The organism is Aminivibrio pyruvatiphilus (genome assembly GCF_004366815.1).
GTDB classification, from domain to species: Bacteria; Synergistota; Synergistia; order Synergistales; family Aminobacteriaceae; genus Aminivibrio; species Aminivibrio pyruvatiphilus.
Genome location: NZ_SORI01000010.1, coordinates 1 through 56,895 on the forward strand (window position 1 = coordinate 1; position 56,895 = coordinate 56,895).

Annotated in this window: 53 protein-coding genes and 2 tRNA genes (1 of these 55 only partly in view); 12 read left to right on the forward strand and 43 right to left on the reverse strand. The window is 57.1% G+C overall.

Annotated features, from left to right (window positions below; translation table 11 throughout):
* Positions 1–178: 178 nt before the first annotated feature.
* The 23 genes from C8D99_RS08530 to C8D99_RS08640 form a co-directional block, all read right to left on the reverse strand.
* A complete protein-coding gene (locus tag C8D99_RS08530) occupies positions 179–1,468 on the reverse strand; it encodes an amidohydrolase (protein WP_133957721.1) in 1,290 nt (429 codons plus the stop codon).
* A gap of 18 nt (positions 1,469–1,486) precedes the next feature.
* Positions 1,487–2,683: a M20 metallopeptidase family protein gene (locus C8D99_RS08535; protein ID WP_243833875.1), complete on the reverse strand. Its 1,197-nt coding sequence runs from the start codon at positions 2,681–2,683 to the stop codon at positions 1,487–1,489.
* 360 nt (positions 2,684–3,043) lie between these two features.
* Entirely contained in the window at positions 3,044–3,454 is a 411-nt protein-coding gene (gene speD / locus C8D99_RS08540; protein ID WP_133957722.1) for an adenosylmethionine decarboxylase, read from the reverse strand.
* 395 nt (positions 3,455–3,849) lie between these two features.
* Positions 3,850–3,925, reverse strand: a tRNA-Ala gene (locus C8D99_RS08545).
* A gap of 75 nt (positions 3,926–4,000) precedes the next feature.
* Positions 4,001–5,104 (reverse strand): transaldolase, encoded by a 1,104-nt coding sequence (gene tal, locus C8D99_RS08550; protein ID WP_133957723.1) that lies wholly within the window; start codon positions 5,102–5,104, stop codon positions 4,001–4,003.
* Positions 5,105–5,179: 75 nt separating this feature from the next.
* Entirely contained in the window at positions 5,180–5,629 is a 450-nt protein-coding gene (locus C8D99_RS08555; RefSeq protein WP_133957724.1) for a hypothetical protein, read from the reverse strand.
* A complete protein-coding gene (gene nhaC, locus C8D99_RS08560) occupies positions 5,626–7,182 on the reverse strand; it encodes a Na+/H+ antiporter NhaC (protein ID WP_133957725.1) in 1,557 nt (518 codons plus the stop codon). Before nhaC ends, C8D99_RS08555 begins: the two co-directional genes overlap by 4 nt.
* Before the next feature lie 159 nt (positions 7,183–7,341).
* Positions 7,342–8,196: a peptidylprolyl isomerase gene (locus tag C8D99_RS08565; RefSeq protein ID WP_133957726.1), complete on the reverse strand. Its 855-nt coding sequence runs from the start codon at positions 8,194–8,196 to the stop codon at positions 7,342–7,344.
* A 15-nt stretch (positions 8,197–8,211) separates the two neighbouring features.
* Positions 8,212–9,057, reverse strand: a complete 846-nt coding sequence (locus tag C8D99_RS08570) for an SDH family Clp fold serine proteinase (RefSeq protein WP_133957727.1) — start codon at positions 9,055–9,057, stop codon at positions 8,212–8,214.
* 39 nt (positions 9,058–9,096) lie between these two features.
* On the reverse strand, positions 9,097–11,589 hold the full coding sequence (locus C8D99_RS08575; RefSeq protein ID WP_133957728.1) for an ATP-dependent Clp protease ATP-binding subunit: 2,493 nt from the start codon (positions 11,587–11,589) through the stop codon (positions 9,097–9,099).
* 47 nt (positions 11,590–11,636) lie between these two features.
* The gene (locus C8D99_RS08580) at positions 11,637–12,116 is read right to left on the reverse strand and encodes a CtsR family transcriptional regulator (protein WP_133957729.1); all 480 of its coding nucleotides are present in this window, start codon (positions 12,114–12,116) and stop codon (positions 11,637–11,639) included.
* 105 nt (positions 12,117–12,221) lie between these two features.
* Positions 12,222–12,821 carry a glycerol-3-phosphate 1-O-acyltransferase PlsY gene (gene plsY / locus C8D99_RS08585; RefSeq protein WP_133957730.1) on the reverse strand — a complete coding sequence of 200 codons (600 nt, stop codon included), beginning with the start codon at positions 12,819–12,821 and terminating at the stop codon, positions 12,222–12,224.
* Complete coding sequence (locus C8D99_RS08590; RefSeq protein WP_133957731.1) at positions 12,818–14,563, reverse strand: acetate--CoA ligase family protein; 1,746 nt, start codon at positions 14,561–14,563, stop codon at positions 12,818–12,820. The genes plsY and C8D99_RS08590 overlap by 4 nt, the downstream gene beginning before the upstream one ends.
* 121 nt (positions 14,564–14,684) lie before the next feature.
* Entirely contained in the window at positions 14,685–15,764 is a 1,080-nt protein-coding gene (locus C8D99_RS08595; protein WP_166670091.1) for a RelA/SpoT domain-containing protein, read from the reverse strand.
* 189 nt (positions 15,765–15,953) lie between these two features.
* Positions 15,954–18,158: a tetratricopeptide repeat protein gene (locus C8D99_RS08600; RefSeq protein WP_208321136.1), complete on the reverse strand. Its 2,205-nt coding sequence runs from the start codon at positions 18,156–18,158 to the stop codon at positions 15,954–15,956.
* Positions 18,159–18,374: 216 nt separating this feature from the next.
* Positions 18,375–18,461 (reverse strand) — tRNA-Leu (locus C8D99_RS08605).
* 60 nt (positions 18,462–18,521) lie between these two features.
* Entirely contained in the window at positions 18,522–18,869 is a 348-nt protein-coding gene (gene rplS / locus C8D99_RS08610) for a 50S ribosomal protein L19 (RefSeq protein ID WP_133957734.1), read from the reverse strand.
* 50 nt (positions 18,870–18,919) lie between these two features.
* A complete protein-coding gene (trmD, locus tag C8D99_RS08615; RefSeq protein WP_133957735.1) occupies positions 18,920–20,179 on the reverse strand; it encodes a tRNA (guanosine(37)-N1)-methyltransferase TrmD in 1,260 nt (419 codons plus the stop codon).
* Entirely contained in the window at positions 20,176–20,718 is a 543-nt protein-coding gene (gene rimM, locus C8D99_RS08620) for a ribosome maturation factor RimM (protein ID WP_133957736.1), read from the reverse strand. The genes trmD and rimM overlap by 4 nt, the downstream gene beginning before the upstream one ends.
* Positions 20,693–20,941 carry a KH domain-containing protein gene (locus C8D99_RS08625; RefSeq protein WP_133957737.1) on the reverse strand — a complete coding sequence of 83 codons (249 nt, stop codon included), beginning with the start codon at positions 20,939–20,941 and terminating at the stop codon, positions 20,693–20,695. The genes rimM and C8D99_RS08625 overlap by 26 nt, the downstream gene beginning before the upstream one ends.
* A gap of 2 nt (positions 20,942–20,943) precedes the next feature.
* Positions 20,944–21,219, reverse strand: coding sequence for a 30S ribosomal protein S16 (gene rpsP, locus C8D99_RS08630; RefSeq protein WP_133957738.1), 276 nt, complete (start codon positions 21,217–21,219; stop codon positions 20,944–20,946).
* Positions 21,220–21,300: 81 nt separating this feature from the next.
* The gene (gene ffh / locus C8D99_RS08635; RefSeq protein WP_133957739.1) at positions 21,301–22,656 is read right to left on the reverse strand and encodes a signal recognition particle protein; all 1,356 of its coding nucleotides are present in this window, start codon (positions 22,654–22,656) and stop codon (positions 21,301–21,303) included.
* A complete protein-coding gene (locus tag C8D99_RS08640) occupies positions 22,637–22,993 on the reverse strand; it encodes a sigma factor-like helix-turn-helix DNA-binding protein (protein WP_133957740.1) in 357 nt (118 codons plus the stop codon). Before C8D99_RS08640 ends, ffh begins: the two co-directional genes overlap by 20 nt.
* A 161-nt stretch (positions 22,994–23,154) precedes the next feature.
* Between C8D99_RS08640 and C8D99_RS08645 the strand changes: the two genes are divergently transcribed.
* The 3 genes from C8D99_RS08645 (at position 23,155) to C8D99_RS08655 (ending at position 25,535) form a co-directional block, all read left to right on the forward strand.
* The gene (locus C8D99_RS08645) at positions 23,155–23,811 is read left to right on the forward strand and encodes a lactate utilization protein (RefSeq protein ID WP_133957741.1); all 657 of its coding nucleotides are present in this window, start codon (positions 23,155–23,157) and stop codon (positions 23,809–23,811) included.
* Positions 23,812–23,904: 93 nt separating this feature from the next.
* Positions 23,905–24,900 (forward strand): asparaginase, encoded by a 996-nt coding sequence (locus C8D99_RS08650; RefSeq protein WP_133957742.1) that lies wholly within the window; start codon positions 23,905–23,907, stop codon positions 24,898–24,900.
* Positions 24,901–25,133: 233 nt separating this feature from the next.
* Entirely contained in the window at positions 25,134–25,535 is a 402-nt protein-coding gene (locus tag C8D99_RS08655) for a PPC domain-containing DNA-binding protein (protein WP_243833876.1), read from the forward strand.
* A gap of 31 nt (positions 25,536–25,566) precedes the next feature.
* Here the strand turns inward: C8D99_RS08655 and C8D99_RS08660 are convergent, their stop codons facing one another.
* Both C8D99_RS08660 and C8D99_RS08665 read right to left on the reverse strand, forming a co-directional pair.
* Positions 25,567–26,079, reverse strand: a complete 513-nt coding sequence (locus C8D99_RS08660; protein WP_133957744.1) for a YbaK/EbsC family protein — start codon at positions 26,077–26,079, stop codon at positions 25,567–25,569.
* Positions 26,069–26,956 (reverse strand): LysR family transcriptional regulator, encoded by an 888-nt coding sequence (locus C8D99_RS08665; protein ID WP_133957745.1) that lies wholly within the window; start codon positions 26,954–26,956, stop codon positions 26,069–26,071. Before C8D99_RS08665 ends, C8D99_RS08660 begins: the two co-directional genes overlap by 11 nt.
* A gap of 188 nt (positions 26,957–27,144) precedes the next feature.
* Between C8D99_RS08665 and C8D99_RS08670 the strand changes: the two genes are divergently transcribed.
* From C8D99_RS08670 to C8D99_RS08685, 4 genes are read left to right on the forward strand one after another with little or no spacing between them, the layout of a single operon-like run.
* Positions 27,145–27,516 (forward strand): helix-turn-helix domain-containing protein, encoded by a 372-nt coding sequence (locus C8D99_RS08670; protein ID WP_133957746.1) that lies wholly within the window; start codon positions 27,145–27,147, stop codon positions 27,514–27,516.
* A gap of 7 nt (positions 27,517–27,523) precedes the next feature.
* Positions 27,524–27,940, forward strand: coding sequence for an ImmA/IrrE family metallo-endopeptidase (locus C8D99_RS08675; protein ID WP_133957747.1), 417 nt, complete (start codon positions 27,524–27,526; stop codon positions 27,938–27,940).
* A gap of 4 nt (positions 27,941–27,944) precedes the next feature.
* Entirely contained in the window at positions 27,945–28,952 is a 1,008-nt protein-coding gene (locus C8D99_RS08680) for a radical SAM protein (RefSeq protein WP_208321137.1), read from the forward strand.
* A gap of 54 nt (positions 28,953–29,006) precedes the next feature.
* Positions 29,007–29,873 carry a MurR/RpiR family transcriptional regulator gene (locus tag C8D99_RS08685; protein WP_133957749.1) on the forward strand — a complete coding sequence of 289 codons (867 nt, stop codon included), beginning with the start codon at positions 29,007–29,009 and terminating at the stop codon, positions 29,871–29,873.
* Positions 29,874–29,927: 54 nt separating this feature from the next.
* Here C8D99_RS08685 and C8D99_RS08690 read toward each other — a convergent pair whose 3' ends face one another.
* The 6 genes from C8D99_RS08690 to C8D99_RS08715 form a co-directional block, all read right to left on the reverse strand.
* A complete protein-coding gene (locus C8D99_RS08690) occupies positions 29,928–30,614 on the reverse strand; it encodes a metal-dependent hydrolase (protein WP_133957750.1) in 687 nt (228 codons plus the stop codon).
* A gap of 64 nt (positions 30,615–30,678) precedes the next feature.
* Entirely contained in the window at positions 30,679–32,490 is a 1,812-nt protein-coding gene (gene aspS, locus C8D99_RS08695; protein WP_133957751.1) for an aspartate--tRNA ligase, read from the reverse strand.
* Between the two features lie 32 nt (positions 32,491–32,522).
* Entirely contained in the window at positions 32,523–33,800 is a 1,278-nt protein-coding gene (hisS, locus tag C8D99_RS08700) for a histidine--tRNA ligase (protein ID WP_133957752.1), read from the reverse strand.
* 194 nt (positions 33,801–33,994) lie between these two features.
* Entirely contained in the window at positions 33,995–34,255 is a 261-nt protein-coding gene (locus tag C8D99_RS08705) for a stage V sporulation protein S (protein WP_133957753.1), read from the reverse strand.
* Positions 34,256–34,404: 149 nt separating this feature from the next.
* Positions 34,405–35,433: a hypothetical protein gene (locus C8D99_RS08710; RefSeq protein WP_133957754.1), complete on the reverse strand. Its 1,029-nt coding sequence runs from the start codon at positions 35,431–35,433 to the stop codon at positions 34,405–34,407.
* A gap of 19 nt (positions 35,434–35,452) precedes the next feature.
* The gene (locus C8D99_RS08715) at positions 35,453–36,073 is read right to left on the reverse strand and encodes a metallophosphoesterase family protein (protein WP_133957755.1); all 621 of its coding nucleotides are present in this window, start codon (positions 36,071–36,073) and stop codon (positions 35,453–35,455) included.
* A gap of 93 nt (positions 36,074–36,166) precedes the next feature.
* Between C8D99_RS08715 and C8D99_RS08720 the strand changes: the two genes are divergently transcribed.
* The 3 genes from C8D99_RS08720 to C8D99_RS08730 are packed head-to-tail and all read left to right on the forward strand — an operon-like array spanning position 36,167 to position 42,195.
* Positions 36,167–38,305 (forward strand): Tex family protein, encoded by a 2,139-nt coding sequence (locus C8D99_RS08720; protein WP_133957756.1) that lies wholly within the window; start codon positions 36,167–36,169, stop codon positions 38,303–38,305.
* A complete protein-coding gene (locus tag C8D99_RS08725; RefSeq protein ID WP_133957757.1) occupies positions 38,302–39,558 on the forward strand; it encodes a BaiN/RdsA family NAD(P)/FAD-dependent oxidoreductase in 1,257 nt (418 codons plus the stop codon). The genes C8D99_RS08720 and C8D99_RS08725 overlap by 4 nt, the downstream gene beginning before the upstream one ends.
* Before the next feature lie 12 nt (positions 39,559–39,570).
* On the forward strand, positions 39,571–42,195 hold the full coding sequence (locus C8D99_RS08730; protein WP_133957758.1) for an ABC transporter substrate binding protein: 2,625 nt from the start codon (positions 39,571–39,573) through the stop codon (positions 42,193–42,195).
* Positions 42,196–42,229: 34 nt separating this feature from the next.
* On the opposite strand, the gene gap (C8D99_RS08735) is transcribed toward C8D99_RS08730, so the two are convergent.
* The 7 genes from gap (C8D99_RS08735) to C8D99_RS08765 all read right to left on the reverse strand — a co-directional run bounded on the left by gap (C8D99_RS08735) (position 42,230) and on the right by C8D99_RS08765 (position 49,622).
* The gene (gene gap / locus C8D99_RS08735; RefSeq protein ID WP_133957759.1) at positions 42,230–43,264 is read right to left on the reverse strand and encodes a type I glyceraldehyde-3-phosphate dehydrogenase; all 1,035 of its coding nucleotides are present in this window, start codon (positions 43,262–43,264) and stop codon (positions 42,230–42,232) included.
* A 292-nt stretch (positions 43,265–43,556) separates the two neighbouring features.
* Complete coding sequence (gene gap, locus C8D99_RS08740) at positions 43,557–44,564, reverse strand: type I glyceraldehyde-3-phosphate dehydrogenase (RefSeq protein ID WP_133957760.1); 1,008 nt, start codon at positions 44,562–44,564, stop codon at positions 43,557–43,559.
* A 217-nt stretch (positions 44,565–44,781) separates the two neighbouring features.
* On the reverse strand, positions 44,782–45,939 hold the full coding sequence (locus tag C8D99_RS08745; protein ID WP_166670093.1) for a YibE/F family protein: 1,158 nt from the start codon (positions 45,937–45,939) through the stop codon (positions 44,782–44,784).
* Positions 45,940–46,129: 190 nt separating this feature from the next.
* Entirely contained in the window at positions 46,130–47,956 is a 1,827-nt protein-coding gene (locus tag C8D99_RS08750; protein WP_133957762.1) for an aldehyde ferredoxin oxidoreductase family protein, read from the reverse strand.
* Positions 47,957–47,993: 37 nt separating this feature from the next.
* Entirely contained in the window at positions 47,994–48,527 is a 534-nt protein-coding gene (locus C8D99_RS08755; protein WP_166670094.1) for a chromate transporter, read from the reverse strand.
* On the reverse strand, positions 48,524–49,057 hold the full coding sequence (locus tag C8D99_RS08760) for a chromate transporter (RefSeq protein WP_133957764.1): 534 nt from the start codon (positions 49,055–49,057) through the stop codon (positions 48,524–48,526). Before C8D99_RS08760 ends, C8D99_RS08755 begins: the two co-directional genes overlap by 4 nt.
* 64 nt (positions 49,058–49,121) lie before the next feature.
* Positions 49,122–49,622, reverse strand: a complete 501-nt coding sequence (locus tag C8D99_RS08765) for a thioredoxin family protein (protein WP_166670095.1) — start codon at positions 49,620–49,622, stop codon at positions 49,122–49,124.
* 110 nt (positions 49,623–49,732) lie between these two features.
* On the opposite strand from C8D99_RS08765, the gene C8D99_RS08770 reads away from it, so the two are divergent.
* Positions 49,733–50,257, forward strand: coding sequence for a hypothetical protein (locus C8D99_RS08770; protein ID WP_133957766.1), 525 nt, complete (start codon positions 49,733–49,735; stop codon positions 50,255–50,257).
* A 22-nt stretch (positions 50,258–50,279) separates the two neighbouring features.
* Here C8D99_RS08770 and C8D99_RS08775 read toward each other — a convergent pair whose 3' ends face one another.
* The 5 genes from C8D99_RS08775 to C8D99_RS08795 all read right to left on the reverse strand — a co-directional run bounded on the left by C8D99_RS08775 (position 50,280) and on the right by C8D99_RS08795 (position 56,455).
* On the reverse strand, positions 50,280–51,707 hold the full coding sequence (locus C8D99_RS08775) for an MFS transporter (RefSeq protein ID WP_133957767.1): 1,428 nt from the start codon (positions 51,705–51,707) through the stop codon (positions 50,280–50,282).
* A gap of 190 nt (positions 51,708–51,897) precedes the next feature.
* Positions 51,898–52,485 (reverse strand): indolepyruvate oxidoreductase subunit beta, encoded by a 588-nt coding sequence (locus tag C8D99_RS08780; RefSeq protein ID WP_133957768.1) that lies wholly within the window; start codon positions 52,483–52,485, stop codon positions 51,898–51,900.
* Positions 52,482–54,251, reverse strand: a complete 1,770-nt coding sequence (gene iorA / locus C8D99_RS08785; protein WP_133957769.1) for an indolepyruvate ferredoxin oxidoreductase subunit alpha — start codon at positions 54,249–54,251, stop codon at positions 52,482–52,484. Before iorA ends, C8D99_RS08780 begins: the two co-directional genes overlap by 4 nt.
* Before the next feature lie 147 nt (positions 54,252–54,398).
* Entirely contained in the window at positions 54,399–55,106 is a 708-nt protein-coding gene (locus C8D99_RS08790) for a helix-turn-helix transcriptional regulator (protein WP_133957770.1), read from the reverse strand.
* A 206-nt stretch (positions 55,107–55,312) separates the two neighbouring features.
* Positions 55,313–56,455: a coiled-coil domain-containing protein gene (locus C8D99_RS08795; RefSeq protein WP_133957771.1), complete on the reverse strand. Its 1,143-nt coding sequence runs from the start codon at positions 56,453–56,455 to the stop codon at positions 55,313–55,315.
* A gap of 187 nt (positions 56,456–56,642) precedes the next feature.
* Between C8D99_RS08795 and C8D99_RS08800 the strand changes: the two genes are divergently transcribed.
* Positions 56,643–56,895: the 5' portion of an L-serine ammonia-lyase, iron-sulfur-dependent, subunit alpha gene (locus C8D99_RS08800; protein WP_243833877.1), read on the forward strand. It continues 1,253 nt past the right edge of the window; 253 of the gene's 1,506 nt are visible here — the first part of the coding sequence; the start codon lies at positions 56,643–56,645; the stop codon falls past the right edge of the window.

The following is a 56,895-nucleotide window of genomic DNA, read 5'->3' on the forward strand; positions in this document are numbered from 1 at the left end:
GGGGACCTGTTTTCAAATCTGTCTAAAACAGCTCCGCAAAACCCTGGAAATTCAGGGTGCTATTTCAGATTTCAATTTATTTTGGACAGCAGTGACCTCCTTTGAAAAATTATGGAGCAGTCAGTTTTCCCCAGGATCCGTTGGTTTCTGTACTTCTCTCCCCACCTCCTTCCGGCTCTCATTTTCGGGCCGCCAGTGAAAAGGCCAGTTCCGCGAAAAGGGCGGGACCGTAGTCCAGCACTTTTTCATCGATGTCAAAATACTCGTTGTGGTGCCCGGCAGCTATGTCGGTGCCGAGGACGAAATACACCGCCTTTCCGCCCCGTTTCTGGACGGCCCTCATCATCCAGGATACATCCTCGCTGCCGCCGAGGCTGACGGAAGGAGCAATCCTGTCAATGCCTCCGATGGTCAGGGCCTTTTCCCCGACCATCCCCGCAAGCTCTTGGTCGCTCAGGGCATCCACAGCCTCTCCCATCTTGGCCATGGACATCTCCACACCATACATGGAGGCGGCTCCGGAAACGATCTCCATCGCCCTGTCGTACACATAGGAGTTCAGATCCATAGTCAGGCCGCGGGTTTCAACTTTCATAACAGCCCTGGAAGGAACGACGTTGCGGCCGCTCCCGGCCTGGAGAACTCCCACATTGATCCTGGTCGCTCCGTCCTTGTGGGGAGGAATCCCCGCCAGGGCAAGGGTTGCGGATGCTGCCGCAAGCAGGGCGTTCCGGCCTTCATTCGGAGCCCCTCCGGCATGGGCGGCCTTGCCCTTGTACGTCAGGTCGAACTTTGTGGTACAGAGAAAATCGCCGCACGCGGGAGAGACGCTCCCCGTGGGAACCCCCATCCCTACGTGGGCGCCGAGGAAAAAGTCCACATCATCAAGGAAGCCCTTCGCCGCGACGGCCTTTCCTCCCCGGACTCCCTCCTCCGCAGGCTGGAAGATGAGCTTGATCATTCCTGCGAGGGAATCTTTTTTATCCATGAGCAGTTCCGCAAGAGCAAGACCGATGACGGCATGGGCGTCATGGCCGCAGGAATGCATGGCATTATCGTTCATGGAGGCAAAACCTTCCCGGAAGGGACGGTGCTTTTCGTCCTGGGCCTCGGCCACATCCACGGCATCGATATCAAAACGGAACGCGAGAACCGGTCCCGGTTTTCCGGTGCGGAGCAAGGCCACCGCTCCAGTATAGCCGTCCATTTTTTTTATCCACCCGGGGTCAGCGCCCTGGGCAAGGGCCCGCTCAATGAAACCCGAGATCTCCCGGTCAGATGGGCGGCCCATGACGGAGTCCAGGTCCAGCACATTCCTGCCCACGAGAACCTCGTACCCGAGAGAGTCCAGTATGCCCGCTATTCGTGCCGTGGTCCAGAATTCCGTCCAGCCTGTTTCGGCGTGGGCATGGAATTCTCTTCTGAGATCAGTGTACTTCTGCAGTTTCTCTTCACCGAGTGCCGTCATGGAGATCACCTTTCCTTCTCAGTTCGCTGCCAGATAATCAAGGGCGCAGGCAACCAGAATTTCCACGCCGAGGGGAATGGCTTTCTCGTCGGGAAGGAACCTGTTGTTGTGCAGGGGAGCCATGTCCTCCTTCGCAACTTCCACGGGCCTGCATCCAAGCCACATGAACTGAGCCGGGATTTTTCGGCTGAAAAAGGAGAAATCCTCTCCGCCGAGAGCGGGCTTCTCAACCCGCACAATCTTCTCCTCACCGATTATTCCCGAGAGAGTGGACAGGGCTAGCCTCGTCAGGTCCGGATCGTTCATGAGAGGGGGGTATCCCTTCACATACTCCATTTCACAGTCTCCTCCCATTCCCCGGGCTACTCCGGCCGCGATGGACTCTATACGGGAGGGCATCTTTTCCTGGGTTTCGGGGCTGACCGTCCTGACCGTTCCCTCGAGGATGACTTCATCGGCGATGACGTTGTACCTGTTGCCTCCTCTGATGGTCCCGATGGACACCACGGCAGCATCAAGGGGGCTGACGTTTCTCGAAACAACAGTCTGGAGGGCAGTGATCACATGGGCGGCGATGGCGATGGCGTCCACGCCGTTTTCCGGCTCGGATCCGTGGGAGCCTTTTCCTCTCACGGTGAGAAAAAGCCGGTCGGAAGCCCCCATAAGGGGTCCTTCTTTCGTCCCCACCGTACCAGTTTCGAGGGAGGGCCATACATGCATGCCGAAGATCGCATCCACAGCCGGGTTTTCCAGAACTCCTCCGGAAATCATGCCGGGAGCGCCTCCCGTGGGGTTTGCTTCCTCCGCCGGCTGGAAGATGAACTTGACGGTCCCGCGGATACGGTCTTTCAGGTCGGAGAGGACAAGGGCGGCCCCGAGGAGCGCTGCTGTGTGGACATCATGGCCGCAGGCGTGCATTACGCCTTTTATGGTGGAGGCACAGGGATGACCGGTTTTTTCTTCCATGGGAAGGGCATCCATATCAGCCCTGAGCGCCACGCAGGGGCCATCCTCCGCCCCTCTGAGAATGCCTGCCACCCCGTTTCCGCCGATACCCTCGATGACTTCCATGCCGGTTTCCCGAAGAACCCCGGCCACGAGAGCGGCTGTTCCGCTTTCCTGGTTGCTGAGCTCAGGCTCCCGGTGTATCCGGCAGCGAAGATCCGTAATTTTATCCAAATAGCGGGCGATTACAGGTTTCAGTTCCTGATGCATGATGATTCCTCCGGAAAAATGATTTTCTGCTGCAGTCTCCCCCATCAAAAAAGGGAGAAAGAAAAGGGGTGCGGATCAAAGAGAATTGAAAGGCCCGCTCCAGGTACGCCGGGCTGCGATGGCTGCAGTTTAGGGCGTCGTGTGCTGCCGGTCAGTCGGAATAATACCTGATAAAGTAGCATAAGCACGGAGTATTTTCAACACTGGCACTTTCCCGCCACTGTCCAACGGGGAAAAAAGACATGTTGCCCTCATTCCGTTGTGCCGGGCAGGGCTCCTGTTTCGGAATGATCCGTTTTCTGTACCCTCTGAAAAAAGAAAAAACCCGGTAGAGAACATTTTCTCATCCGGGTTTTGCTCTCAGTTTCCGTTGCGCCTGAGCACTTCCTGCCACGTGACAAAGGAATGGTAATATTCCATATCCCCGTCGTCAAGGCCTCTCGTAATTTCGGTTATGTGGGTCTGCTTTGCGCCAATCTGTTCCAGAACGTAGTCCACTGCCACCTGGGGTTTGCTTTCTTCGCCGCACGTGTAAATATCCAGGGCCATATACCCCACTTCGGGCCAGGTATGGATGGAGAGATGGGATTCGCTGATAACCACGACGCCGCTCACGCCATCGGGAGGGAAACGGTGAAAGGATACCGACCAGACCTGGGTATTTGCCCTTCTCGCCGCTTCCACCAGAATCTCCTGCAGCCTGTCAACCTGCGAAATAACAGGTCCGCATCCTGAAGCCTCCACTATGAAATGAAACCCCTTCGGTGACATCTTTTTCCTCCTCTTCCAGGCAGAAATTGTTCTCAAGGGAAGAAAAAAGGCCGGCCGATAATCTCACCGGCCGGCCTGATCATCAAAATAATGGCGGCGGCCATGCCACCATTCTGCAGCTTTCCCGTTTCCGCCTGTTTTTCAAAATTCCGCAGAGGAGTTAACCTCCGCACTGCCACAATGAACAACCGTAGTCAAATTCCTGAGGAATTATATCATAAATGTACCGGGTTGGATGGTTCTGCTATGAACCCTCTTTCCGGTTCCACCCTGGGAAGCGCTGCCCTTCCTTCAGTCGGGGGAGTCCTCTTCTTCCGGTTTTGCATTGAAAAAGCCCGGCAATATGCCGGGCTTTTTCAATGCAAAACTTTATGGTTTACCTGTTTCTTTGTTCTTGGTGGAGCTAAGGGGATTCGAACCCCTGACCTCTTGAATGCCATTCAAGCGCTCTCCCAGCTGAGCTATAGCCCCTTACGCACAACGGGAGTATTATAAGGAGCCCCGCCGATTCTGTCAACCCGAGCAGATAAAAAAAGGAGAAAGAAATCAGCCTGACAGTGACTGTCCTTTTTTCTCGATCCCTTCCAGCAGAAGAATATAGGCTTTTTCAAAGGCATCCAGCCCCTCTTTGAGAAGCCTGCCGGTCACTTCATCGAGGGATATGCCGAGGGCTTTTAGCTCTCCGAGCCTGTGTTTCAGACCTTCCCTGTCCGACGAGACGGTCATCCCGACTGTGCCCGTGGCAAGAAAGGCCTCAAGAGTGGCGGGAGGGATTGTGTTGACCGTATGGGGGCCTATGAGGGAATCCACGTACAGGGTCGGCGAATATCCAGGATTCTTTGTGCCCGTGCTTGCCCAGAGAGGTCGCTGAACCTGGGCTCCCTTTTCTTCAAGAGAGCGCCACCGGAGGCCGGAAAAGAGGGTCTCGAAATCCATGTAGACTGCCCGTGCATTATCCACGGCAATTTTGCCGGCGAGGGACCCTCCGCAGTTTCCGGAAGCGAGGAGTTTGTCCACTGCCGTATCGACCCTGCTGACGAAAAGAGAGGCCACCGAGGCAATTCCTGAAACCGGTTTTCCCTCCGCTGACCGGTCTTCAAGGCCTGCTATGAACGCCTCCGCCACTTCCCCGTACTGTTCTCTCGAAAAAATGAGCGTTGCGTTCACGTTGATGCCCAGAGCGATGCAGCGGCGAATCGCCTTCATGCCCTCCGGAGTTGCCGGAATCTTGATCATGACGTTTTTCTTTTCCGTTAGCCGGGCGAGGGTCTGTGCTTCCGATACTGTCCCTTCCGCGTCGTGGGCTAGAAGAGGGCTGACTTCAAGGCTCACGAAACCATCCCTGCCGGCGCTTTCGTTGTAGACCGGGAGGAATCGGTCTGCCGCTTCCCGGACATCAGCCACGGTAAGGGAGGTATAGATTTCCTCCCTGTTCTTTCCCTGCCGGACCAGGGAAAGAATATCCCCGTCGTAATCGGAGGTCTTCCCGATGGCATTTTCAAATATGGAGGGATTGGTAGTCACTCCCCGAACACCGGCTTCGATCATTTCGTCCAGCTTTCCCGAACGAAGAAGCTCCCTGCTGAGGAAGTCGCACCAAATGCTCTGCCCGAGGGCAAGCGCCCCGAAAATCGAATTTTCCCTTGTCATGTTGAAAAAATCCTCTCCTCTTCAGAATTGAGGCTGAACCATCCCTAGGATGGTACCATCTTGCGAATTTGAGATTCAACGGTGCCCGGCACCCGTAGAAACTGGAAGATCCGGCCTGTATTCCTCAGCCGCCGCACGGAGATCAGCTTCGGTGGCATCCGGGAAGAAGGCCCTCCATCCCCTGTCCTTCATGGGGAACAGGACCCCGGTGCCTTTCGCTGCCGGCATGAGGATCATTTCTTCCATTTCGTTCCAGGGAAGAATGTCCGTTCTCCCTCTCCCCCAGAAAAGGGTCTGCCGGACAAATCCCCTGTCCGAAAGGGTGATTTTCTTGTCATATCCCGCCACGTAAACACAGGCGGACCCTACCAGAAGATAAGGCAAAAAGGCCGACAGGCCGCCGCCCCCTGAAAGGAAGCGGCGAAGCCCGTCGGACAGAAGAAAGAAACCGGTCAGCAGTCCTGCCCCTCTCATCCAGCGGGGAAAAGGAAGGCCGCTGCCCGAAAAGATCTTCGGATTGCTCACTCGGCGGCTGCCTCGCCGGAACCTTCCTTGTCAACCCAGGGTACTCCGATGCCAAGCCTGGTCATGAGCAGCGCCACGAGGGGGTTGAGATAGTTGAGGAAGGCATAGGGAAGATAGGAAAGGGTCGGCACGCCGAGAACGCCGCTGTTGTATGCTCCGCAGGTATTCCAGGGAACGAGGACCGAGGTGAGGGTTCCTGAATCCTCGAGGGTCCGGGAAAGAAGTTTCGGGTCCAGGCCTTTGCCGTCCTTTCGAAACTCTTCAAACGCAGGGCGGAACATTCTTCCCGGCATGACCAGGGCAAGGTACTGGTCTCCGAGGAACATGTTGGTGAACACGCAGGAGGAAATAACCGCCCCCACGAGACCGAAGACGGACTTCACCCTTTCCATGAGCCGCTCAAGGAGCACTTCGAGGAAGCCGCAGGTTTCCATGATACCTCCCAGCACAAGGGCTACCAGGATGAGGGCCACCGTCTCGAGCATGCCCGTCAGGCCGCCCCGGGCGAGAAGATCGTTCAGCATGGAGGCTACTTCTTTTACGGTTTCGAAGCTTTCCGGCTGGAAAACGACTGCCCCCTTGAGCAGTTCATTCACGGCGCCTATGTCGGCGGATTCAGCCACCTGACCGATAAGGCCCGGAGTATATCCGGAGTGGAGGGCCCCAAGCACATCGCCCAGGCCTACTCCCTGGAAGAGAGACATGCCTGCGGCGAGCAGCATTCCCGCAGTAATGCCCGGCAGGGCGGGAACTTTCAGCGCCGCCAGAACAAGGACCAGGAGGGGCGGAAGGAACCCGATCTTTGATATGGCGAATTCGGAGGACATCATCTGCTGGATGACGGATATCCTCGAGCTGTCGAGCTCAGCTCCGGAATAGCTTCCTCCCATATAGGCGGCTATTCCGGCCACGATAAGGAGAGTGGGCCCTGTGGTCCAGAGCATGGCCCGGATGTGGCTGAAAAGATCGCTTCCGGCCACAGCGGGGGCAAGGTTCGTCGTGTCGGACAGGGGAGACATCTTGTCGCCGAAATAAGCCCCGGAGATGACGAATCCAGCCGTAACCGGAGCAGGTACGCCAAGGCCGGCGCCTATCCCCATGAGGGCGATACCAACGGTGCCGCTGGTGCTCCAGGAGCTGCCCGTGGAGAGAGACACAATAGAGCAGATGAGAAGGGACGCAAGGAGGAAATACTGGGGAGACAGGAGGTTCAGTCCATAATAGATGAGGGTGGGAACGACTCCGCTCTGGATCCAGGCTCCGATGAGTCCACCGATGGTCATGAGGATCAGGACGGCCTGGAGGGCGACGGTGATGCCGTTGATCATGCCTTCCTCCACGTCCCGCCATTTCCTGCCGATGAAGAACACGCCCACAAGGGCGGTGAATACCGCGGCAATGAAAAGGGGCACATGGGCCGAGAGAGCCAGTCCGAAGGTGGCGCCTGACTCAAAATGGATGTCCAGGACTCCGTAGCTGATGATAAGGGCATCGATTACGAGAACAAAGAGGGCTTCGCCGAAGCGGGGTTTTCTTCCCCTTTCAATCTCCATACATATCCATCCTTTCCATATCCCTGAAATTTCGCCTCTATTCAGCCGGGCGTTTTTTCATTATAGAGAGAGATATTTCATCTGTCCATTAATTACATTGCCCGGGGGGAAAGAAAAAAGGGTGCAGCAGAAGCTGCACCCCCTGATAGAGCCCGAAAATTAACGTACCGGAAAACGGCCCAGGATATCCGGGCTTGAGACGACGGGAAACCGTTTGCCGAGAGAAGAGGCTTCTCCCGCGAGAACGGCCTTCTCAAGATCGGCGGTGATAAGCTTTTTCGCTTCACTGAAGGAAAGTGACCTGCCCTCCTGCCTTTCCAGAACTTCGAAAATGAAGAATCCGGCTCCTGCTTCCACGGGCCCGACGACAGTATTGAGCGGAGAGGAGAAAACGAGTCTGTCAAGGCTTTCCGCCAGGGTTCCCTCTTCTGCCCACCCGGCTTCACCTCCCGACACGGATGAGTCGGGATCCTCGCTGAAACGGCCTGCGACGGAAAAGAAATCCTCCCCGGAGAGAAGGGCAAGAAGGGCCGACCTGCCTTTTTCTCCGGACGTTATGAAAATATGCCTGATTCTGGCGCTGCTTTTACGGACATATTTTTCCCTGTTCTTTTCAAAATAGGCTTTCAGTTCTTTTTCCCCGAAGGCAAGGCGGGGCGCGAGAGAGGCGATATAGGCATTTGCCAGCAGGTTGATTTGATTCCACCGTATCTGGGCGGCAATTTTGGGGTCAAGATGGAGTCCCTTGAGAACAGCTCCCCTTGAAAAGAGAAGGGCCATGGATACCCTGCCGAGAAAACCGGCCCGCTCCTCTTTCGTCATTTCTTTAGCCGCCAGGGCGGCGAGGGCGTCGCTTCCTCCCAGTTCGAGGCCGAGAAGGTAGAGAATTTCATCGGTAGATACCTTTTCATCTCCGACCATGAGGGCGGTCTCTGCTGCCACGGTTGATGGAACTGCTGCCAGCAGAAGGAAAACGAGAATGGTACAGAATGCTTTCCGGATCTGCCGTTTCATTTTCGAACCTCCATGTCAGAATGCGTCCTTCCGGGAATGGGCGGAGGGACGGCCCGGATAGGGCACGGGTATGTACTGAACTGAAGGCCGTGCGGAAGCGGACTGGGGATAAAGGCTCATAAGGTTGCAGAAGGAGTCGTGATCGTTGGGAACCACCGGCAGTCCGAGAGTGGCCGCTTCGTCCACCGTGATCGGATAATCGTGGGTCCACCGCCCCTCGGTAAGAGTGGTTGCCAGTTCCATCCCCCTCTCCTCTCCAAGTCGGTCGGAAATAAGTTCATACACGAGATCCCGCGTCTGCCGGAGAGCTTTCCTGCTCACGTCGGCAAGGATGAGGGTTTCGTCGTCCACGTCGTTCACGGCCTTGATTTCCACTGCCTTCAGGATGGAGGCCGCGGGAAACTTGCCGATCTGGGGATCAACGGGGCCAAGGACTGCGTGCCTGTCCATGAGGATCTCGTCTGCCGCGAGGGCGATGAGGGTTCCTCCGGACATGGCATAATGCGGGACGACCACCGTCACTTTCGCCGGATGGCGCTTCAGTGCTCTTGCGATCTGTTCAGCGGCCAGGAGGAGTCCCCCGGGAGTATGAATGATGATGTCAATGGGCGTATCGTCGGACGTGAGCCGTATTGCCCTCAGTATTTCCTCCGAGTCTTCGATGTTGATGAAGTTCCTGGAAAACATGCCCCAGAAGCCCATGGTCTCCTGGCGGTGGATCAGGGTAATGATCCTTGTTCCCCGCCTTTTTTCACAGTTCCGGATCGCCGTCACCCTGCGCCACTGGACCAGCTGCTGCTTCAGCTGGGGAAAGACGATGAAAATGAGAAGAAAGTACAGCCAAAGAGATGATCCGTCCATTGGGAGCCTCCTTCCGCCCGAAGGGGAAAAGTTGAGATTCTACTTTGATACCGTTTCTGCAAGATCTGGCTTTCTTCCCGCGATGGAGCGGAAATTCACTTCCCCTTCGTCGAGAAATGCCTCGATGCTCTCTCCCTGGGTGCTTCCCTTTCCGAGCAGGAAGTCGGCCAGCCTGTCCTCAATGAGGGACTGAATGGTCCTCCGGAGAGGACGGGCCCCGTATTTCGGCTGGTATCCCCTGTCCAGGAGAAAGGACATGACTTCATCGCCAACGGACAGGACTATGCCCCTGGAGGAAAGCCTGGAGACCACTTCATCCACCATGATGGCCACTATGGACATCATGCTCTCCCTGTTCAGGGGGCGGAAGACGATCATTTCATCGAGTCGGTTGAGAAACTCCGGTCTGAAGATCCTGTTGACCTCGTCCATGATCGCCGCCTTGAGCTTGCTCCAGTCGAAGGGGTCCTTCTCGTCCCCCCCGGAAAAGCCGAGGGTGGACCCCCTGGCCGCCTCCCTCGCCCCCACGTTGCTGGTCATGAGAATCACCGTGTTCCGAAAATCGACCGTTCTGCCCTGACCGTCGGTCAGCCGTCCGTCTTCGAGAATCTGGAGCAGGATGTTGAAAATATCGGGATGGGCCTTTTCGATCTCGTCGAAGAGCACCACGGAGTAGGGTCTCCTGCGGACCGCTTCGGTGAGCTTGCCCCCCTCTTCGTAACCTACGTACCCGGGAGGGGCGCCGATAAGCTTGGACACTTCATGTTTTTCCATGAATTCACTCATGTCAAGACGGATCATGGTATCTTCAGCGCCGAAAAGAAACTCGGCAAGGCGCCTGGCGAGTTCCGTTTTTCCCACTCCGGTAGGGCCCAGCAGAAGGAAGCTGCCGATGGGCCTCCTGGGATCCTTCAGACCGCTCCTGGCGCGACGGATGGCCCTGGAGACGGAAACCACCGCTTCACTCTGGCCGATGAGCCGTTTTTCAATCTCCTCTTCCATGCGGAGAAGCCGTTCCGATTCCTCTCCGGTGAGCTGGAACACGGGAATCCCGGTCCACTCGGCCACCACGTCGGCGATGTCCTCGCCCGTTACCACAGGCTGGTAGGAGTTTCTGCGCGAGCGCCACTTCCTTCGTTCTTCCTCGAGATCCTCCGAAAGCTTCCGCTCATCGTCCCGAAGACGGGCAGCTTTTTCAAACTCCTGGGAATCCACTGCGGCTTCCTTTTCCCTCCTGATTTCCTCCAGCTTCTTCTCCATCTCCTTCAGGGAGTCAGGGGTCTCCATGGCGTTAATCCTCGCCCTGGCAGCCGCCTCGTCAATGAGGTCGATCCCCTTGTCCGGGAGATGGCGGTCAGTGATATAACGGGCTGAAAGCCGTGCCGCGGCCTCAAGGGCATCATCCTGGATCTTCGCCCTGTGGTGGGATTCGTACCGGTCGCGAAGTCCTTCCAGGATAAGAATTGAGTCGTCCACGCTCGGTTCATGGACATGAACCGGCTGAAACCGCCTCTCCAGGGCGGCGTCCTTTTCTATGTGTTTTCTGTATTCGTCCAGGGTGGTGGCACCGATGACCTGGAACTCCCCCCTGGAAAGACTGGGTTTGAGGATGTTTGCGGCATCCACGGCACCTTCCGCCCCGCCCGCGCCGACGATGGTGTGGATTTCATCTATGAAGAGAATGACATCCCTGGCGTCGGAAAGCTCCTTCACCAGTTTTCTCATTCGCTCCTCAAATTCCCCGCGGTATTTGGTTCCTGCGACGAGGTTTCCCATGTTGAGCTGCATGACCTTTTTGTCCCTGAGAATTTCCGGAATGTCCCCGTCGGCAATTTTCTGGGCAAGGCCTTCCACTATGGCCGTCTTGCCGACGCCCGGGTCTCCGATGAGAACGGGGTTGTTTTTCGTCCTCCTCGAGAGGATCTGGATTATTCTCCTGATCTCCTTGGTTCTCCCGATAACGGGATCGAGCTCGCCGTTCCTGCTTTTCTCGCTCAGGTCGAGGGCAAGCTGGTCGAGAGTGGGCGTCTTGGTCCGGCCCTTTTTCCGGCCCGTCTCGGCCGGCGGCTCCGCTCCCCGGTCTCCGTCACTGTCCGCTCCCCCGAGGAACCGCTGAACTTCCCTGACCAGCTGGGCGTGATCAACACCGATGGACTGGAGCATCTGCGCGGCCATTCCCTCGCCTTCGGCGAGGATACCAAGAAGAATGTGCTCCGTTCCGACATAATTGACGCCCATGTTCCGCGCTTCCCGTATAGAAAGGTCCAGCACCCTCTTTGCTCTCGGGCTGAGGGGCAGATCCACCGGCTTGAGGATGGGATGGGATTTGCCGACCGACTCCTCTATCCGGCGTTTCATCTCGTGAAGGTTGATCCCGAGAGATTCCAGGGCCTGCACAGCCACCCCTTCCCCTTCAGCAAGGATGCCGAGAAGGATATGCTCCGTGCCGATAACGTCATGCCCGAGGCGAAGAGCCTCCCTGTGGGCGAGCTGGACTACCTTCTTGCCTCTCTCAGTAAAAAACTGCCACATGATTCATCATCCTTTTTCTCTCCCGGTCAGGGAGTCTCTCCTTCGGCTCATGCCAGAGCCAGGCTCCGGAGCATTCTCTTCAGAAGCTCCGCCTGTATGGCGTTCCGTTTGTAGGGGGACACGTCGAATTCCGTGCTGCCGAGCTCGTCAGCGTGACGGAGGGCCACCTCGATCAGGATACGCTCCCGGGAATCGATCATTCCCCGCTCCTGGAGCGACGTGAGAAGCCGTTTCGCTTCCTGGTCGGTAATGGCATCCCCGACGATTTCTTCGATGTGGTTGATTTTTTCCTCCGGGATATCATAGCAGAGGCGGAAGATGCGAATGTAGCCGTGGCCCCCTCTCTGACTTTCCACGATATATCCCCGCTCAGGGGTGAAGCGGCTTCTGAGGACGTAATTGATCTGGCTGGGCACGCATCCGAAAATTTCCGCCAGCTCTTTTCTCCGGAGCGACACGGCCTGTTCGTCCATTTCGGCAAAAAGGTTGTTGATATAATTTTCGATGACTCTCGTCAGACTCGCCATGGCACTTCCCTCCAGACGTATTATTTCCCGATGATTATTCTACGCCATTGGTCAGCATTAGTCAACTTAATGGACTTCTGCCATGGCCTGCCCGAAACGGCACTCTTATTTTTTGAAGCTGCTTTCCTTTCCTTCAAAAAGACGGAGGATGTTCTCCCGGTGCCTGACGGTGGAAAGGACCGCCAGGGACGTGAGCAGAAGGAGGAAGGGCAGAGGGAACGAAAGAAGGGCTGCGATGACGGGAAGGCACCAGAGAGAAATGAGGGACGCAAGAGAAACATATCCCTTCAGTTTCAGCAGGGCGAACCAGATGATTCCTCCTGCAGGGGCCAGGAAAAAGGAGATGGGCGGATGGAGAAAAAACACGACGCCGTAGGTGGAAGCGACGCCCTTCCCGCCCCGGAAACCGAGCCACAGGGGGAAATTGTGACCGCAGACTCCTGAGAACCCGGTGAAGGCTATGGTCCAGGAATCATCCACGCCGGCGGCGCGGGCACACAGAATACCGACGGAGGCCTTGATCATATCTGCAAGGGTCACCGCCACCGCCCATTTTTTCCCCATGAGTCGTCCCACGTTGGTGGCACCCACGTTTCCTGAGCCGAAAGTCCGTATGTCCACTCCCTTGACCGCCCGGGCCGCAAGATAGCCGGTGGGGAAGGAGCCAGCGAGATACCCGAATATTATCCAGAACAGGGAGTTCATCTTTTCCTTCCTTTCTTTTCTATGAAGGCATCCACCACGAGGACGCCCTTTCTGTTGACAAACAGAGGGTTGACGTCGAGTCTCGCCACTTCCCTCTCGCAGAACGCCAGTCTCGAAAAGGCGGAGAGAGCCGAGGCAAAGGCTTCGATATCGAGACGTTCCCTTCTCCATCCTTCGAGCAGCAGGGGGTAGCCCCTTGATTCTCGGATCATTTTCAGGGCCTCTTCCCCGTCGAAAGGAGCCACCCGGATAACACCGTCAGGAAGAATTTCTGTATATACGCCGCTGATTCCCGTTTCCACCACGGGGCCGAAACGGGGATCCCGCCTGAATTCCATCCTCCATTCGGTTCCTCCCCTGATCATTTCCTGGACCAGCACTCCCCGGATTCTCGCCCGGGGATCGGCAACCCTCGCTTTTTCGAGGGTTCTGCCATAGGCGTTCCTCAGCTCTTCCCGGTCCTGCAGATTGAGGGCAACAACCCGCGCCTCAGTCTTATGAAGAATATTCGGCGACATGACCTTGAGGGCCACGGGGTAGCCGATTGCCTCGGCCGCTTCCGCGGCTTCCCTGAAGGAACGGCAGAGCCGCTCCCGGGCCACGGGTATTCCGAAGGCGCCAAGAAGGACTTTCGCATCATATTCCGTGGGACGGGGATGAATGGGGCATCTGGGCGGAGCCGACTTCTCCGCCTGGACGGGAAGTCGTGCTCCTCCGGCTGAGAAAGTACAGGCCAGAGCATCCAGGCATCTCCCTATACCCGGAATAAACGGGATTCCAGCTTTTGCCGCACCGCTCAGGAACTCTGCGCCTGGAAAGGAGAGAGCGGACGTCAGGAGGCAGGGGCGGCTGCCTTCCTGTACTGCTTCCCCAAAAGCCCGGATCGGGGGGAAAAGTTCGCCGTTCCTGACCACTTTCAGCACGGGAGCGGCACCGTCGTCCTCGTTGAAAAGCGGTATATTCCTCCTGGCGGCTTCATTTCGGACAAGCCGTGCCGTTTCTCCCTGGCCTGCTTCGAGAAAAATTCCCCGGTAAACATCATCACCTGCCGTCATGAAGGCGGCTGCTCCGTCCGCGATCCGGGAGGGTTCGTGAAGGGAAACAACGCCGAACTGGCGGAGTGCGGCTTTTTCCACCCGGTCCTCACCAGGTACGGGGTCAACTTCAAGCAGTCCCACGCATTTTCCCTGCCTGGCGGCGCCGGCGGCAAACTCGAGAAGTTCCCGGCCCCTGCGGAGCCTTTCAAGGATAAAGGCGAAAAAAAGGACCTTCGGATCGAGATCAAGAATGGCCCAGGCAGCATCCACGGGAGAGAGATCGCTCCTCTCCCCGAAGGAGAAGGCGTAGCGAAGGGGAATCGATCTCCCGTCCGATTCACGCACCGTTCTCTGGAAAAGATCCCTTCCCTCGGCGAGGAGAGCGGCCTTACCCCTGTCGTTTCCAGAAAGAAAAGGAGTGATCAGCCCTCCGCTCCCGGGGCCGATGATCTTTGAACCGGCCTTTTTTGCGAGATTCCGCATGGAAGCGGGAACATCCCTGGCCCATCCCCTCCCCAGCACAATAAAGGGTATTTTTCCCGCAATGCATTCCCCGAGGATTTCCCTGCCCCGGGGTCCGTCTTTTTCCCCGATAAGCACTGTCTGGGGAGAATCTTCGTTGTTCATGGAGGGAACCGGTTCGACACCGGGAAGAGCCAAAGAAAAGATCTCCCTGCCCTCCCCGGCCAGGAACGTCCTTCCCATTCCGGGCAGCCTGCCATTTCTCCGCAACCTCCACTCCCCCTTTTTCTCCGCAGGATATCAAAAAAGGGGAGAGCATGTTCGGCCCTCCCCCGGGAACGCAGACGCCGCTGATCGAGGAAAATCAGGATACTCCCTTGATCCTGTCGGAACCCTTCTTTATATTCAGCTCCACAAGGTCCTTCTGCTGCAGAATTTCCCATTTCAGGTTCAGAACGAGAAGGAAAAGAGCGGAATACCCGTCCACTTTCCAGGCGGACGCCTCTTTTTCAAAGGCCTTGAAAATAGTGGAAATCTGTTCTTCCCCACGGCCCTCCTCTTCCAGGGACCGGAGGAATTCGTCAAGGTCTTCCATGCTGTCCATTTCTGCAGCTCTCAGAATGTCCCAGAGGTAGGAAAGACTTGTCTCCAGGTACTCCTGGGAAGGAACAAAGGGTGGGAAGCCGGTTTCCACCGCCGCATCGGACCATCTTCGCAGCACATCGCCCCGTTCATCGAAGTACTGCTTCAGGGCAGCCCTGTCGAAAACCTTCCGCCGGAAGGGAGCCGGCTCGGGGGAAGACGGAACAGTAACAGGCATGGCCGATTCTCTGGCCGCTTCCAGGAGAGAGAGGAACCCTTCATCGGCTTCTTCGAGCAGAGCGCTGAGCCGAAGCAGTTTCCTCTGCATCTTTTTCTTCGTGGCCATATCGGTGGGCAGAGATACTTTCGGGGCATTCGCAGCCCAGGCTTCCTGGAGGACGGTGCGTATTTCGAGGGTGAACGGCAGATCCCTGTATTTCGCCCATTCTCTCAAAGCTGCCCGCTCCCTGTTCAGGGAGAGGACATAAGAGACGGCGGGATAGCCGTATCGTTCAGGTGAATCCAGGGTCGCAAGAGGAATCGAACGGGACATGTCCGCCAGGAATTCTTTCTGGACAATATCCTCCACTTTCGCCACATCATCGGGAAAACTGACGAGAATTTTCACCGTGCACAAGTCGGCGATGCCGGCCAGAACCGACTGCTCGCCCGTCGGGGGCGTCCCGGCGGTCCTGAGAAACTCCTCTGGGGTCTTCGCCCTTCCGAAGACGCTGTACACTTCGATGTTCTCTCCCTCGACGAGGTTCTGCAGAAGGTTGCTGATCCTCCCCGCGAACTCTTCATAGAGAGAGTACTTTTCCATGTACTTCCTTCCCCATTCGTCAGTTCTCGATCCGTTCATCGCTTCATCACCGCCCATAATTATAAAGTGCTGCGAGCCCACAAAAAAACCGGGGGTCAGCCGGTAAAAGCCCCAAGAAAGAACGAAAGGCTACCTGTGGGCCATTTCCCTGAATACATAATCCATCGGCAAGTATATAGTAAGACAACTCCATTGAAAAGCCCTCTTGGGAAATGGAGCCTCTCAATGTCAGGTTCCCTTCTTTTCTTTTCCGAGGAAAAAACGTTCCAGCAAAAGTACGTGGGAAAGGAGCTCCCCCCTCGCCCGCCTCTTCGCGGCACTCAGAAAAAGGGCCGCATTCGCTCTCTCCCCATTGCGGAGCCAGGCATGGGCGAGAAGAGAAAAGTAAACGGCCTGCTCTTGTTCGTCCCGGTCCCCGAAAACAACCGTCCGCCCTTCCTCGTTTCTTCCGAGGATGTAGCTCATGGCAAGGTTCATGTAGACGGCACCCTCGTTCGGGTTGAGGGCTACGGCCTCTATGAGGGGAGCCTTGGCTGCAGCCCACCCGGGCACTGTTTCTCTCCCGCCGGGAAGAGGGACGGAGAGGGGGATATGCCCCTCCAGGGGGCCCTCTTTTACCGGTGTAATGTCCCTCCAGCGGCGTTCACTGAACGGCACGCCGCCGAAAACCCGGTTACTCTCCGCGGAAGCTCCGGAAACCGGCGAGGGCGGAAGGAGCATTCTCTTCCAGAAAAAGGAGAAAGCGGTTGAATAATTGCCCCGCCCGAGCTGTTCAATTCCCTTCCCCGAAAGAGCTTCGGGGGATTCTTCAGCTGAGGGACCCACCACCCCCGCCGCCCTGCGTCCCTTCTCCCTGCCGGGAGAAGCTTTATCCGCCCTGGGGGGCTTTGCGGGAGACGATGTCACGGAAGGCTCTCCGTACGCGGAAAGGGAACCCTGTACCGCCGGCCTGGTCTGACCTGCCTGGGGCTGTCCCTTCTGTCGGGGGCGCACTGCTGGAGCAGGCTTTTTTTTCGGAGTCGGGGACGAGGGAGGAGTCTTGAGTGTTTTCATCCCGTCCTTTGGTGTATTTTTTTCCTCCTTCGGTGCTTTCTTCTCGTCAGGGACCTTTTTTTCTGCGGTGGGTGGCACAGGGGCATTGTTTCCGGTTTCCGGAACCCTTTCTTTTTCCTTCCCTTCAGTCGGCTTCGCTTCGGGTGAAAGGGCGGAAAGAGCCTTTTCAGCTTCCGCCAGTGCTGACGCGGCCAGAGAGGAACCGGGATGAAACTCCAGAACCGCCCTGTAAAAACCCGCGGCTCCTTCCATGTCGCCGGAGGCTTTCTTCACATCACCTAGTCCCATCAGGGCATCATGGTCGTCGGGCATCAGGTCAAGGGCCTGAAGAAACCTGTTCCAGCTCTCCTCGAGATCACCGAGACCAAGGGCGGCCCGTCCGAGAAGGACTTTTTCCTTGGAGAGGATATCCCTTTCCAGTCTTTCTGTTTCTTCGTTCTGAGCTGAAAGCTCTTTCTCCGCCCGTTCAAGATCGGTACGGTATTCTTCTGAAGAGGGCTGCAGGTCCAAAGCCTTTTTGAAGGCGGAAACGGCCTGGACAAAATCGGACTTCGCCTCGTAGGCCCTGCCCATGCCCGCAAACACAGCGGCATCGGAAGGGTCGAAGTTCACGCTTTCCTGGAAGGAACGGATGGCATTGTCATAGGAGGACATGGAGAAAAACAAAAAACCGAGTTTTGCATGCACCCGGGGGTCTCCCGGCGCGACCTGAAGACATCGGTAGTAGGCATCGACCGCCTCTCCCTTCCGTTCAAGCCGTTCGAGAGCTTCCGCTATGCCGAGGAGCGCGTCGAACTCCAGGGGGTTCTTTTCCGCCGCCCGGTTGTAGTAAACGAGAGCCTGGGCGTAGTCTCCGCCCCTGGAATGTTCCCGGCCTTTCAGGACCAGTTCCCCGGTACTCTCCCTGCCGAAAAGGAAATAGGCTCCCACCGCCACTGCCGCAGCAGCCATACCGGCGGCGGCCATTCTTTTTCCCCTGCCCGTTTTTCCCGAAGACTCCCTTTCAACGGGTGAAACAAGGGGGGCAGGATACTCATCCTGCTCGGACAGCAGCAAATCTTCTTCCCCGGGAAGCACAGATTCATCCTGCAGGAACTGCAGATCATCCCCGGAGTTCTGCCGTATATCCTGACGGCTTTCTTCGTAAGGTGCTTCGGTCCTTTCGGCTTCATCCGGCCCGGAGGAATAAATCCGATTTTCTCTTTCTCCTTCACCGGAAGGAAGAATTTCATCCCCTTCCGGTGAAGGAGCCGGCGGCTCTGTTTCGGAATACGGCCTTTCGGCCGCTGGCTCTTCAGCGGAAGAACCGTCCTTTACCGAGCGTCCGCCCCTGTATACGGCAACGGGAAGCCCCAGAAGGGCCGCCACGTCGTCCTGCATTTTCTGTGAAGATTCTTTTCCAGCTTCTTCCGGCTGAATAGGTTTCTCCCTCAGCCAGTTTTCCAGGTTCCTGTCCATTGCCCCACCCCTTGGTGAACCGGAATCCTTTCAAGTGTACTAAAAAAACGATTTCCGGGCCAGTCCCGAAAAAACGGCATTGAAATGAAGGGCACAAAAAAAGCCTTTCTCTTTCGGAGAAAGGCTTCTTTTCTGCAATGGTGCGGAGGGGGAGACTCGAACTCCCACAGCCCTGCGGCCACAAGGTCCTTAGCCTTGCGCGTCTACCTGTTCCGCCACCCCCGCGCAACGACGGATATTATAATCGCCCTTTTCAAGAGAGTCAAGAGACCGGGGAGAAGAAAACTAAAATTCTCTTCTCTCCTTGATCCTGGCGGATTTCCCGCTCCTCTTCCTGAGATAGTAAAGTTTTGCCCTGCGGACTTTGCCCAGCCTCTTCACTTCAATCTGGCTGATAGAGGGGCAATGCAGGGGGAAAACCCTCTCCACGCCCACGCCGCTGGACACTTTTCTCACGGTGAAGGTCTCGCTGAGCCCCCCGTGCTTCCTGGCGATGACAACGCCTTCGAACACCTGGATACGTTCCCTCGTACCTTCCTTAACCTTCACGTGCACCCGAACGGTGTCTCCCGAGCGGAAATCGGGGACGTCGCTCTTCAGATACTTCTTTTCCACAAGACTGATTACGTCCATTGTATATGCCCTCCTTGCGTCCATTTCTCTCTTCATTTTTTCAACATTTTTCAACGCCATCCGAAAAAACGGTCCAGCACTACGCCCACGGCTGTCCTGACCGAAAGATGGTTGTAATCGCCGAATCCTCCCGAAAGAGGCTGCAGCACTATGTGGCACCGGCCGAGCACCTCTTCGTGGAGTCCCGACCCTGTTCCGAAGACAAAAAGCACCGGCTTTTTCTCCCGAAGAATTCTTCTTTTGGCTTCGAGCCAGTGAAAACCGCCTTCCCTCCGGCGGGCGGTGGTCCCAATGATCAGGGGAGGTTCTTTTTCCCTCCTGGTCACCCATTCCGTCGCCCTGTCGAGAGAAGGGAAAATCTTGATTGTGCCGAAGGCCTCTTTTCTGTCGGGATTGACATCTCCTCCGGTACCGCCGGTCCAGTGGGCAGCCATGGTCTTGACAAGATCCCTCTGGCTTGCCAGCGGTGTTGTCACAAGAAACCTGTCAAGGCCGTAGGTCCTGCATGAACGGCCAATGTCTGAAAGATCCAGTCCCGTGACCGCCGCCGTCGTTTTTTCGCCTTTTCTGTCAAGTACCGGCGAATGCACCAGGGCGGCGTAAACACCTTTCGGCAGATACTGCCGGATATTGGCCTTACTGATCAGTTCAGGCCTCCTGGCAAGGGTTCTGGCGGCCGCTTCGCTCCTGCGCCAGTTCTCAATCTCCGCGGCATGTCCCGAGAGAAGCACATCCGGAGCAGGCACCCCATCCCATTCGGAAGGGCGGGTGTAGTGGGGATGATCGAGCATCCCCCGGAAAAAGGAGTCCTCCACCACCGCCGACTCTTTCCCGATAACCCCGGGAACAAGCCTGGCCATGGCATCGATGACGGCCATGGCGGGAATTTCACCGCCGGTGAGGACAAAGTCCCCCATGGAAATTTCCCGGTCCACCCGTTTTTCGATAAAACGTTCATCGAGCCCCTCGTAATGACCGCAGATGATCACCACGTGATCTCTTGCGGCGAGAGTCTCGACGATTTCCTGTGACAGGAGGTCTCCCTGGGGAGACGGGCAGACTACATACGCAGGCCCTTTCCCGGCCTCAACCGTATCGAGGGCTTTTTCGAGGACATCCGGCAGAAGAACCATTCCTCCGCCGCCTCCGAAGGCATAATCGTCCACCTGCCTGTAATTCCCGGTGCCGAAATCCCTCAGGTCCACCACGTCAACGCGGATAAAGCCGTTCCGGATCGCCCTCCCGATCATGCTTTCGGAAAGAAAATCCCGGAAAAAACCGGGAAAGGCGGTGACGATCGTTACGTTCACGATTCCCAGAGCCCCTCGATGAGGGAAATCCTCATTTCTCTTCTGTCAAGGTCCACTCCCGCGATAAACTCCCTTACCGCAGGTATGAAATGATCGGTTCCCGCTTCGTCGCGCACGACGTAGAGGTCGTTCTCTCCCGCCGGAAACACCTCGGATACCGTTCCCAGCACATCGCCGGTTGAATGATCCACCACCGTCATCCCTATAAGGTCGTCAACCCAGAAAGCTCCTTCCTCGAGAGGATACCTCTCCTCGGGGAAGATTTCCACGGTCGCCCCCACAAGGGCCTCAGCTCCGTTCCTGTCCGTCACTTCCTTTGTCCCGGCCACCACGATTCCCTTGCTGTCAAGAAACCGGACCGAAAGAAGAGTCAGTTCCGCCCGGAGCGTTCCGTCGCTCCCGTACAGCCTGAGCGTGTCCATATCGGCAAACCGTGCGGGATTGTCGGTCTGCGCGTGGATTTTGAGCTCTCCACGCAAACCCTGCGCCCCCACGACACGTCCGATCAGAACCCTATTCGTCCTCAACGATGTCCACATCCACCCGGTCGTTGACCTTCACCGCAGCCGCCTTCGCAAGAAGACGGACGGCGTTGATCGTCGCACCGCGTTTTCCGATCACACGGCCCACGTCATCGGGGGCGACGTGAATCGTAACGGCCGTCACGCCCCGGTCGTCAGTCTCGGCTTCGACCCTGACACTGTCCGGATCTGTTACGAGGCGCCTGACGATGAATTCGACGAGCTCCCTGTAGTCGGGCATGACTATTCGGCCTGCTTCTTGCCCGCCTCGAATTTCTCCCAGACGCCCGACTTCTTCAGCAGTCCCCTGGCCGTATCGGAAGCTGTCGCTCCGACAGTCAGCCAATAAACGGCCCTTTCTTCATTGACGGTGATTTTCGCGGGTTCCGTCATGGGGTCATACGTCCCGAGAAGCTCAATGAACCTTCCATCCCTGGGAGAGCGGGAATCCGCAACAACCAAACGGTAAAACGGGGCCTTCTTCCGTCCATGACGGGCAAGGCGAATACGTACTGCCATATACCATACACCTCCTAAAAGAATACCGGATCACACCTGGGAATTGCTTCTTTCTCCCGGCGGTCCGTGACCGGACACTGCCTACTTGAACCGGAAGCCTCCGCCTCCGAAGAGACCCTTCGGGAGACGAAATCCTTTGTCTCCCTGCTTCCCGAACTGCTTCCATAGTTTCCGCATCTGCTCGTACTGAGCAAGAAGCTGGTTCACCATCTGCACCGATGTACCGGACCCCTGGGCTATCCGCCGCCGCCTGCTTCCCTTTATTACGGCGGGGTTTCGCCGCTCCTCCCGTGTCATGGACTGGATGACGGCCTTCGACTGCTTCATCCGCTTCGGGTCGAGGTCATCGCTTCCCATTCCCTTCATCCTGCTGAAGCCGGGAATCATCTCCATAACCTTGTCCAGGGGGCCCATCTTTTCTATCTGCTCGAACTGAAGGAGGAGATCCTCCAGGGTGAACTTCTTTTGCTTAAGGCTTTCAGCGATCTTTTCCGCGCCGCCGGAGTCCGCCATTTCCCTGATCTTCTCGGCGAGCCCCATCACGTCGCCCATGCCCATGATCCTCTGAGCCATGCGCCTGGAATCGAACACTTCCAGGGCGTCTGTTCCCTCCCCGACACCGGCGAGTTTGACAGGGACTCCTGTGACCTGCCGGATGGCAAGGGCTGCGCCTCCGCGGGCATCACCGTCAAGCTTCGAAAGGACCACTCCGGTGAGGCTGAGTTTTTCATGGAACGCCGAAGCAACCTTCACCGCTTCCTGGCCCGTCATGGCATCCACCACGAGAAGAACTTCCGTAGGCGGCAGCTGCCGTTTCATCGCCGCAAGCTCTTCCATGAGCTCTTCATCGGCGTGAAGCCTTCCGGCCGTGTCAAGAAGGATAACGTCATGCAGCCTTTCCGAGGCGAACCTGACCGCTCCCCGGACGACGGAAAGAACGTCCGACTCCCCCGCCGCAGGACCGAAAAAGCCTATCTTCGACTGCTCGGCAAGAATCCTGAGCTGCTCCACGGCGGCCGGCCTTCTGAGGTCGCAGGCCACCACGAGGGGTTTATGTCCGCTGGAAAGTTTTTTTGCAATTTTCACCGTGGTGGTGGTTTTTCCGCCGCCCTGGAGTCCGACCATGAGGTAAACCGACGGGGGCCTGGGCGAAATGACCAGTGGGGCGGGTTCGGTACCCATGAGCTCCGAAAGCTCCTCGTAGACAATGGCCGTAACCTGCTGGCCGGGAGTAATGGATTCGAGGACATCCTTGCCGACCGCCCTGGTTTTGATGGCTTCGACGAGGGTTTTCACAACCTTGTAATCCACGTCGGCTTCAAGGAGCCCCCTCCGGACCTCCCTGAGGGCACTGTCAACATCGGATTCGGAAAGCTTGCCCCGGCTCTTCAGTTTGGCGAAAACGCCTTCCAGGCGTTCACGAAGTGCGTCGAACATCGTGGTCTTCCTCCGGTCGTGGATTCGTTCCGGTGCTTCCCGGTTTTTCTTCGAGGGCCCTGCGGAGCGTGCGGATTTCTTCCTCGAGCCCCTCTTCCCTGCGATGAAAACCGAGGAGCGCTTCAAGTTCTTCCAGTTTTTCCCGGCTCCTTGAAATGAGGTCGTGCACGGCCTGCCTGCTTGCCCCAAGTTTTTCAGCCGTTTCGGAAAGGGAAAGATCGGAGAACTCGTGAAGCTCCCAGGCTTCTCTCTGCTTTTCCGTCAGCAGCGGGCAATAAAGATCGTACAGCTGGTTGACGAAAAGCCTTCTCGACAGAATCAGTTCTTCCTTTTCCAATACAGCACCTCCCCGAAACAGAGGAATTATAGACGGCCCTCCTTCACCTGTCAAGAAATACTTCTTTACACCCCCTTCAGAAAACCGGGGGATGGACAAAGGGAATGTTTCTTGGCATCATAAGCGGAATACGATAAACGGTACCTGAAGGAGGAAGAGCCATGAACGGAAGTCCTTTTGACGCGGCCCGGAAAAAGCACTGGAGAACCCTCGGTCCTACTGTAGCCGCGAATCTTGCGGCAAAAGGGTTTGAAGCTGTCTATGCGGATTCCAGGGAAGAAGCCCTGGCCGAAGTGCTGAAGCTGATCCCTGCAGGTGCCTCCGTCGGAGTCCCGGGAAGCGTTACCATCAGGGAAATAGGTGCCATGGACGCCCTGTCCGAAAGGGGATGCTCCGTCATACATCACTGGGATCCTTCCCTTTCCCCGGAAGAAAGGCTCCAGAAACTCCAGGACGAACTTCTCGCTGATTTTTTCCTGACAAGCTCCAACGCGGTTACAAAAGACGGCATGCTCGTAAACATCGACGGGAACGGCAACAGGGTCAGCGGCATGGCGTGGGGGAAAAATACCCTTGTCTTCGTCATAGGGATGAACAAGATAACCGCTGACCTGGATGAGGCCATCTCCCGGACCAGAAACACCGCGACTCCTCCCAACGCGCTCAGGCTCGGGCTGGAAACCCCCTGTACGAAAACGGGCCACTGCGTGAACTGTTCTTCCGAGGAAAGGGTATGCAAGGCGCTTCTTATTCTTGAACGGGCCACGGGCGGCAGGAAAACTCACGTCATCCTCGTTGGGGAAGATCTCGGCTTCTAGGGGACCTGAAGCCCCCCCCCGCTGCATGTGCTTTTTACAGCCGTTTAGTGTAAACTTGCCCCGAAACTGAAGTGCGGGGAGGAGGAAATAAACATGTCCAATCGGGGAAAAGTAGCGCTCGTTCTCGCCGGCGGGCAGATCGGGATGAAATATAACCCCCAGACTAACTCGTGCCAGCCGACGGTCACCGCGGAGGAAATGCTCTCCTGGCTCCCTCAGGAGCTTGCCGGCAAAATTTTCGTGGTTGACTGGAGCCGTCAGCCGAGCAGCCATTACACGATCCGCATGACGTCGGACCTGGTCCAGATTCTGTCGAAAACAGTCGTGGATGGTGCCGACGGAATCGTGGTCGCCTGCGGCAGCGACACCCTGGAGGAAATGGCCTACCTGACTGACCTCTACTGGGCCTACCCCCAGCCGGTCATCTTCACCGCCGCGACCCTTCCCTCCGACAGCAGGGGATCCGATGCCTCCATCAACCTGTATCAGTCCGTCCTCGCGTCCTTTTCCAGGGAATGCTGGGGTATGGGAGTCCTTGCCTGTCTCCAGGACCAGCTTTTCGCCGCATCGGAAATGACGGAGACCGCCAGTCAGCGGAGAAATTCCTTTTCCGCTCCCGACAGAGGCCCCGTAGCCCAGTTTATCGGCGACAGGGTGGACATCCTGAGACAGAAGCGACGCGCCCAGGTCCTGGAAGAAAAAGGAAGCCCGGCACGGGACGTGGAGCTGCTTTTCGCTTCCCTCGGCTCAAATGACAAAATGGTGGAATTTCTCGCCTCCGACGAGAAAAGAGAGCTCGATGGACTGGTCATCGCCGGGTTCGGAAGCGGAAATGTCCCCCCTTCATGGATCCCCCATATCAAGAAGCTCGTGAAAGACGACATCCCGGTGGTGATAACATCCCGGTGCCCCCAGGGGCATACCAGGGGAATGCCCTATACCTTCGAGGGAAATATGGCCCGGCTCCTTGAGATCGGAGTGTTCGACGGAGGGGGCCTGAGGCCCCTGCAGGCTCGGCTGAGACTCGCCGTTGCCCTTGGTGCCGGTCTTTCGCGGCAGGAACTCCAGGCCTATCTCCTGGAAGAATAAACCGTATTGTTTTTTTCCGTAAGCCCGGCTGAGGGGTAGTTTTCCGGAGTGCGCGGGAAAACTACCCCTCGGCGTATTCTCATCTTATTTTCTTTTCGAAACCAGTTGGAACTGAGCCATTAAGGTGGTAGAATATTTTTGCAATATTCCGTGTTTCATGGGTGCGAAGCAGCTTGTCGCCGGCAAAGAACCGAAAGGGGGAATAGGCTGTGAAATATGCCGCCACTGACGAAATGATTGCGCTGCGCCTTTCTGAAGGGGACGATCTCGGAGACTCCATCGCCCACGTGTGCAGAACCTGCGATGTGGATTCCGCCGTTATCGTCAGCGCCGCCGGGATGGTTTCCTCCGTTACCTTCGGATGGTACAACGGGAGGGACTACAATACGGAGACCGTGAAGGACATCATGGAACTGGCTGTCCTCAGCGGAAACGTAAGCTACCGGGGAGGAGCCCTCTACCCTCATCTCCACGGAGTCTTCAACAAACCCGACCACGGGGCGATTTCAGGGCATATCCTTCAGGCCATCGTCTTCAACAACGCGGAGGTCTTTCTCAAACCCCTCTCCACGGTAATGCTCGGAAGGGCCTTTGACGGAGCCTTCGAAGCACTGGCCCCTGAAAAGCGGCTGTAGAGAGGAAGGCCCGTTCCCGGGCCTTCCTTTTTTATTTCCGGATGGGGCATTTCCTGCCCCCTGTCATCTTCTGAAGATCCCCTGGAGAAACGGGGAAGAAGGCGTGGTCGCTTCCTGCGGCGGCCCAAACCACCGGGTAGAGAAAAAGATCCTCGTCCAGGAGGGCTGGTATGGCCTCCGGGTAACCCACCGGCGGCACGCCGCCCACCTGGAATCCGGACCAGCGGTAGACGTATTCAGGATCGGCCATCCGGACTTTTTTCGCGCTGCAGGCGGAACGGACTTTCCTGGCATCGACTCGGTTGATTCCCGACATGAGGGCAAGAAGAGGCGTTTCGTCCACGAGAAGAACAAGACTTTTCAGAATATGGGCGGGCGGAGCGCCGACTGCCCGTGAGGCGTCGTCGACGGTGAAAATCGTTTCTTCCGAAAAAGTGATGGTATCAGGATATCCCCTTTCCCGAAGAAAAGCCCGCACTTTTTCAACGGGATCCCCGGAAAGTTGCCATCCTTCCGGGGATCCCGCCTGAGCGTTATTCGTCATCCCCGATCATTTTCCTTTGCAGGAGAAAGTCGAGAAGCATTTCCATGGCCTTGGTGGTCATGGTTCCGTAGGTGATGGAGAAGGTCCTCATGAGGGAGGGTCTGAAGGGAATCATCACAAGGTCCTGCGTCTCCCCGGCTCCTGCGAGGCGGGAGATGACCGCCCCCTCGGCACCTTTCTTCACTGCCTCGACCACGGCGCTCACATGCCCGAACTTGAGATACACGTGCTTTCCCTTTCCTGTATGAGCTTTGAAGGCATCCTCCCATATACGGGACGTGGAGGATCCGGTCACCCTCCCCACGAGATCCATGTTTTCGAGATCTCTCAGGGTTACGCTCTCCCTTTCCGCAAAGGGGTGATCATCTTTGACCAGGAGAACCAGCTCGTCTCTGGCGAAGGGAACGGTGTTGAAGCCGGAGGCATGGCGTCCGTGGCCGGTAACGGAAATATCGGATTCCCTCGTCACCATTTTTTCGATGGCTTCCCTCGAATCGGATATGCGCACTTCCACCTCTATATTCGGATAGAGTTTCCGGAATTCCACGAGAAGGCCGGGGAGGATGAAATCGCCCGGAATGGAGCTTGCGCTGATCCTCACGATGCCGGAAACGTCATCGGCAATATCGGAGAAATCTCTTTTTATGTCCGCAAGCTGAGAAATAGTCTTCCGGGCAAATTTGTAGAGCACCTCGCCCTCCACGGTGAGATTGGAACATTTCTGCCCCCGGGCGAAAATTTTGACTCCCATTTCCCGCTCGAGCTTTGCGATATGCTTGCTCACGGCAGGCTGGGAAATTCCGAGAGAAGCCGCGGCAGCAGAGATGCTCCCCTTCTCCATTACTTCCACGAGACTCTGAAGTTCACGAAAATCCAACGCTGATTCCTCCCCACAAAATATGTTCGTTTTCCCTTTGTTTCTTCCCCACCCTAAATATATTCTGAACGGGAAAGGAGTTCAAGGGGGTATGTGATTTTTTACGGAATGTTTTTCTTGAGCAAATTGTAATCATTGGTATAATAATATATATCCTGAGAAAACACTCCATCGGAGGTGGAATCACCATGAGCCTCGGAATGAGGATCAGAACGCTGCGCAAGGCCCTTGGCCTCACACAGCAGGCCCTTGCGGACAGAACGGAAGTCAGCAGAATATACATCCAGGCCCTCGAAAGCAACAGGAGAATGCCCTCCATGAAGCTTCTGACCCGCCTGGCGGAAGCCCTCAGCGTCGAGGTCCAGGACCTGGTGAAAACCGTGTCATCTGCTCCGTCGGGGCGGCTCCAGCTTGAAGAAGTGCTCCAGGTGAGCCCTGAAGTAGAAGTCTGGTACCGGAGCAAAAAACTCAAGCCCAGAGAGCTCAAGTTCGTCCAAAGCCTCATTGACGCAGCGATTTCCCGCTGGGAAGAAGAGGACAGGACGGACGGCGGCGTCTGATCCTTTCATGAATACAAATTCTGCTTTCCTTTTTCCCGAACCTCCGGAACATATTCCGGAGTGGGCCTCAAAGGCCGCCGCTGAATGGACGGGCCTCGACGAGTTCTCCCTTCTCGTCATGGCCGAGGAGCGTACGGGGAAGCAAATCGATCTGGAATATCCTCTTCTTCCCGGAGAGACATGGGGTTTCCACATAGTGAAGGGACGAAGGGCAGGAATTTTCATCAACCGGAAACTGCCGGAACGATGGAAGAGATTCGCCCTTTTCCACGAACTGTTCCACCTTCTTGAACACAGGAAGGGAGAGGCCTTCTGGGAAAGAACGGCGACTCCCCTGTCGAGCTTCGAACGGCAGGCCGATCTTTTCGCATGGGCGGCGACGCTGAAGGAATGGGAAACATGCTGGAATGAATCCACAGTCTAGGCCGATGACGATGAAGCGCCTCCCCTTTTTCCTTTCCATGCAGAGCTGCCCCCGGCGGTGCATCTACTGTCACCAGGGAGAGATTACAGGGACCTTCCGCATACCTTCACCCGATGACGTGGAAGCGGCAGCGGCAGCCGCAGACTGTCCCACGGAAATCTGCTTCTTCGGCGGCAGCTTCACCTGTCTTCCTCCCGACCGTCAGAAGGCATACCTCAATGGGGTTCTGAAGGCTCCCGGGGGAAGCACAGTCCGGCTTTCCACCCATCCTGAATGCGTTTCACCCGCAATTCTCCGGTTGCTGGGCTCATACCCCGTCTCCATGATCGAACTGGGGATTTCTTCCCTGGACGATCATGTTCTTTCGCTGTGCAACCGGGGGTACTCAGGAACGGAAGCCCTGTCCGCGGTGGAGCGTGTACTGGACGCGGGGTTTCACGGGGGAGCCCAGATGATGATCGGCCTTCCGGGCCAGTCGGAACAGAGCTCCTTCGAAGACCTCCGCAGGCTCGCCGCAGCCGCGAAGGGAAGACCTCTGACTCTCCGCATCTACCCGTGCCTCGTTCTCCGGGGCACCCCCCTGGAAGAACTGTACCGGAAAGGAGATTTTGTCCCCCCGGACGTTGATGCCGCCGCCCTCTGGTCCGGCCGGCTACTGGTTCTTGCCCGGGAACTGGGAATTCCGGTCCAGCGCGTGGGCCTCCAGGAATCGGAAACCCTCGGCCGGTCCGTTGTGGCTGGCCCCCACCACCCGGCCTTCGGAGAACTTGCCCGGGCCGCCGAACTGGCACTGACCCTTGCCGTCCGGTCTTCCCTGGGGCCGTGGCAGGTTCCCGGAAGGTCCAGATCGCTCCTGACAGGGCACCGGCAGTATGGACTGCGCCTTCTCGCCGGCATGACGGGCCTTTCACCGGAAGAAACGGGGCGCAGAATCGACTTCGCCGGGGACATCGGGGTCTACGGGAATACACCGAATGAAAGAGGAATTGACGGAACCCTTTCTTGGGAATAAACTTAAATCTCCATATATTTCCTGAACTATTATCCGGTTTCGGAGGTGTCTTTCATGGACAGTGCACAGCTTCAGGCCATGCTGCGGGAAAAAATGGAGCAAATGCCGAACAAGGCCCGGCGCGTAGTGGAATATCTTCTATCCAACACCAGGGAGGCGGCATTTCTTTCCATAGGCGAAGTGGCCGAAAAGCTGGACGTTTCCAAGGCCCAGCTCGTTCGCGTCTCCAGGATGGTCGGTTTCGACGGGTACGCCGATTTGAAGGACGCCCTCCAGAATTCGGTCCTTGAACACGTCAACCCCACCGCTCTTCTGAGCAAGATCATGAAAAACCGCCAGGATCTCCCCGAGGAAATCCTTCGCATGGAACACGCGAACCTTGACGACACCTGGAACCAGCTCAAGCCCCAAAACATAGTGAAGTTCTGTGAAATGGTCCGCCAGGCGAACATGGTCTACTGCATGGGCTGGGGCATTTCCTCCCTGGTTGCCGAAGCCCTGTATACCCGCCTCATGGAAATGGGTATCCGGAGTTCGCTGATGAAAAGGGGGTCAGTGGCCCTGATCGAGCAGGCGAGGACGGTGACGAAGGGTGATATCGTGGTGGTGTGCGAGCTGCCGAGCTATGTCATCGAGGTGACTGAATCCATAGAAAGGATCTCCGCCAACGGCGCGACGGTCATTACCATCACTGACAGCCCCGCCGCTCCGGTCTGTCAGCTCTCCGACCTTTCTTTTTTCGTCAGCGACACAAGCCCCACCTTCGGCAGCACCATCGTGGGCCCCGTTTTCCTCATCCACATTCTCACGTCGGTCCTCTGCGTGAACCTCGGCGAGAAGGTGCGCGCCGCCCTGCAGGACCAGGAGATGGGGCTTCACGACGAAAGGATCTACTATCCTGCATACGGTCTGAGGTACTGAGGGTACAACGGAGAGAGACCAACTTCATCCCTCCCCGCTGTTGTCGGGTTTGCCTCAGGCCAGTTCCAGCCACTCTCCGGCTCTCATGACGACCACCTTTGCAAGGCTCCCCACCAGGCGGGCAAATTCTCCGGGATCGGCCTGTATCACAGGGAATGTGTCGTAGTGAATTGGCACGGCTATTTCAGGATGGATGAATCCGACGGCCCGGACTGCATCCTTCACGTCCATGACAAAGTTTCCCCCTATGGGCAGCAGGGCCGCCTTCACCCCCTCCAGGGCGAGAAGCTGCATGTCCATGGTCAGCCCCGTGTCCCCGGCGTGGTAGATCTTCACTCCCCCAAGGTCAAAAAGAAACCCGCACGGACTGCCTCCCGGAATGAGGTGATCCCCTTCCGTTATATCCGAGCCGTGAAGGGCGGGCGTCATCTTCACCCTGCCGAAGGGAAAGTTGAACGCTCCTCCGATGTGCATGGGGTGGCATTTCAGTCCCTTTCCGCCCAGGTAGTGGCAGAGCTCGAAGTTGGCCGCAACGGTGGCTCCCGTCCTTGACGCTATCTCGACGGTATCGCCCAGATGGTCGCCGTGGCCGTGGGTGACGAAAATAAAATCCACCGATTCGTAATCTCCGGGGGCCGCCGCTGCAGACGGGTTCCCGGTCAGGAAGGGATCCACCAGTATGGTCGTGTCCTCTCCCTTCAGTTCGAATGCCGCGTGCCCAAGGTAACGAAGCCGGACCATTCGTCATCTCCTCCTTTGTATGCTCGCGGGCTCCCCCGGTACGGGAGAGCCCGCGGATGTCTTCTTATTTTTTCTCTTCTGCAACAGAGCAGATCCGGAGTTCATCAAGCTGTTCCGGCGAGACCGGAGAAGGGGCCCCCGACATGAGGCACTGGGCTTTCTGGGTCTTCGGGAAGGCCATGACATCCCGTATGGAGGATGCTCCGCAGAGAAGCATGGTCAGCCTGTCCAGGCCGAGGGCTATGCCTCCGTGGGGCGGCGTGCCGGAAGCGAGAGCGTCAAGAAGGAAGCCGAACCGGGCCCGGGCATCCTCCCTGGTAAAGGAGAGACAGGAAAAGACCTTTTCCTGGACCGCCGGGTCGTGGATCCTTATGGACCCACCGCCGACTTCGTTTCCGTTCAGCACGCAGTCGTAAGCACGGGACCTGACCGTGCCTGGGTCCGTATCCATGAGGGCGATATCCTCCGGCACTGGTGAGGTGAAGGGGTGGTGCACCGCCGCCCAGCGGCCGGCCTCTTCATCCTTTTCGAAGAGGGGGAATTCAACGACCCAGAGAAACTCCCACCTGTCACAGGCGACATGTCCGTGTTCCCTGGCGAGATCAAGGCGAAGGGAACCGAGGATCTCCGACACTTCCCTCCGGTCGCCGCCGGCAAGGACAAAGAGAGCGCCGCCCTCCTGAAGTCCGGATATTTTTACCAGGTGCTTCTGCTGCCCTTCGTCAAGGAACTTTACGAGGGGTCCCTTGAGAGCCCCGTCTTTCAGCTGGAAAGCCGCAAGTCCCCTGGCACCGAGTTTTTTCGCCTTTTCCTCCACGTCGGAAAGATTCTTTCTCGATAAAGAAGCGCCGCCGGGAAGAGGAAGCCCCCTGACGTACCCCCCCGCCGCAAGGGTGTCCCGGAAGGGCTCGAATCCCGCCCCGGAAAATACGGGAGAGAGGTCGGCAATTTCAAAGGGAATCCTAAGGTCGGGCTTGTCGCTTCCGAAGCGGTCCATGGCCTCCCAGTAGGGCATTCTGCGGAAGGGGACGGGAATATCCACGCCCAGAATTTCCTTGAAGAGCCCCTTCATGTAGCCTTCCATAAGGGAATAGATGTTTTCCTCAGTGAGGTAGCTCATCTCGATGTCCACCTGGGTGAACTCGGGCTGGCGGTCGGCGCGCAGGTCTTCGTCCCGGAAGCATTTCACTATCTGGAAGTAGCGGTCGAATCCGCTGATCATAAGGATCTGCTTGAATATCTGGGGCGATTGGGGAAGCGCATAGAAAGTGCCCGGATTCACCCGGCTCGGGACAAGGTAGTCCCTGGCACCCTCAGGGGTGGAAAGAGTCAGCATGGGAGTCTCAATTTCGAGGAATCCCTCTCCCGAAAGAAAGTTTCTCGTATACATGGATATCCTGTGCCGGATTCTGAGGTTGCGCTGCATCCTCTCCCTGCGGAGATCAAGATACCTGTGGCGCAGCCTGAGGTTCTCGTCAACCCGGTCAGTGGCCTCGGAAATTTCAAAGGGAAGGGGGGCGGCGGGCGACAGAAGAAGGAAGTCCTCCGCCACGATCTCCCAGTCCCCCGTCTTCATGGAGGGGTTGGCCGTTCCTTCCGGCCGCGGGCGGATTTTTCCCCGGACGGCAAGAACAAATTCGCTGCGGAGGTCTCCAGCCCGTTCGTGAACTTCCGGAGTCAGCTCGGGATTGAAGACTACCTGGACCACCCCGGTGTGGTCCCATAACTCGATGAATATAAGGCCTCCGAGATCCCGCCTTCTGCGGACCCATCCGTTCACTGCCGCCGGAATCTCTTCTCCCGCCCTGCCGGAGACCATGCCGCAATAAGTGGTTCGCTGCCAGTTGCCGTCAAAATGACGATATGTTCCTTCCATGGGACCCTTCCTCTCACAACAACCCGGGTTCTTTACCCTTTCAGGGTAGAGAGCATTTCCTTTACCGCTTCCGCCAGACCTTCTCCGGGGATTTCCTGCTGTTCTCCCGTGGTGAGGTTCTTCACCGCCACCGTCCCCCGGGCGAGTTCATCCTCGCCGATGATGCAGACCAGCCGCGCGTTTCTGGCCGAAGCCGCTTTCATCTGGGCTTTCATGCTCCGATCGTTGAAATCCATGTCCGCCGAAATGCCGTTTTTTCTCAGATGATCCACCACGGAAAGAATGCCGGCTCTCGAGCGGGAATCCAGAGCGACGCCGAACACGTCAAGCAGGGGCTCTTCTCCGAAAGAACACCCTTCCTGCTCCATGACCATGAGAATACGGTCCACTCCGGCGGCAAAACCCACGCCGGGGACATGGGGACCCCCGATGGCTTCGGCGAGATTGTCATACCGGCCTCCTCCGCACACGGCGTTCTGGGACCCCAAGGCTCCGGAGAGTACTTCATAGGCGGTTTTCGTGTAATAGTCAAGTCCCCTGACAAGGCGTTTGTCCATACGGTAAACCGCCCCCAGCCCGTCGAGAGATGACCTGACGGCGTCGAAATGCTCCCTGCATTCGGAACATAGACTTTCGTATACGGAAGGAGCGTCCTCCGTGACTTCCCGGCAGGACTCCTTCTTACAGTCAAGAATCCTCAGGGGATTCCTGTCCATCCTGTCCCGGCAGGTTTCGCAAAGGTCTCCTTCCCTGGAGGAGAAATACCCTTTCAGTCGCTGCCTGTAATCAGGACGGCATGCAGGACATCCAACGGAATTGATGACCACTTCGAGCCGGGACAGGCCCAGCCGTCTGAAAACCTCCAGGGACAGGGCGATGATCTCCGCATCGGCATAGGGGGAGGCGGAGCCGAGGCTTTCAAAATCGACCTGCCAGAACTGCCTGTAGCGGCCTTTCTGGGGGCGTTCATATCTGAACATGGGGCCTGCGCACCACATTTTGACCGGCTGGGGAAGGGTTCCCATCCTGTGTTCAAGATAGGAGCGGACCATGGAGGCCGTAGCCTCCGGACGAAGGGTGATGCTCCGTCCCCCCTTGTCGGTGAAGGTGTACATCTCTTTTTCCACCACGTCAGTCGTGTCGCCTATGCCCCTTGAAAAAAGCTCGGTGTGTTCGAAAATGGGCAGGTGAACCTCGGAAAAGCCGAAATCCACCGCAGTCTTCCGGAGAACACCGAAGACGTAGTCCCATTTCCACGATTCAAAGGGAAGTATATCCCGAACCCCCTTGGGGGCACTGATTTCCGACATGTTATCTCCTCCTGCCGGCAGGACCTTCTCCTCTTTTCTGATAAAGAGGGAAAGCGCCGGATATACATTATGCAGGATAGTATACCTCAACGTAGGGTTCATTTTCCACACCGGATCTGTATTTTTCCCGGGAAGCCGCAGGGAAAAGGAAAGCCCCGGCTCCTGCGGCCGGGGCTTTCCTTGCTTCTGCGGTTCTACCGCGATTCGAGCTGGAACTTGATGGCCGTCCTCTCTTCATCGTCAATGGATATCTTGGAAAAGGCAGGGATGCATACGAGATCGATGCCGTTCGGCGCCACATATCCCCGGGCTATGGCAATAGACTTCACCGACTGGTTGACCGCCCCTGCGCCTACTGCCTGTACCTCCACAGCCCCCTTTTCCCGCAGCACCGCAGCAATGGCTCCTGCAACGGATTTGGGCTGTGACTTGGCAGAGACCTTGAGAACTTCCATAGAAAAGACCTCCTTCATTGGTTGACGACCCGAATTGTGATCAGATGCAATCATAAAACCATGAAGCCTGAAGGCCCGCAAAAAACCAACGCAAAGTTTTCAAATAAGTATAATCGCAGAGTTAAGTTCTTTGCAAGAAGAAAATACAATTACTTCCTTTCTGATGGATCAGTTCTCCCTTCTCCCGTCCGCCGCCGGAGTATCCGGCGCTCCCACTCTTCGAGGTGTTTTCTGTCCTCCGGAAATAGCTGGGAAAAAAGCTGCGCTCTGAGGTCCGTTCCAATGGAACCCCTGTCACCCCGTGTCTTCGATTTTCCGCCGATCCCGCCCCAGGAGATCTTTTCTTTTCCGCTGAACAGGTCGAAGTCGACCAGGCGGGAGCCGTCCGCCCCGTATTCAAGCCCCATAAGGATCTCCTTTATCGTCTGTGCCGGGAGAAAGGTAAAGAGCCTCAGACGGTATATTTTCACCGCCATGAGGATGTGGGCGTAATCCTTTCCCCACCCCTCCCCGAGGATCATGCCGGCTTCGAGACTTTCAAGAACGGCGCGGAGCCGTTCGTAATGGTCGAGATAGCGGCCCCAGGAATCATAGATCCGTATCTCAAGCTCGTTCCACTGACGGTTCTCCAGCCCTTCGCTGAAATACCACAGTGCCCTGCTGCGGAGGGAGTTGAGCAGTTTTTCGAAGGAGACTCCCTCCACGTGGAGCACTTCGTCCATCATGTCGGCAATTGAGAGGGATCTGTTCAGCGGCTTCGCCGTAAAACAGACCGCGATGCTCCCCTTCCTGGCAACACGAAGGACAGACCGGAGTCTTCCCCGTTCCGCCGAGTAGTCGCGGGCTATCTGGCCGATAACCCGTTCCTTTTCCCCGAAGACCCGGAAAAAAAGAAGACGGGGCATGATTCTCACCGACAACGGCCAGGCTTCATACCCGCTGTTCAGGAAAAGGGCAAGAATCTCATCGGCGGCGGCGGCGGCCATGAGGAACCGGCGGTCGTCTCCCCGGGGGCCTCCCCGGAAGAGAATCACGGACTGCCCTTCTCCCGCGCTGTCAAAAGCGCCTTCAAGAGTGTGCTCCGTGCACCGGAATTTCGAAGAAACCAGGGATTTCATTGCGGCTTCGTTCCCTTTCAGCAGCAGGATGCGCGGTCCTCCTCGGACGATGGAAAGCACGCCACTCCCCCCTTTTTGGTCACAATCCCCTTTTTCTCCGTCCCAGCCGTCCGTCATCCACATATCCGGGATAGGGCAGACAGTACACCTTTCCCAGGGAAAGAGAAATGATATGTACGCCCAGAAGCCCGTTTAAGAAAAAGCGCCCCTGTTCGGAACAGTCCGCCTGCGACGGCTCATGGCCGAAAAGATTGTATCTGAGCGGGGGCTCCTCAAGACCGGACATGTCATGGCTGAGGTTGAAACCCTCTCCGCAGAGTTCGATCCGTCCCCGGTCCCTGAAGACCAGGCTTTCCGGAAAAAATTCTCTGACCGTGGCCTCGTTGTCGTGATTTCCGGTGACAAAGACCAGGCCAGGGGAATCATCTCCTTCCAGAGCCCGCCTGAGATGCTCCAGCTTGGCCCTGTATCTCGGCAGTTCCCCCGGGGAGAGTTCAAGCTTCACGTCATCGGCCAGGTCGCCCGTATGCACTATCCACCGGGGAGAAAGTACCTTCACAAGCCTGCGAACCGCCCCGTAGACGGTCGATGGTGTATCGGCGAGGTGCATGACCAGATCGCCCTTCAGCTCCCTGACCTCTGGCGGAACATATATTCCCAAAAAGACGCCGTACAGCGGCATCCACCAGTTTTTATCCATGAGCGGCCCCTCTCTTCCAGGCAGATTCTACCATGATATAGCCCCCCTTTTCCTGCCGTGCTAGAATGAGAAAAAAAGAACCGGAGGCTTTGAATGAACGCCCACATCGCCCAGCGCGTTTCCCAGGAGCTGAAAATTGCCCCTTCGTCCGTGGAAGCGGTTCTGTCCCTTCTCGAGCAGGACGCCACCGTTCCCTTTATCGCACGGTACCGGAAGGAAGCCACGGGCTCCCTCGATGAAGAGGCCATTTTTGCCATAAAGGAGCGCTATGCCAGGCTCGAAGAACTTGAAGCGAGAAAAAAAGCGGTGCTCTCCTCTCTTGAGGAACGGAGCCTTCTTTCATCCGTTCTCGAAGAACAGATCAGGAACGCCCCTTCCCTGACCATCCTCGAAGACATATACCTTCCCTTCCGTCCCAAGCGAAGAACGCGGGCATCCATGGCCGAGGAAAAGGGACTGGCACCCCTCGCAGAACGTCTGCTGCTCCAGAAGGGTGACGACCCGGCCGCTCTCGCCCTCTCTTTTGTTTCCGAAGAAAGAGGAGTGGCTTCGGAAGAGGAGGCCCTTCAGGGAGCGCTCGACATCATCGCCGAGCGGATAAGCGAACACGGCGAGGCGCGGAGGAAGATGCGGCTTCTTTTCGGAAGGCGGGGGAAAATACGGAGTTCCGTCGCTAAAGGAAAGGAAGAGGAAGGGGCCAAGTTCAGAGATTACTTCTCCTGGGAGGAACCGGCCGCCCCGGCTCCGTCCCACAGGATCCTGGCCATGTTCCGGGGAGAAAAGGAAAAATTCCTCAGCCTCTCCGTCCTTCCTCCCGAGGACGAGGCGCTGAGGATACTCAGGGAAATATTTCTTCTCGGCAGCGGCCCCGACTCCGTCCTTGTGGACCGGGGAATCGTCGACGGCTACCGCCGTCTTCTCGCTCCGTCCATGGAAACGGAACTGAGGAACGCCTTGAAGAAAAAGGCCGACCGGGAGGCCATCTCCGTTTTTGCGGGCAACGTGAAGGAAGTGCTCCTCGCCCCCCCCCTCGGCCCGAAAAACATTCTTGCCGTAGACCCCGGATTCAGGACCGGGTGCAAGTTTGTCTGCCTGAACAGGCAGGGTGACCTTCTCCATCACGGGGTGATCTATCCCCATCCCCCCCGTGGAGACGAAAAGGGAAGCGCCGACACCATCCTCCGTGCTGCGGAAAAATACGAAATTGAAGCCATAGCCGTGGGCAACGGCACCGCGGGAAGAGAGACGGAGCGGTTCCTCCGCGGGCTCGGCCTGCCTTCATCCATCATCATAACCATGGTGAACGAAAGCGGGGCTTCCGTATACTCCGCTTCCGAAACTGCAAGAAGAGAGTTTCCCGAGTACGATCTTACCGTCCGCGGAGCCGTTTCCATCGGGCGGAGACTTCTCGATCCCCTGGCAGAACTGGTGAAGATCGATCCCAAGTCCATCGGCGTGGGACAGTACCAGCATGACGTGGACCAGAAGGAGCTGAAGAAGTCTCTCGATACGGTGGTGGAGTTCTGCGTTCATGCCGTGGGCGTGGACCTGAATACTGCAAGCCTGGAGCTTCTCTCCTCCGTTTCGGGTCTCGGGCAGTCCACGGCCGGTCAGATAATGAAGTACAGGGAGGCCAACGGTCCCTTCTCAACCCGGAAGGAGCTGCTGAACGTCCCCCGCCTCGGGCCGAAGACCTTCGAGCAGGCAGCCGGGTTCCTCCGGGTTTCCGGGGGCCCTGACCCTCTTGACCGCAGTGCCGTCCACCCCGAACGGTACCCCATCGTGGAACGGATGGCGGCCGATCTCGGCTGCTCCGTTTCGGAACTGATGAAGGATCCCGGGAAGAGGAGCCTCATCGACCCGGAACGATATATTTCAGGCGACGCGGGTCTCCCGACCCTCACGGATATCCTTGCGGAGCTTGAACGTCCTGGACGGGATCCCCGGCAGACCTTCGAGATCTATTCCTTCACCGAGGGAATCGAAAAAATCGACGATCTCGCCCCGGGCATGACGCTCCCCGGAGTGGTGACGAACATCACCTCCTTCGGCGCCTTTGTCGACATCGGCGTCCACCAGGACGGGCTGGTGCACAGGAAGCACCTGCCCGGAGGAACGGAATCGGGACTCCGGCCCGGACAAAGGGTGGAGGTCTCGGTCCTTGACGTGGACCGCGCCAGGAACCGCATTGCCCTGTCCATGAAAGGACATGGGGGGAGGAAGAAAAAATGAGCGGACCGAGAGTCGTAGTCATCGGGGGCGGAGCCGCAGGCCTCATGGCGGCCGGGCGGGCCGCGGAAAAAGGAGCCCGGGTCATCCTGGTGGAGAAAAACCAGACCCTCGGCGCGAAACTCCTGCTCAGCGGCAAGGGCAGGTGCAACCTTACAAGTGCCGAAGAGGACATGGAAACCTTTCTCTCGGCCTTCGGACCGAAGGGGAAATTTCTTTACTCGGCCTTTTCCCGTTTCGGTCCCGCGGAAACCCTGGATTTTTTTTCCTCCCGGGGACTCAAAACGAAGGTGGAACGGGGAAAACGTGTTTTTCCCGAAAAGGGAGGTTCCGAAAAAGTAATCAACTGCCTCATCGACTACATCCGCCAGGGAGGGGTCACCGTATACCGGAACAGGGAAGCCCTCAACCTGGAAATCAGAGACGGAAGGGCCCTCCGGTTCATCCTGCGGGGACAGGAAGTCGAGGGGGATGCCTTCGTAATCTGCACGGGGGGAAGATCCTTTCCCAAAACGGGGTCGACAGGGGACGGATACAGGTTTGCCAAAAGAGCCGGCCACGAGGTCGTCCAGCCGGTGCCTGCCCTCTGTCCCGTCCGGCTGAAGGAAAAGTGGCCTCTTTCAGCCCGGGGACTGAACCTGAAAAACGTTTCCCTTACCCTCCTGAAGGACGGAACAGTAATATCCAGGCGCTTCGGGGAACTGCTTCTGACTCATTTCGGCATCAGCGGACCCATTGCCATGGACATGAGCAGAGAAATAGGTGACGCCTGCGCCGCAGGAAACGCGGCTCTCTTCCTTGACCTGAAGCCTGCCCTGACCATGGATGTGCTCACGGCACGCATCGGGAGGGACCTGGAAAAATACGCGGGAAAAATGTTCCAGGACTGCCTGAAGGACCTGCTTCCAGGGGGACTGATTCCTGCGGTGGTGCAAAAGGCACCCATTCCCCCCGATAAAAGGGCGGAATACATTTCCGCAGAGGAAAAAAAGAATCTGGCCCATCTTCTCAAGGAGTACCCCCTGACTCCCGACGGACTGCTCGGCTTTGACTGGTCCATCGTTACCAGCGGAGGCGTGGACCTCAGGGAAATCGATCCGAAGACCATGGGCTCCAGGATCGTGGAAAACCTCTTCTTTGCAGGAGAAATTCTTGACCTTGACGGCCCCACGGGCGGGTTCAACCTCCAGATGTGCTGGAGCACGGGCTACGTCGCCGGCGAAAGCGCGGCATCGGCCGCATGCCGGGAGAACTGAAGGTTCCGCGGCATGGCAGCCCCATCCCGGCAGGGAAAAAAACTTCTCTCCGTCCTCGTTCTCCTTCTGCCGGCACTTCTTTTTCCGGTGTGGCGCGAACCGGCGGCTGCATCGGAAAACAGGAAAGTGGTCCTGCTCCATACCCTTTCTCCTGACGACGAATGGACCCGCCGGGCAACGGACGGAATATTGTCCGTTTTTTCGGATTCGCCAGTCAAAGCCGAGTTCTTCATAGAATACATGGACATTACGAGTACCTTCTGGTCGACCCACGTGGACCGTCTGAAGGACCTCCTGGAGGCAAAATACTCGTCCTCCCCTCCCGCCGTGGTGATCGCGACAGGGAACGAGGCCGTCTCATTCGCCCTTGTAAACACGACGGCGCTTTTCGGGGGAGCTCCTATTGTGTACTGCGGCCTGTCCAACGAATATCTCTTTTCCGTGTTCCCGGACAGCAGGGGAACGGGAGTCCGTTCGGCCCCCGCCCATGCTCTTCTCATCTCCGAAATTGCGAGGCTCCACCCCGGCGCTTCCGTCGCCTTTGTGTCTGATCTTACGCCGGCGGGGCTCAGGGACCTTTCACGGCTCAACTCAAGCCTGGTGAATTCGGGGGTCCGCCCCCGCCTGATCCCCCTCTCCGGCTTTTCGGCCGGGCGGCTTGCGGATTCGCTCCGGGAACTGCCGGCAAATACGATCATCATGCTGGGAACCCATACCACCCTGCCTGACGGAAACCCCATGACCATGCTGGATACCCTCGCCCTCATACTGCGGAACACATCACTGCCCGTATATACCCTGAGTGAGGAGGGCGTTCGCCTCGGCGCCCTGGCCAGCGTGGCCGGGAAGGGGTACGAAAAGGGAAGAAAAGCTGGGGAGATGGCGGTGAGGATCCTTTCTGGAGAAGAAGTGGAAACCATACCGCCCGAAAAATCCACGGCAGACCACCTGATTTTCGACTACCGGAAGATGCGGCTTCATTCAATCCCGAGAAGCGCCCTTTCAGAGAAAAGCGTCATTCTGAACGATCCCGCCGAGATGGCAGCCAGATATTTTCCCCTCACGATCCTCTACCTGGGACTGTTTGCCCTTCTGGGCGGCCTGGCCTTTTTTTTGAAGCGAAAGATCGCTAAAAGGAAAAGCACCGAGAAAAATCTTAGGGACAGGACGGAATACTGGGAACAACTCTTCCAGAGATCTCCCGAGGGTGTTGTTGTGTACAATGAAGCAGGAGATGTGCTGGAAACGAACCCCGTATTTCGCTCCACCTTCGCCCTTTCTGAAGAGGACCTCGAAGGCGCGAGCATAACCGACCTTCTTCCCTGGGAAAAAGGAACCCTCCGTCCCGAAGACTTCTTCAGGGATGACAGGGGAGAAAGCAGGGAAGTGAAAATCCCTGACAGGGACGGCATCCCCATTCCTGCGACCCACCTCTCCTTTCCCCTTGTTTCCGGCTCGGAGAAGATTTTCTGCTCCCTCGTCCAGGACATCAGCAAACGAAAGGAAATGGAAAAGCGGCTTGAAGAGAGGGGGCTGTTCCAGGAAACCCTTTCCGCCATATCCTCCCGTTTTATACTCTCACCGAGCTATCACGACGCCATGCGGGCTTCCCTTGAAGACATCCTCATCCTCTCGAAGGCAAAAACGGCGGCCCTGTACAGGCTCACTGGAAGAAAGGGCATACTGGCCCGAGAGACGGAAGTACGGTCTTCAGCGGAGAGTCCATCCATGGCAGGTCTGTTTCCGTCGGAGCAGGAGGAGGACTTCCTCTGGAAATCGCTTCTCTTTCGTGAAGAATCCGTCAGGCCGGCCACCCTCTGCCTGACGGACCTCCCCCAGAACGAGAGAAAAGAATGGTTCCCCATCGCTGAAAAGGGGATATCATCTGTATCCGTACTCCCTCTGTTTCTCCGGGACTCCTTCCAGGGGTTCCTGGCCCTCGCCGATCCCTCCCCGGACTGGAGGGAGAATATGGCCGAGCCCGTTTTTGATATTCTTCGAAACGCTCTTGCCGCTGCCATGGAGCGTTACCAGGACGAAGCCTCCCTGGAAAGGAACCACAGGGTAATCAACGAACGTTTCACCGGCGTCATTCTCGCCCTCTGTCAGGTCAGCGAACTTCGGGACGTGTCCACGTCGGGACACCAGAGAAACGTCTCGGCCCTTGCGGAAGGGCTTGCCCGAAGGCTCGGGCTTCCCTCAGAGACAGTCCTCGGCGTCAGGTACGCCGGACTTGTGCACGATATAGGCAAGCTTTATATTCCGGCGGAGATACTGTCCAAGCCCTCAAAGCTTACTGCGGCAGAATACGAGCTCGTCAAAAAACATCCTGAATTCGGGAAAGACATTCTCTCTCCCCTGGATTTCCCGTGGCCGCTAACAGAAATCATTCTCCAGCACCATGAACGGTTCGATGGTACGGGGTATCCCCTTGGAGTAAAAAAAGACGGGATCTGCATCGAAGCCAGAATACTTGCCGTGGCGGACGCCTTCGATGCCATGACCTCCGAGCGGCCCTACAGGAAGAAGCATTCACCCGCCCAGGCCATGGAAGAAATCAGGGGCCTGTCGGGAAAAGCCTATGACCCGGAGATTGTGGAAGCTCTGGAAGCCTTCTGCAAAGAAAACCCTTCGTGACCCCTCTAAATGAGAGGACGTGCAATCACCTCTGTCAATAGGCGCTGACACCGCAGACCGAGGACTCTTTCGCCCCGATAAACTGCGCAAGCTCAAGCAGACGGCTTGCATATCCATATTCGTTGTCATACCAGATCATCACCTTTGCCACCCTTCCCATCAGCATTTTCGTCGAAAGAGAGTCCACGATGCCTGAATGGGTATTCCCTACGATATCCACAGATACAAGCTCTTCCCTGCTGTACTCGAGAATTCCTTTCAGCTCTCCTTTGGAGGCGCTTTCCAGGGCCTCGTTGACCTCTCCTTCGTCAGCATCCCTTTGAAGATGAACGACCAGGTCGGAAAGAGACCCGTCAGCTACGGGAACCCGAACTGCGGACATTCCCATTTTTCCCTTCAGTTCCGGAAAGAGAGGGACAAGGGCCTTCGCGGCGCCTGTAGACGCCGGGATCATGGAAAGGGCTGCAGCCCTGTTTTTCCTGCATCCGCCTTTCGGGATATCCAACAGTTTCTGGGTTGCCGTATAGGCGTGGATGGTCGTTCCCATGAGAAAATCGATGCCGAAGGTGTCGTTCAGCACCTTTATGGCCGGGGCAATAGAGTTGGTGGTACAGGAAGCATTGGACACCACCCGGTGCTTCTCCGGCTCATATTGGTCTTCATTGACGCCGAGGACCACGCAAAGGTCGGCGTTTTCTGACGGAGCACTGATTATGACCCGTTCCGCCCCAGCGTCTATATGGGCAAGGGCTTTTTCTTTGCGGGTAAAATGTCCTGTGCATTCGAGGACAATATCGACTTCCAGTTCTTTCCAGGGGAGTTTGGAGGGATCCCGTTCGCTGAAGAGGGGAATTTCATTTCCTTCAAGTACCAGGGAGTTTTCACCAGGTTCTACTGAAAAATCAGCTTTTCCGTGGACTGAATCGTACTTGATGAAGTATGCCATTTCCTGGGGAGACGATGGTTTGTTAAGGGCTACTATCTCAACATCTTCCGGTCTGACCTCCATGTAGCGGCGAAGAACCAGCCGGCCAACCCTGCCAAGTCCATTGATGGCCACCCTTGTCATTCATTTCACCTCCATAAAGGTTAATGATGCGGGCTTATCTTAGCACAGAAAAGCATTATTTATATATTATTTATGCTATTTTTTGTCATGTAATAATCTTTACAATAAAAAAACTAGCAAATTAGCGCAATAGGGCGCATCAGCCCGAAATTTACCTAAAATTGCTGTCTATTCTTCCGCAAACAGGATTTTTTCCGGGTTCGCGAACATTTTCGCTAAAAAACCGGTGTTCCCCGTCCGGGAAACACCGGTCCACGCTTTTCATTAATGTTACCAGGAAGCTTTTGAATAGTTACTCCCGGCTTGCCATGTACATGGCGAGTTCAAGCATCCTGTTCGAGTAGCCGTATTCATTGTCGTACCAGATCATCACCTTCGCGATATGTCCCATGATGACCTTCGTGGAAGGGGCATCGACGATTCCCGAGTGGGTGTTGCCGATGATGTCGGCGGAGACGATTTCTTCGTCGCAGAATTCCACGATTCCCTTCAGGCTGCCCTCGGCCGCCTCTTTCAGCGCCGAGTTGACGGATTCGACGGTGACCTCCTTCTTCAGGTGGACCACGATGTCGGTAAGGGAACCATCAGCCACGGGGACACGGACAGAAATCATGTCCATCCTGCCCTTCAGTTCCGGGAACAGGGGAACCATGGCCTTGGCTGCCCCGGTGGTGGCCGGAACGAGAGAAACGGCAGCCGCGCGGCCTTTCCGTCCGCCTCCCCTGGGAACGTCAACGAGAACCTGGGTTGACGTGTAGGCGTGAATGGTGGTTCCCATGAGAGATTCGATGCCGAAGGCCTCATGAAGCACTTTCGTCACCGGCGCCAGGGAATTCGTTGTGCATGAGGCGTTCGAAACCACCGCATGCTTCGAGGGATCATAGAGTTTTTCGTTGACGCCGAGAACGACGGTCAGATCCGCATCGTCCGCCGGAGCGCTTATGATGACCCGCTTCGCCCCTGCTGCGAGATGGGCAGCGGCCTTTTCCCGTTTTGTAAAGAAGCCGGTACATTCAAGGACTATATCCACGCCCAGTTCTTTCCAGGGAAGTTTTGAGGGGTCCTTTTCGCTGAAAAGGGGAACGGACTTTCCGTCCAGGACGAGAGCTCCCTCGGCAGCTTCCACGGAAAAACCGGCCTTGCGGTGGATGGAATCATACTTGATGAGATAGGCCATCTCCGAAGGGGGGGTGAGATCGTTCAGCGCGACAATTTCGAAATCCTCGGGTTTCGCATCCATATAGCAGCGAAGGACGAGACGCCCTATTCTACCCAGTCCGTTTATTGCTATTCTTTTCATTGCAGCACCTCCATGATGAAATATACTGTTCCAGGCACACCCGCAAGCAAAAGATTCCGTATAGCCGCCGGGCCGAAGAAAATACGACATCCTGTGTCCGGCATTCTCTCATGGGACATATTTCCCCACACCCGCCCTTAAGGAATGACAGTACGGCACCTTTTGTTTCATCAGGGTGTTCTGAGCTTAGAGAAGGATTTTATCACAAAGAGAAAATTCAGTCAGCAAGTCCGTCACCGGGAACCGGCGGTTCTTTCCGGCGGCTGGAAATCCACCATACTCCGGCCGCTGCGGTAACCGGTATGGTCAGAAGCAGCCCCACCGTCCCCGCAACACTCCTCAGTATTTCCTGGGAGATGTGCGGGTCGTTGAGGAGCCCTATGAAATCGGCCCCCTCGGTGGCGATGAGCACCACAAACGGCAGAGAGCTTCCAAGGTAGGCGAGGATGAGAGTGTTGATCATGCTTCCCAGCACATCACTTCCTACGCTGAGTCCCGCCTTCCAGAGCCTTTTCCGGGGAATGGAGGGGTCGTACTCGTACAGTTCTCCCATGGAGGAGGTCACGGAAACCGCCACATCGAGTACCGCGCCTATGGATCCCACCATGACTGCGGCAAGGAGCAGTCCTCTGAGGGAAAGACCAGGAGACGTGGACGCGAGGAGGGCAGCGCTGTCGCTTTCCAACCCCGTAAGCTGCCACAGGGACACCATTATCCATCCTGTGATCGAGGCTCCGGCAGCTCCGCCCACGGCGCCGAAAACCGGAATGGGGCGCAGCTCTCTTTTCCTGACGACGAAAAAGCAGGTCGCCACTGAAACGGCGGCCACAGAGAGAACGGCGAAGGGAACGGGCGGGTATCCCGAAGCTAACCGGGGAACGAACCACCCGATGAGGAACAGGAGCGACAGGAAAAGCCCCGCGAGAGCCTTGAAGCCCGACCGCCCCGCGACGATGACGAGGATGCCGCAGGCGAAGGTTATGAATCCTACCACGGCAGGAACCCTGTACCGGTCGCTTATGGAATACTGGACTGTTCCGTCGTCGAAGGCATCAGCAAGGAGGAGATATTCTTTTCCGGGCAGGAGGGAGAGCCTGCTGTCGGCAAGCTGCATTATTTCCACCTCTTCCCGTGATCCGGCCCTCGGGCCGCTCCTGTACAGGATGAGAAGCTTCACAAACTCGCTTTCCCACTCGCCGCCTTCCCCTGATTCGGGATCGATTCTTCTTCCGAGCAGGTTTTCAATGACCACCACCGAGGAATCTTTTGCGTTCCATCGCGAGATGACAAACCAATCCGTTCCGGCAGCAACTCCCCAGACGAGAAGGAAGAGAAAAAGCGCCGAAGCGGCAAGGTACAAACCGATTCTTTTCATTCTTTCTCTCCTTTCTTCAGGCATTATTCCGGTTGAAACAGGAAACCGCAGTCCTCATTATACTCCCTGAGAACAAGGACAGCCCAGTGCGCGCGGCTTTCGACAGAGACACCGTTCCCGGAAAGGCGGGCGGAAAACCTACCCGGTCCTCCTGCCCGCCTGCCTGTTTTGGGAAAAACGGCCCCGGTTCCTAGCTCATTTGGGAAAGAAATTCCTCCAGGCCGAGGGAGGCGATTTTGCCGGGCAGGGGAATTCCCTCCTCAGTCCACCCCCGTTCCGAATAATACTCCCGGAGCTGTGCTTCAAGGTCGGGAAGGGTATCCGCCGAACCTCCCGAGCCCCTGGTCTCCCGGAGAATTCTTTCGGGGAGAGAGTCATCCTTGGCAGAAAGACCGCAGCCCATGTTGTACAGCTTCTTGAGGTTGAATATCCTCTCACCTGCCGTCATAAGCTCCCTGTAGTCCATGTCCCAGCCGGTAACTCCGGCGATCCAGACGAGGAGGTCATCGATTCTCGTGGCCGCGAAGGGGAACTTGCACATCTTCAGCGAATCCACTACCCCCATGAGGTTCTGGAACCCCACGTTGATCTTGCCCTTCCCCTCGTCCAACGTCCGGTCAAGAACGGTATCCACTCCCAGTTCGGGGTACGTCATGCTCCTCTCGAAGGAATAGGAAAAGCCCGAGAGATGGCACGCTCCCCTGTTCGATGTCGCGTAGCCCGCCGCAAGGCTCTTGTAGCACCTTGGATCGTGGGCCGGGAAATCCATGCCCTTGGAGTGGATGGCATACTTTTCCGCCCCCTTGCCGATCTTTTCCGCAGCCTTTCGGGTACCTTCAGCAAGAACTGCACCGAATCCCCTTTTCTCAGAGATGTCGGTGAGGAACCTCACCATGGCTTCTCCGTCGCCCCACTTCAGCGGATATCCGACCGTCTTTTCGTCGATGATCCCCCGTTCGAAGAGCTCCATGGAAAAGGCTACCGCAGAACCTCCCGAAATAGTGTCGATTCCCATGCGGTTGCAGAGGTCGTTTCCCCTCCCGATGGCCTTCAGATCACTGATGAGGCAGTTGCTTCCGAGCATCCCTATGGTCTCATACTCGGGACCTGCTCCTGATATGCCGTCAAAGGCCACTTCCCTTCCGCACCGGATGGGACAGGCCACGCATCCCCAGTTTCCCGTAAGGATGGTTTCGGCCATGGCCTCTCCGGTTATGCTCTTCACTTCTTCGGGCCAGCTTCCCATGCTCCAGTTCTTCAGGGGGAGATCGCCGTTCTGCTCAGCCAGGGCAACCCCTCCGGCCGTTCCGAAACGGGTCATGGCTGGCAGTTTTTCCATATAGAACTTCGCTTTCTCCGCTGATTTTCCCCGGACCCTTTTCTCGTCAGCCATGACTGTCCTGCCGTTCCCTCTGGCCACGACCGCCTTGAGGTTTTTGGACCCCATGACTGCCCCCATCCCGCCCCTGCCGGCAGCCCGGGCGTTCCGCCCGTCGTGCATAATATTCGCCAGGAGCACCATCCGCTCTCCCGCCGGACCGATGCAGGCCACGCCTGCGGGTTTTCCCACAGCGGCAAAGAGAGCCTCCTCCGTCTCGAAGGTGTCCTTCCCCCAGAGGGACGTCCCGTCCCTTATCTCCACCCTGCCGTCGAGAACAGCCACGTATACGGGGGAGGAAGCCTTTCCGAGAAAAACAAGACCGTCATATCCGGCCCTTTTCAGATGGAATCCGAAGGCTCCTCCGCAGTCGGACTCTCCGAAGGCATCCGTCAGGGGTGACTTGCTTATTACCTGGTGACGCCCGGAGGTGGGAATTCCCGTTCCCTGGAAGGGGCCGTTCATGAAAATAAGGGGATTGTCGGGCGAGAGAGGGTTCCCCGCCGGAGATCCGTACCTGAAAAGAAGGTATGTCCCGAGGCCTGAACCTCCGATGAATTTCCGGACCACCGATTCCGGAACGGTAAGGTCTTCCGCTGTCCTGGACGTCAGGTGCACAAGAGCCACTTTCATTTCCATTAGCGAATCATCCTTTCAGGAGCTGAAGATTCATTTTCTAAAGAAGAACCATGCCCGCCGCCCCAGCGGCAAGAAGAAGAAGCTGGGGGTATTTTCTGAAGGGGAAAAACCTGGACATCCCGAAAAGAACGAGGGTGAAAGGCCAGAGTCTCCAGTCACCCGCCAGGGGACGGACCACCATCCAGAACGCGCCGAACAGCATGGCGGCCACAACCGGGCGAAGAGCTTTCTGCACCCGCTCCGCCCCTGCTTTCATCCGTCCGGACGCCCTGGAAAGGAGCCACGCGGCAACGGCGACGAGGGCAAGGGGCGCGGCCACCACGGCAAGCGTCGCCACCAGGGAACCGGCAAAGCCTGCAAGCCGATAGCCTACGTACGTTGCCGCATTGACCGCCACAGGCCCCGGAGTCATCTGGGCCAGGGAGACCACCTCGGCAAACTCCCTCTCACTAAGCCACGCATGGGAGGCGACGAGTTCATGGTGGATGAAGGGGATTGTCGCCAGCCCTCCGCCGAAGGCGCCGAGACCGATGCGGATGAAGGTAAAAAAGAGAACGGAAAGAACGCTCATTCCGGCTTCCCGTCCCCGAGGGCGAGGCGGAGCGCCGCTCCCGCACCGAGGGCTATGAACGGATGGAGCCCAAAACCGAGGAGAACGGCCGATACAAGGGCGAAGACAACCATATCCTTCCATCCTCCGGAAAAGGAAATCCGGGTCATATCGTAGACTACTCCCCCGATGATCACCGCCACCGCACAGGCCGCTCCGAGAAAGAACGCCCGGACGGAAGGCGTGTTCAGAAAAAGAAGAAGGACCTTCGCCAGGAAGAGAATGGTGAGGAAGGGCGGAAGGACCGTGCCGGCAACAGCAACGATCGCACCTGCCTTTCCGGCCAGTTTCCGGCCCGCCAGGAGAGCGAGGTTGACAGCGATGGGACCGGGAAAAGCGGTGGCGAAAATCATCATGTCCATGATCTCGCCCGGGGCAAAACGGTCCGTCTCCCGGAGCTCCCTTTCGAGGAGGCCCATCATCACGATTCCTCCGCCGAAAGTAAAGGCTCCCAGGCGGAGGAAGAGCAGAAAAACTCTTGCGAGAGACATCAGCCCATCCCGGTCTCCCCGGGGAAATTCCGCGGAATTGCCATGCCCCGGCCAGCTCCCGGCGTCATGAAGAAAACGCGGCAAGGATGGCGATGAACTGTTCCTGGATCAGTCCGTTGAATTTTCCCCTGCGGTATTCCAGAGTCATGGCGCTTCTTTCTCCCGGGTCGGCATCCCGCATCTCCTCTTTCAGGCCGTCAGGAAGCTCCACGTATTTCCCCCGGAGGTTCATGTCCCCGTCGAAGAAGAGCAGCGTAGGTATCCTGGCGGCTCCAGTGAAAGCCTCAAGATCCTTCGCCCAGGGCTCCCGCTCGAACACCGCCAGGCGGATGAGCGGGTTGAGGTCCGCAGCCCTTTTCACAAAGGGCATGGTCACTACCGTGTCCGGGCAGTAGATTTCGGCGAAGGCAGCAAGGTTGACGGGCTGCTTCACGCCCTTCACGGCCTCTTCGAACTCCGGGGTGAAGACGGTTCGTTCGCAGGCTCTTTTCTGCCGGTCCCGCTCTTCCTCGTACCCCTTCCGGAAGTACTCCTCCAGAGAATATCCTTTTGAAAAGTCGATCATAGTGATTTTCACCCCCGAATACTGGCTGAACGTTTTATTTATTATCTCACAGATCAGAAACTCCCTGCCGTGCTTTCTGCTACAATGGAAAAAAACGGAGGTGGAAGCCCATGGCCCTCTGCAGGAAGTGCGGCGCTGACGGTCCTTTTCTTTCCCTTTCCACATGGAGCCTGTGCCCGTTGTGCAGGGAAGAGGCCCTTTCGGACATACTGGCGGCCATCCGGACCGTGGACGGCAGGTTTGCCGCACTGAAATCCCCTCCAGACGGAAAATCCTGGGCAACTCTGACGGGAAGCATTATCGGCCTTCTTGACCGGCTCGCCGCCATCCTCCCTGAAAACCTGGTTCCGGAAAGCGAGCAGGCTGACGATCCAGGACCCTTTGCCCTGGAGGAAATCCGGATCCTACTCGGCTCAAGTGACCTTGACGAACCCCGTCTCCGTTCCGCCGCATCAATGCTCGACAGACTTCTCCCCTTCGTGGAGAACCGCAGCCCCGAAAACTTCGCTGCATTTCTCAGGCTCCGTTCAAAAGTCTTTTCCGCCCTGGCAAAAACCGACCGGGACAGGGCGATGTCCCTTCTTGAGAAAAAGCACACCCCTCCTGGTGATCAGTCCCAGCTGACCCTCATCTGACGCCGCGGGACTTCGGCCGGGGTCATTGCCCTTCTTCACGCTCCGCCTTGCCCGCATGCCCTCCGTGAAGGTTACCCCGGAACCATGAGAAGAAGACCCCCAGAAAACACAACAGGGAGGAAATGGAAAAACTGATCTTCACCACGACGAGAAAGGTGCCGTACCGTTCGGGAGTGATCTGCTCGCTCCCGAGCAGTGCGGCGAAGACCACGGTGATAACCGCCATGCTGGTCATCTGTCCCAGCACCCGCATGGTGCCCACAGAGCCTGAGGCCGCACCGTAAAACCTCGACGGAACGGAACCCATTATGGCGTTCGTGTTCGGCGAGGAAAAAAAGGCAAAACCGAGGCCGAGCAGAATAAGAGCCGTAAAAATGAAGGCCATGGGCGTTTCCCTGCCGAGAAAGGCAAAAATGGTAAGTCCGAGGGCGGTGGACAGCATGCCCCCCGATGCGAGCAGTCCCGGCTCAATCCTGTCCGAAAGTTTTCCGGTATAGGGAGAGAGAAAAGCCTGCAGAAGAGGCTGGGTTACCATGACCACCCCCGCCTCCGACGGGGACATGCCCTTGATGTACTGAAGGTACAGGCTGAGAAGAAAGGCCACGGAGTAGGTGGCGGCATAGTTGATCAGCGCTGCCGCGTTGGAAAAGGCAAAAACCCGGTTTCCGGAAAAAAGACGGATCTCGAACAGCGGGTCTTCAGACCGAAGCATCCTCCGGATAAAGACCGCAAAAAGAACGCCTCCCGCAGCCATGAGAGATATTCCCCAGACGGACGGAAGAATGGAAGCTCCGTACATGACGGCGACGAGAGAGGCCCCGTAGATGAAACAGCCGGGAAGATCGAGCCGTTTGCTGCTCCCCTCCCGCCATTCAAAGGGAACCCGTGTTTTCAGCAGGAAAATTGAGACTGCCCCGAGAAGGGCGTTCACGTAAAAGACCGAGGCCCATCCGAAGGCCGCGATGAGAAGGCCGCCGAAAAAAGGCCCCGCGGAAGACCCAAGGTAGATGGACGCCACGTTGACACCGAGGGCTTTCCCCCGCTCCGCCGACGGGAAAACGGAGGTCAGAATGGCCATGCCCATGGTCAGCATCAGGGAACCTCCCGCTCCCTGCACCGCCCTGAGAAAGATGAAGAAAGGCATGGTGGGCGCCAGGGGACAGAGAATCGTTGAAACGATGAATATCCATGTTCCGAGAACAAGGATGCGCTTTCGTCCCCAGATATCCCCCATTTTTCCCGCCGGGATCAGGAAGACCGCCGAAGAAAGCAGGTATGAGGTGGCCACCCAGCTCAGCCACACGGCGCTCGCACTGTACGCCTGCTGAATGGAGGGCAGGGCGATGTTCACCGAAGAGAGCATGAAGGGCGGCAGAAAGGCGGTCAGCGCCGCAACCGCGAGGACGGCGTTCTTCGAAATGTCGGGGGACTGGTTTCCTGTACGGACCATGGGGCACCACTCGCTTTTTCCTGAACTTGAGAGTAATAGAATACCATATAGAATGCATTTGCCAAGACGGTTCCGCCGTGCCAATGGGCGGAACCGTGGTCTTCGCCGGTAATCCCGAAAAGGAACCGGAGGGAGCGGCTTCCGGCCGCCGCCTCCGGTTTCCGGTGTTCACCCGTCGTACAGGATATTTTTACTGCCCGAAAAGCTTCATTCCCGCGGCGAAGGCCCTTTCATTGACCTCCACGGCACGGGGAGGAACACAGGCCCGGAGCGTCCTGCCCCAGTCCATGCCGTCCAGCCCCAGGGTCTTCACAACCGTACCGAGAAGGACCATGTTCATCACTTTCGGGTTTCCGAGTTCCTCCGCCGTTTTTGCCGCTTCCACCAGAAGGGTCCCGGGAGCGGCGGCTGAAAGGGTTTTTTCGATCTCCCGGGGATATTCCGCCTGGCCAAGGATCACCGGCATGGGAAAGATTTCATGGTTGTTCACAATCAGCCTGCCGCCGGAAGAAAGGTACGGAAGCCAGCGGAGAGCCTCCATTTTCTCAAAGGCCACCACCACGTCGGCCTCCCCCCTGCAGATGACCGGGGAATACACTTTTTCCCCGTACCTCACGTGGGTCGACACGCTGCCGCCCCTCTGGGCCATGCCGTGAATCTCCGACATCTTGACGTCATAGCCGAAGGAAAGAAGGCCCTCCGTCAGCACCTTGCTCGCGAGGATGGTCCCCTGACCGCCGACACCCACGAGCAGAACATTCCTGGTCTTTGCGTTCATCGGGCGTCTCCTTCCCTTCCAATGGCGTTCTTCGGGCAGACCTGGACGCACAGGCCGCATCCGTTGCAGGCCGCCCGGTCGATGACGACACGGCCGTCCCGTTTCGTGATGGCGGGGCAGCCGAGTTTCAGACACGCACCGCAGAGAACGCATCGTTCTTCGTCGACGGAACACTTCAGTCCTGCCCGCTCCTTCTGCACATCCTTCAGCAGCGCACAGGGACGGGTGGTCACGATGACAGACGTCTCTTCCGCCGCCCAGGCCCTGTCCACAGCTTCGGCGGATGCCTTCAGGTCGTAGGGGTCAACCACGTGGATATTCTCCCCTTTCACTCCGCAGGCTTCGCAGATCTTCGGAATGTCCAGCGCAACGGTCTCCTCTCCTGAAAGAGTTCTGCCCGATCCTGGATTTTCCTGCTGGCCCGTCATGGCGGTGATCCTGTTGTCCATTATGACGAACACTCCCCGGGACTTGTTCACCACCGCGTCGATGAGGCCGGTGATACCGGAGTGGAAGAACGTGGAATCTCCCAGGATTCCGAAAACCTTCTCATTCCTGCCCGCCTTCTCGCCGGCTTTCTGGAAGCCGATGGCTGCGGAAAAGCCCGCGCCCATGCAGATGGTGGTCTCTCCCACGTTGAGAGGAGGCATGGAGCCGAGGCCGTAGCAGCCTATATCCCCCGTGACGATCACATCTTTTTTTTTGCTCAGGGGAAAGAACAACCCCCTGTGGGGGCACCCCGGGCAAAGGAGGGGCGGCCTGTTCGGCGGCGGAACCTCCCCTTCCCGTCCCGGGGCGGGTTCTTTCCCCAGGACCGCGCGGGCGACGATCGCCGGGGTGAGTTCATCCACCACGGGCAGGACGTCCTTCCCGAAGCAGGGAATTCCCATGGCCCGAATTTCCGTTTCGAGAAAGGGGTCGTTCTCCTCAACCACCCAGAGGGTCTTCACTTTCGAGGCAAACTCCCGGATGAGCCTTCGCGGAAGCGGCCATGAAAAGCCTATCTTCAGAAAACTCGCCCCGTCCCCCAGGGCTTCCCTGGCATACTGATACCCGACACCCGAGGCGATTACCCCGATCTCGGATCCTTCGGCCATTGTCACGGAATTGAAGGGGGATGATTCCCCGAATTCTCTCAATTCCTCAAGCCGCTTTTCAACCATATGGTGCTTCTGCCTCGCGAAGGCGGGCAGCATGGCGTTTTTCGCCGGGTTTCTTTCGTACTCCCTGACGGGAAGTTCGATCCGCTCACCTGTCTCAACCACGCTCTTGCTGTGGCATATCCTGGTGGTGAGCCTCAGGAGGACGGGCGTATCGAACCCTTCGGAAATCTCGAAGGCAGCCCTGGTGAAATCGAGGCATTCCTGGCTGTCGGAGGGCTCGAGCATGGGCACCTTCGCGTGAAGGGCGTACCAACGGTTGTCCTGTTCGTTCTGGGAACTCGAGAGCCCCGGGTCGTCCGCGGAGACGATGACCAGTCCCCCGTTCACTCCGATGTAGGACATGGTGAAAAACGGATCCGCCGCTACGTTCAGCCCCACATGCTTCATGGCGCACAGCGCCCGGGCGCCCGCTATGGAGGCTCCTGATGCCACTTCAAGGGCAACCTTCTCATTGGGGGACCACTCGGAATACACTTCGGGAAATCGTGCGATGTTCTCGAGTATCTCCGTGCTGGGCGTTCCGGGATAGGCGGCGGCCACATGGCCCCCTGCCTCCCAGGCTCCCCTGGCTACGGCTTCGTTGCCGGTCAGTATCACTTTCATGGACGGGTCGCTCCTTTTTTATATTCTCTTCGCCGGGGCAAAGTGATAATAATTTTTTATCACACAGAGGCCTTTTCCGCAACAAAAAAAGAGATTCTCTGCGGAATCTCTTTTCGCCTTCCGGAAAGAAACCGGGTGCCGGGAAGATCATCCCTTCTTCAGGTACCTGTACACGGTCGCCTCCGAGACTCCCAGGCGCCGGGCGACTTTCTGCACCGCCCCCTTCATGGAAAAGAGATGCCTTCCTTTCAGAACGCCCACAAACCTGGTCCTCTCTTCCGGGGTCATCACCCCGGGGGGTGCTGAAAATTCCGAGGCTGCCTTCTCTATCAGCACATCCATGAGGCCGTCAAGGTTCGATTCCTTCTCCGCAGGGAAAAATTCTTCCAGCGGCGCGGGTTCTTCTTCCTTTCCCGGAAGCGGCGATCTGCCCGAAAGGCCGTTCAGCATGCGAATTTTCTCATGGAGGGTATCATGAAGGCGAATAAGGTCCGTGACGTCGTGATTCGCGCATATCATGCCCCGGAGTTCCCCCTGCTCATCCTTGATGAAAAAGGTGTGCGATTCCAGGATCCGGTTGTCCCTGGTCCTGTCCATGTGGGCGACCATGTCCTCGCTGCAGCCGCCGCTCTGGATCAGCTTGACGAAGGTCGGGGCATAGTCGGACATGGTGCTTCCGACGGAACGGCCGCTGATCTGCCCGTTCCGTATGGCGATGATGGAAGCTTCCGGCCTGGACACGTCATGGAGCACCAGTTCGTATTCGGGGCCGCAGACCTCGGCGAAAAAATCGAGAAGCGGAATGTATTTTTCCAGAAACTCCCGGTTTCCGGATGTCTGGCCTTCAGTTTTCATGCTGCGCCATCCCTTCCGTGCAAAATCTTTTGTTGACTGATAAAAAATTCATATCATTTTTCCGCTCTGCTGTAAAGGCAAAGAAACTCCGGGAGGACTTCCCTTCATCAGAACGGAACCGGAAAAGAAAAACGGCGGTCCCTCATGGAATCCGCCGTCATTGTTCTTTTTCTGCCCTTTTCAGGGTGGGAACAGCTCCTCCTTTTTCAGTTGCCAGTCCGGATCCGCTCCGTTATCCTCTCGAATTCCTTCATGAGTTCCTGGTCGTACACGAGGGCAAGGTCGGGTACCGCAAAACCGAAGACTCCCTCCAGGGTGCTCATGGAGACCTGGATAAGGGAGATGAGGTCACTTCCTGTTTTTACTGTGTCGTAGGTGTTCCGGGCAACGAAATAATCTCTCTTCAGTTTTTCCGAGGCTCCCCTGAGGGCGTTTTCCTGCCCCCTCAGGTACTGCCGGTAGAGCTCCGCTGTCCGGACGGTGCGGTCGTTTGCCTTTACGTTGGCCTCCAGAACCTGCCTGTTTTTTTCGTCCCGTCCCGCCTTCGCCAGCATCTGGCGGGCCTCGTCGCCCAGACGCCGGGCGGTTTTCATGACCTCTTCAAGGCGTGGAATGTACTCACTGCCGATTTTTCCCAGGACGTTGAGGTTTGCCTGAAGGTAGAGATCTACCAGCACCATGTGGACCCCCGTGTACTTCCTGGCCGACTGGACGCTGCCCTGCCCTCCCTGGAGAAGGCTCAAAATCTGCTGGTTGATTTTTCTGATACTGTCGGCTGCCAGCAGGAGGTGCAGCACGTCGTCGCCGCTGACGCTGGAAAGGAGCACGTCGAGCTGCTGCTCCTCCACGCTGACTCCCATTTTCGCCAGGGCTTCCCGCATGGCTCTTTTGAGCTCCGTTTTTCTCGCAGTCAGTCCTTCAATGTCTTCCCTGAGGTCAGCTATTTTTTCATCGATTTTCGTCCGGGTTTTCTTCAGGGGATTCCAGGTTTTTTCAGGCGCCCCTATCCTCTCCTTCAGAAGCACCGTGATCTCGTCCCCCGCCTGTTCGATCTTCATCTCGAGAAAGTTGTATTCCTGGCGGGCGTTCTGAAGCTCCGAGCCGATAAGGACGGCAAAGACCTCGTCGAGAAGGGCTTCGTACTTTTTGGTGTTCGACTTTTTATCCTCTCCGAAAAAACTCGATTCGGGAAGATCTTTCTGGCGGTCAAACACCTCCAGCGACTTTTCCAGCTTGGGAAGAGCCTTTTCCCAGATTTTCGCAAAGAACGGATCGCTGTCCCCGGCGGCGGGAAGGGCCGGAGAAAACAAAAAGCAGAGCAGAAGAATCACGGGAACCATCGGTTTCATTTCCATCACCTCATGACAGTAATCTATCACAAATGCCTTCCAAAAGGAAAAAGAAAATTACTGATACCGGGCCTTTCCGGCGAAGAAAACGCCGGTGGTATACTTTTGGAGGACCACATTCTCCTTCCCGGAGGTGACGGCGGCAATGAAAAAGGTAAGCATACTGAATCATGTAATAGGGCCTGTGATGAGAGGCCCCTCGAGCTCCCACACCGCAGGCCCGTGGCGAATCGGCCGCATGGCGGCAAACCTCCTCGGCGCACCCCCGGAACGGGCCCTTTTCACCTTCCATCCTTCCAGCTCCCTGGCGGTCTGTTTCCATGAGCAGGGCAGCGACCTTGCCTTTGCGGCAGGGCTCCTCGGCCGTCCGCTCACGGATCCCGATTTTTCCCGGACCCTCTTCCGGGCACCGGATCTCGGACTTGACGTCCGCTTCGAGA

Excerpts from the sequence above, each read along its gene's own strand:
- C8D99_RS08580 (WP_133957729.1), bottom strand. The coding sequence starts at position 12,116 with ATGGCGAGTCTGACGAGAGTCATCGAAAATTATATCAACAACCTTTTT.
- C8D99_RS08590 (WP_133957731.1), bottom strand. The coding sequence starts at position 14,563 with ATGGGAAGGACGTTCCTGGCCGGGGAGGGCAGGGAGATCTTTTCTTTG.
- C8D99_RS08535 (WP_243833875.1), bottom strand. The coding sequence starts at position 2,683 with ATGCATCAGGAACTGAAACCTGTAATCGCCCGCTATTTGGATAAAATT.
- C8D99_RS08725 (WP_133957757.1), top strand. The coding sequence starts at position 38,302 with ATGAGCGGACCGAGAGTCGTAGTCATCGGGGGCGGAGCCGCAGGCCTC.
- C8D99_RS08765 (WP_166670095.1), bottom strand. The coding sequence starts at position 49,622 with ATGATCGACTTTTCAAAAGGATATTCTCTGGAGGAGTACTTCCGGAAG.
- C8D99_RS08625 (WP_133957737.1), bottom strand. The coding sequence starts at position 20,941 with ATGCCCGACTACAGGGAGCTCGTCGAATTCATCGTCAGGCGCCTCGTA.
- C8D99_RS08570 (WP_133957727.1), bottom strand. The coding sequence starts at position 9,057 with ATGGACGGATCATCTCTTTGGCTGTACTTTCTTCTCATTTTCATCGTC.
- C8D99_RS08595 (WP_166670091.1), bottom strand. The coding sequence starts at position 15,764 with ATGAACGGATCGAGAACTGACGAATGGGGAAGGAAGTACATGGAAAAG.
- C8D99_RS08670 (WP_133957746.1), top strand. The coding sequence starts at position 27,145 with ATGAGCCTCGGAATGAGGATCAGAACGCTGCGCAAGGCCCTTGGCCTC.
- aspS (WP_133957751.1), bottom strand. The coding sequence starts at position 32,490 with ATGGAAGGAACATATCGTCATTTTGACGGCAACTGGCAGCGAACCACT.
- C8D99_RS08565 (WP_133957726.1), bottom strand. The coding sequence starts at position 8,196 with ATGAAACGGCAGATCCGGAAAGCATTCTGTACCATTCTCGTTTTCCTT.
- C8D99_RS08720 (WP_133957756.1), top strand. The coding sequence starts at position 36,167 with ATGAACGCCCACATCGCCCAGCGCGTTTCCCAGGAGCTGAAAATTGCC.
- C8D99_RS08600 (WP_208321136.1), bottom strand. The coding sequence starts at position 18,158 with ATGCAGGACGACGTGGCGGCCCTTCTGGGGCTTCCCGTTGCCGTATAC.
- C8D99_RS08650 (WP_133957742.1), top strand. The coding sequence starts at position 23,905 with ATGTCCAATCGGGGAAAAGTAGCGCTCGTTCTCGCCGGCGGGCAGATC.
- rplS (WP_133957734.1), bottom strand. The coding sequence starts at position 18,869 with ATGGACGTAATCAGTCTTGTGGAAAAGAAGTATCTGAAGAGCGACGTC.
- C8D99_RS08780 (WP_133957768.1), bottom strand. The coding sequence starts at position 52,485 with ATGAACGCAAAGACCAGGAATGTTCTGCTCGTGGGTGTCGGCGGTCAG.
- C8D99_RS08660 (WP_133957744.1), bottom strand. The coding sequence starts at position 26,079 with ATGACGAATAACGCTCAGGCGGGATCCCCGGAAGGATGGCAACTTTCC.
- C8D99_RS08705 (WP_133957753.1), bottom strand. The coding sequence starts at position 34,255 with ATGGAAGTTCTCAAGGTCTCTGCCAAGTCACAGCCCAAATCCGTTGCA.
- C8D99_RS08715 (WP_133957755.1), bottom strand. The coding sequence starts at position 36,073 with ATGGATAAAAACTGGTGGATGCCGCTGTACGGCGTCTTTTTGGGAATA.
- C8D99_RS08770 (WP_133957766.1), top strand. The coding sequence starts at position 49,733 with ATGGCCCTCTGCAGGAAGTGCGGCGCTGACGGTCCTTTTCTTTCCCTT.
- C8D99_RS08775 (WP_133957767.1), bottom strand. The coding sequence starts at position 51,707 with ATGGTCCGTACAGGAAACCAGTCCCCCGACATTTCGAAGAACGCCGTC.
- iorA (WP_133957769.1), bottom strand. The coding sequence starts at position 54,251 with ATGAAAGTGATACTGACCGGCAACGAAGCCGTAGCCAGGGGAGCCTGG.
- C8D99_RS08575 (WP_133957728.1), bottom strand. The coding sequence starts at position 11,589 with ATGTGGCAGTTTTTTACTGAGAGAGGCAAGAAGGTAGTCCAGCTCGCC.
- C8D99_RS08530 (WP_133957721.1), bottom strand. The coding sequence starts at position 1,468 with ATGACGGCACTCGGTGAAGAGAAACTGCAGAAGTACACTGATCTCAGA.
- C8D99_RS08730 (WP_133957758.1), top strand. The coding sequence starts at position 39,571 with ATGGCAGCCCCATCCCGGCAGGGAAAAAAACTTCTCTCCGTCCTCGTT.
- C8D99_RS08655 (WP_243833876.1), top strand. The coding sequence starts at position 25,134 with ATGATTGCGCTGCGCCTTTCTGAAGGGGACGATCTCGGAGACTCCATC.
- rpsP (WP_133957738.1), bottom strand. The coding sequence starts at position 21,219 with ATGGCAGTACGTATTCGCCTTGCCCGTCATGGACGGAAGAAGGCCCCG.
- rimM (WP_133957736.1), bottom strand. The coding sequence starts at position 20,718 with ATGTGGACATCGTTGAGGACGAATAGGGTTCTGATCGGACGTGTCGTG.
- C8D99_RS08745 (WP_166670093.1), bottom strand. The coding sequence starts at position 45,939 with ATGAAAAGAATCGGTTTGTACCTTGCCGCTTCGGCGCTTTTTCTCTTC.
- C8D99_RS08790 (WP_133957770.1), bottom strand. The coding sequence starts at position 55,106 with ATGAAAACTGAAGGCCAGACATCCGGAAACCGGGAGTTTCTGGAAAAA.
- C8D99_RS08690 (WP_133957750.1), bottom strand. The coding sequence starts at position 30,614 with ATGGTCCGGCTTCGTTACCTTGGGCACGCGGCATTCGAACTGAAGGGA.
- hisS (WP_133957752.1), bottom strand. The coding sequence starts at position 33,800 with ATGTCGGAAATCAGTGCCCCCAAGGGGGTTCGGGATATACTTCCCTTT.
- C8D99_RS08760 (WP_133957764.1), bottom strand. The coding sequence starts at position 49,057 with ATGTCTCTCGCAAGAGTTTTTCTGCTCTTCCTCCGCCTGGGAGCCTTT.
- speD (WP_133957722.1), bottom strand. The coding sequence starts at position 3,454 with ATGTCACCGAAGGGGTTTCATTTCATAGTGGAGGCTTCAGGATGCGGA.
- C8D99_RS08685 (WP_133957749.1), top strand. The coding sequence starts at position 29,007 with ATGGACAGTGCACAGCTTCAGGCCATGCTGCGGGAAAAAATGGAGCAA.
- ffh (WP_133957739.1), bottom strand. The coding sequence starts at position 22,656 with ATGTTCGACGCACTTCGTGAACGCCTGGAAGGCGTTTTCGCCAAACTG.
- gap (WP_133957760.1), bottom strand. The coding sequence starts at position 44,564 with ATGAAAAGAATAGCAATAAACGGACTGGGTAGAATAGGGCGTCTCGTC.
- gap (WP_133957759.1), bottom strand. The coding sequence starts at position 43,264 with ATGACAAGGGTGGCCATCAATGGACTTGGCAGGGTTGGCCGGCTGGTT.
- C8D99_RS08680 (WP_208321137.1), top strand. The coding sequence starts at position 27,945 with ATGACGATGAAGCGCCTCCCCTTTTTCCTTTCCATGCAGAGCTGCCCC.
- nhaC (WP_133957725.1), bottom strand. The coding sequence starts at position 7,182 with ATGGAGATTGAAAGGGGAAGAAAACCCCGCTTCGGCGAAGCCCTCTTT.
- C8D99_RS08675 (WP_133957747.1), top strand. The coding sequence starts at position 27,524 with ATGAATACAAATTCTGCTTTCCTTTTTCCCGAACCTCCGGAACATATT.
- plsY (WP_133957730.1), bottom strand. The coding sequence starts at position 12,821 with ATGAACTCCCTGTTCTGGATAATATTCGGGTATCTCGCTGGCTCCTTC.
- tal (WP_133957723.1), bottom strand. The coding sequence starts at position 5,104 with ATGACAAGGGAAAATTCGATTTTCGGGGCGCTTGCCCTCGGGCAGAGC.
- C8D99_RS08795 (WP_133957771.1), bottom strand. The coding sequence starts at position 56,455 with ATGAAACCGATGGTTCCCGTGATTCTTCTGCTCTGCTTTTTGTTTTCT.
- C8D99_RS08755 (WP_166670094.1), bottom strand. The coding sequence starts at position 48,527 with ATGAGCGTTCTTTCCGTTCTCTTTTTTACCTTCATCCGCATCGGTCTC.
- C8D99_RS08750 (WP_133957762.1), bottom strand. The coding sequence starts at position 47,956 with ATGGAAATGAAAGTGGCTCTTGTGCACCTGACGTCCAGGACAGCGGAA.
- C8D99_RS08645 (WP_133957741.1), top strand. The coding sequence starts at position 23,155 with ATGAACGGAAGTCCTTTTGACGCGGCCCGGAAAAAGCACTGGAGAACC.